Genomic DNA, 57,671 nt, shown 5'->3' with positions numbered 1-57,671 from the left:
TGGCCCTCGGTTCGGGCCGTATCCAGACGCTGGTTATAGGTTTTGCCATTGGGCGAGGTGATATTCAACGCACTGCGCAGCACAAATTCAGGGATATGCAGCTTGCTGGCGCGCCGATTGATTTCGCTTCGTGCGATTTTCGCCAGACCCGGGACGGGTGGATCAGCCTGAAAAGTTGACTCTTGCTCAGTGACGGCCAGCACCGAACACAAGTGTTCATCTGAAGGTTCCAGTTCCTGAACGGCAAAGGCGGTCTGTATATCAGTGGCCCACCCTTGGCGGTCCTGCACGGTGGCCGGTAACAGTTGCACGATCCGTGCACGTACTTGATCCGCTGAGCGCACGGGTTGCGCTGGCTGAGTGCTACAACCTGCTACAGCTATGAATAGAGCAAGCGTCAAAAACCGCATGAAGAATCGATTCACTTGCGCTTATCTCCTGAAAAACAACTCATATATGACGCGTGCTCATTCGTCGCGCGTCAGCACTTCCAGCAGTTCGATCTCAAACGTCAGGTCGGAGTTCGGTTTGATGTGTGCGCCCATGCTTCTTTCACCATAGGCCAAGTGCGCGGGCACCTGAAGTTTGCGTTTGCCGCCCACTTGCATGCCCATCAAACCGATATCCCAACCCTTGATCACTCGACCGGTGCCAATGACACACTGAAACGGCTTGCCACGTTCGTGGGACGAGTCAAACACCGTACCGTCTGCCAGCCATCCGGTGTAGTGCGTGGTGATCAAGGCACCTTTAACGACGGTTTTGCCTTCACCGCGTTGCAGATCAGTTGCTTGAAGTTCGTGGGTCATGGGGGAGAGCTCAAAATAGGGACGATAAGTTAGGCCGATGATGCAGTCTTTTACCTCTTTTTTACATTTTGTATTGAAATTAAACGGTAACAAAAGCCTTTAAATACTGGGAATGTGCAGTCGTGCAAATAAGTATTCCTATCAATTGCGCTTTACTATCAAATGAGACTCCTTATCATTGCGCTTCTCGCAGTGCCGGGAATAGCTAGACACGTCGTGTCCTTTGGGGGCCTGTTCCAGCGATTACCAGCCTTTGGCCTGCCGAGCATTTTCCCTGGTTAAGGATCAACTGGACATGCTGTCTCGATTTAAACGCAGTCATTTCTCACTGGCCATCGTGGCCACTCTGACTTCGCCAACGTTAATGGCGGATGCGCTTGAGCGCGAACGCGATGAAGTGCCGATAGAGGCCAGCGACCTTTCGGTCGACGGGACGAGGCAAGCACTGCAACTTGAAGAAACCCGTGTGCTGGGTACCGCGGCACAAGAATTGAAACAGGCACCGGGGGTGTCGATCATCACCGCCGAAGACATCAAGAAGCGCCCGCCCGCGAATGATCTTTCCGAAATCATCCGCCGTGAGCCGGGGGTCAACTTGACGGGCAACAGCGCCAGTGGCGCCCGTGGCAACAACCGCCAGATCGATCTGCGCGGCATGGGCCCGGAAAACACCCTGATCCTCATTGACGGCAAACCGTCTTCTTCCCGCAACGCCCAGCGTTATGGCTGGAGTGGAGACCGTGATACCCGTGGCGAGACCAACTGGGTGCCAGCAGAAGAAGTCGAGCGTATTGAAATCCTGCGTGGCCCGGCCGCCGCACGCTACGGCTCAGGGGCGATGGGCGGGGTGGTGAATATCATCACCAAAAGGCCCGCCGACAAACTCAGCGGCTCGCTGACGGCCTATTACCTGTCACCCGAAGACAATGCCGAAGGCATTAGTAAACGCACCAACTTCAATCTCAGCGGGCCGATCACCGAAGATCTGGTATTTCGCGTGTATGGCGGCGTGAACAAAACCGATGCCGACGATCCCGGCATCAACACGGCTGAGCAAGCGTCACCGGACAGCGTAGTGGCCGGTCGTGAAGGGGTGCGCAACAAAGACGTCAATGGCTTGCTCAGCTGGCAGTTCACCCCTGAACAAAGTCTCGATCTGGAGGCCAGCTACAGTCGTCAGGGCAATATCTTTGCCGGTGACACCATGCTCAACAGTGGCGGAGATTTTGTTAACAGCCTGACCGGTAAAGAAACCAGTGTGCTTCAGCGCAGCGCCTTCTCTGCGACCCACAATGGCGCGTTCGACTGGGGATCAACCAAGGCCACACTGACCCATGACCTCACCCGCAACTCTCGCTTGAATGAAGGGTTGGCCGGTTATGGCGAAGGCGCGCCCTCCGAAAGCGCCGGTTCATTTGAATCACGCTTGCGCAACACGCGCGCCACGGCTGAAGTGAACCTGCCGTTGCACATGGGCACAGACCAGGTGCTGACGGCGGGCGGCGAATACCTGTATGAATCGTTGAATGATCCCGGCTCGTTGCGCCCGCAAAGCTGGGACCCTGGCGCCGATGGCACACCAGGGCTGCCAGGGACCGACCGTACGCAAACCAAAACCACCGCCAACAGTTATGCGCTTTACGTTGAAGACAACATTGAAGTCGGTGCCAAAACCATTGTCACGCCGGGGGTTAGATTCGATCACCACAGCGAGTTTGGCGGCAACTGGAGCCCAAGCCTCAACGCGTCTCATCAGATCACCGATGAACTGAGCATCAAGGGCGGTATCGCCCGTGCCTATAAAACACCAAACCTGTACCAATCCAACCCCAACTACCTGTTGTACAGTCGCGGCCAGGGTTGCAGTTCGGTCGAGGTGAACCTCGGTGGTTGCTATCTGGTGGGTAACCCGGACCTCAAGCCGGAAATCAGCATCAACAAAGAAATTGGCCTCGCGTTCGATAAAGGCACCTGGCGCACCAGCGGTACGTATTTTCGCAACGACTATCAAAACAAGATCACTGCCAGTAACGAAGCGGCCTTCCGCTTGCCCAACGGGCGACGTGTCCTGCAATGGGAGAACAGTGGCAAGGCCATTGTGCAAGGGATCGAGGGCAACCTGTTTGTCAGCCTGCGCGACGATTTGGACTGGAACACCAACCTGACCTACATGATCGAAAGTAAGGACAAGGAAACCGGTGATCCGTTGAGCATCATTCCAAAGTACACCTTGAATACGATGCTCGACTGGTACGCTACCGAGAAACTGTCCTTTCAAGTCAGTGGCACTTACTACGGCAAGCAAGAAGCGCCCAAGCGCAATAACCGGGCTAACGAAGAACTCGACAAGTCGGTACAGACGCCGGTCGATCCTTACGGTCTGGTGGGTGTGAGCAGCGGTTATGAGTTCAATAAGCACCTTAGCGTGCGGCTGGGCATCAACAACCTGTTCGACAAGCACTTGTACCGCAAGGGCAACTCGGATGAGGCAGGGGCGCAAACCTATAACGAAGCGGGCCGTGCTTATTTCGCCTCGGTGACCAGTTCATTCTGATCAGCCGGGGTACCGCGTCACTGCTGGTGGTGCGGGCAATTGAGGCGTGACATTCGCAGGTAGCGGGTGTCGCGCCGTTGTCGCATCTGGCGCAAGCAAAAAACAGCGAATGTGAAGGATTGAAAACATGAAGTTCGCAACCTCGGCCTGGCTGCCGATCCTGTCCCGCACACTGGCAGCGCTGGTAGGCGGTTATGGCTTTACCTACGCCTTTACGGCGGCGCTGGCGCGCGTGTTGCCGCTGGACAATGTGGACTCGCTGATCGTTGCCAGCCTGTTGTCTTTTGTGGTCTACACCCTGGCTATTTTGTGGGCGTTTGCCGCCCGTCATCAGTGGGCTGCCTGGATGGGCCCGGTATTTGCGGTGCCGTTGGCCGCCATCGGATTTTGGCCTCAATGGCTGGAGCGTCTTGGATGAAACAAACCCTGACCCAATCAATGGCCTGGCTGCACACTTGGGGCGGCTTGATTGTCGGCTGGTTGTTGTTGGTGATATTTCTGACCGGCAGCCTGGCGGTGTTCGATCAAGAAATCGATAACTGGATGCAGCCGGAGCTGCCTGCGCACCACCTGAGCGATGAGCAGGCCGTGCAATTGGCGCTGGCCTATTTAAGTGAACATAAAGCTGATGCCAAGCAGTGGGGCATCAGCCTGCCCAACGAACGTTCGCCTCAGCTTCAGGCTTCAACCGGCGGGCGCCGTGATGGCGTTTCGGTGAGCCTGGACCCCGACACCGGCAAGGTATTACCGGTGCGTGAAACGGCAGGCGGAATGTTCTTTTTTGGCTTTCACTTCACTTTGCACTTGCCGCGCATGATTGGCATCTATCTAGTGGGCGCGTTGGCAATGGGCATGCTGGCGGCATTGATCAGCGGCATTGTGATTCACAAAAAATTCTTTAAGGAATTCTTCACCTTTCGCCCGGCCAAGGGCCAGCGTTCCTGGCTGGATGCCCATAACGCAAGCGCTGTGCTGTTACTGCCGTTCCACCTGATGATCACCTACAGCGGGCTGGCCATATTTTTGATCATCTACATGCCAGCAGCGATGGACGCGTTATTTGATGGCAATCGTGAGGCTTTTTTCAAGGCACAGGATTCAGTGCCGGCGGTGCGTGAAGCGGTACGCGGTGCGCGCGCTGAACCGGCGCCTCTGGTGAACTTGGCGCCCTTGCTCGCCAAGGCTCGTGAGGTGATGGGCCCCTTGGGGGGCGTGAGCATCAGCAACCCCGGGCAGAGCACTGCCCAAATCCAGATTCGGCCACTGCTGGGTAACCGCATCGCCCTGACCAAGGGCCAGGGTATGCGGTTTAACGGGGTCACTGGCGAACAGCTGTCCGGGCCGACCGACATGCGGGCCAGCGTTCTCACGCACCGGGTTATTTCCGGGCTTCACTTCGCCCAGTTTGGTGGCTATCCGATGCGCTGGTTGTACTTTGTGTGCGGTCTGATCAGCACTGCCATGATCGGCAGCGGCTTGGTGCTGTTCACGGTCAAGCGTCGACGCAAATACGCCAATGAGGGCCGGGTAGGGCAAGTGCTGTATCGGCTGGTTGAGGCCATAAACGTGGCCGTTATGGCGGGTTTGAGCCTGGCTTGCATCAGCCTGCTGTGGGCCAATCGCCTGCTGCCTGCGGGCATGACAGACCGCGCTGGGGCTGAACTCAACGTTTTTTTTGGTATCTGGGCGGTGAGCTTGGGCCACGCCTTGTTTCGTTCGCGCATGCAGGCCTGGCGTGAGCAATTGGGGGTGGCGGGGGTGATGTGCCTGACATTGCCGCTGCTCAGCCTGTTGACGGTGCATGCGCCATGGGCACTTCCCAGCCGTGCAGGTGTAGAGCTGACGGCGATGGGACTGGGGGCTTTGTTGCTATGGGCCAGCTGGAAAGTATCGCAACCGGCTGTGGTGCGTGTACCGCGTCGTAACCGTGGCGCACTGGCTGAGGGTAACTGATATGGCGGGTCATTTTTTCGCAGCGCTGGCCTGTGCCTACATCGCCATGCTGGCGTTGTGTCAGGGGCTTGAACGCCATTACAAACAGGTTTGGCACACCGCGCCGTCGCTACGGCTGCGTCGGTTATTACGCGGTGGCGGCTGGCTGAGTCTGGCGCTGAGTTTTTACTTCAGTGGTCAGGCGTGGGGATGGGCGATGGGCCCGGTGGGCTGGTTCGGGCTGATCTCGTTAAGCGGTTTCGCGTTGCTCATGCTGCTGCCTTACCGGCCTCGGCTGGCCGTGTGGTTACCGGTGAGTTTTGCCCCGATGTGGGCTGTAGGGGTGATGCTGTTGTAGCTCGGTTGGGGATAACTGCTCGCAAAACCGGGTGAATGGTTTTACCTGATATCGCCAGAGAGTGGTGATCTGCTTGTGATCTGGTTTTTGATCTTGATCTACCGCTCCTTCGGGAGGCCGAATGGAGGTTTCGCGGAGTGGGTCGACCGGCATGGATGCCGGGAGAGCTGCGATCGGGCCATGGATGGCCCGTCGCAGCGTGCCCACGGAGCGGAACCGGAGTGAGGGACACCTGAGCGCAGCGAGGGCCGTACGTGGGAGCGGAAGCGTTTTGGTTACTTTGCCGCTTTTGCAAAGTGACACGCCGTAAGGGCGTAACCATTACTTCAGCTAGACGCTAATAATGGATATGTACTCGTAGCTTTTAATCGGCCTGTGTACATATCCATTTCATGTATCACGGCTTTCTACGGGTTCCGCCCTTACGGCGGCTCACTTTTGTCAAACAGCCACAAAAGTAAGCAAAAAGGCCTTGCCCCCTGCGTACGGCTTTCGCTGCGCTCAAGTTCCCTCGCTCCGGTCCCGCTCCGTGGGCACGCCGTGACGGGCCATCCATGGCCCAACACGGCTCTCCCGGCATCCATGCCGGTCGACCCACTGCGCAGAACCTCCTCTCGGCCTCCCGACGGGGCAGCAGATCAAGATCAAAAACCAGATCACAAGCAGATCAAGATCAAGATCAAGATCAAGAGCAGATCAAGAGCAGATCAAAATCTCGGTGGCGATGAGGTTATCTACAGCATTTGCAGTGCTTACAGGTTATTGATCAAACTCTGCCGGCAGTGCAGGGTCAACCAGGCACCGCCGTTGTCGCGGTTACGCACCTCCAGCGTAAAACCATGCAGGCTGACAATCGCCGCCACAATGGATAACCCCAGACCGAAGCCTGCATGGGTGTCATCGCAGCGATAAAAGCGCTGAAACACGGCCACACGTTCAGCCTCCGGAATACCCGGCCCGGTATCCAGCACTTCAATGCGCGGGCTACCTTCATCGTTGACGGCACGCAAAATCACCTCACCACCGGGCGGGGTGAATTTGATCGAATTGCTCAACAAGTTACTCAGCGCTTCAAATAGCAAGGCGCGGTCGCCGACCAGGCTTGGAAGGGGTTGGTCAGCCTCCAGCGTCAGCGTGATTTGGCCTTCCTCCGCCAGTGGCAGGTAAAAGTCGTACAGTTCTTGAAGCAAAGGCAAAGGGTCGAGTTGCAAGAAGCCCGAGCGTCGCTGGTGATCTTCCAGCTCAGAAATCCGCAACAACCCGCGAAAGCGCGCCATCAGCGTGTCAGTTTCACCAATCACTTCCTCCAGTTGCAGCGCCTCGGGCGAGCCTTCTGCCGCTTGCTGTTGAATCCGGTACAACTGCGCGCGCAGCCGGGTCAGCGGGGTGCGCAGGTCATGGGCGATGTTGTCGCACACGCCTTTGACCTCATGCATCAACAGTTCAATACGGTCGAGCATGGCGTTGACAATCGCAGCCAGCATGTCCAGCTCATCGCGTCTATCCGACAGCGGCAGGCGATAGGTCAAATCCCCCGCGACGATGGCTTCGGCGCTGGCCTGAATGGCCCGTACCCGCTGCAATGGTCGTCGGCGCAGCAAGTGCCAGCCAGCAATGCCGGGGATGATGGTCAGCGATATACCCCACAACAGCGCGTGCAGAATAATCCGCGTCACAGCAAACAGTGAGCCGTTATCGCGCACCAGCACCAACCAGCGGCCATCCTGGGTTTGGGTGGCCACGGCGTCGCAGCTGTCTTGGGGCAGGTTGGGGTCGTCGGAAACGATGCAAGTGCTCAACTCATGGATTTCACCGTCCAGCGGCAGGTCTTCAGGAATGCTCTGGATGGGGCCGCTGAGCGGTCGCTGTTGCGCATCAAACAGACCGTAAGCATCCACCGTGCGCATATCGAACGTCAGGCTGGTGGCCAGCGCTTCGTCGAGTTGTTCGCCTTGAAAGCGCGAGAACAAGTGCTGGCGTTGCATCAATGAGTGCTTCGCCAGGTTGCCTAAATAGTCCGACACCTCGTAATACAGCACCCCCATGAGGATGCAGCTCCAGGCCACGAACAAGAAACTGTACAGCGCCAGCAGTCGGCTGCTGGAGGAACGCCAGCCCTTAGAGGGGTTCGGCAATGACATAACCCGAGCCTCGAACGGTGCGAATCAAAGGCACCAGGCCCTGAGGATCAATTTTTTTACGCAGGCGGCCGATGTGCACGTCGATGAGGTTGGTACCCGGATCGAAGTGATAGCCCCAGACTTCTTCAAAAATCATCATGCGCGAGAGGATTTGCCCGGTGTTGCGCATCAAAAATTCCAGCAGCTTGTATTCGGTGGGCAGCAGGCTCAGTTGCTGGTCGGCGCGACTGGCTTCGCGGGTGATGAGGTTGAGCTCAAGGTCGGCCACACGCAGCGAGGTTTCGTATTTGTCGACCGGGCTTTTGCGGCGCAACAAGACTTCGACCCGAGCGGCCATTTCGTCGCTGGCAAAGGGTTTGGTCAGGTAGTCATCGCCACCGGCGCGCAGGCCACGAACACGCTCGTCAACATCAGAAAGGGCGCTGATCATCAGAATCGGCGTGCTGACGCCGATGGTGCGCAAGGTGGTCACAATGGCCAGGCCGTCGAGTTCAGGCAGCATGCGGTCGAGGGTGATCAGGTCATAATCGCCGCTGACAGCGCGAACCAACCCTTCGCGGCCATTGGCCACCCAATCGACTTCCAGTCCGTGACTGCTTAACTCAGCCACGATCTCTTTTGCCGTTACGGCATCGTCTTCGATGGTCAAAATGCGGGGCATACCTTCACCTGAATGGGCTTTTTGTCGGTGAGCACATTTTGCCCACAAAAAGCTGAAACGTTTCTTAAGAAAATTTCATGTTCAGCCTAGCGACAGTAAAGGCTAGCCGAAAACCCACTCGGTGTTTGAATCAGGTTACAGCCCGATGCTTGCTCAGGCTTCGCGACCTGCTTTATGACCCGCGCTGATAGCTCCTTCGATATAGCCAATACGCTGGCAGTCACCAATGCTGGTGGCGTGTAATCCGGCCCGGCTCAGTTCATCCAGCAAATCGGTATTGGGCTGTGCGCCGATGGCCAGTACCACAGAGTCAGCTTCACAGTACGCAGCTTGTCCGTCAGCCAGTTGATAGTGCACACCCTTGCCGTCAATGGCCGTCACGTTTGCGCCGGTCTTGAGGTCGCCGCCGTGCACACGGATTTCATGCAGCACCCGCCAGCGCCGCACAATCGCCAGTTCGCGACCTAAATGAGTGCCGCTTTCCAGCACGGTCACCTGTCGGCCTCGGGCCAGCAGGAATTCGGCCAGCTCCAGCCCCACCAGCCCGCCGCCAATGATGGTGACGCGTTTGCCCAACGGCATCCACATGCGCGACAGTTTTTGCAGGGCTTCGCTGCTGTCGGTCACCCCCGCCAAACTACCGGCTTTCATCAAGGTGCGCTGAGTGAAGGAAAGTTTACGTTTGGCAATTTCATCCGCGCGGTCGCCGGTCATTAAGCGACGCAGTTCGTCACCGCTCCACACATGGTCCAGCTCGGCTCCGGGAATGGCCGGGGCTGAACGCTCGGCACCCACCGCCACCAGCACCTGATCGGCCGCCAAATCGCGTAACAGGGCAGGGCTGGCGGTCGTGTTGAGGCGAACATCAATCGAGGATTGCTCCACCTGCACCTTGAGGTTGTCCAGCAGTTTGGCGTTTTCGGCATAAGCCAGGCCAGCAAAGAACAAAGTGCCGCCCAGCCGGTCGCTGCGCTCCAGTAATGTCACCCGATGCCCGCGCAGGGCCGCTACGCGAGCCGCTTCCATGCCGGCAGGGCCCGCGCCGATGATCACGATATGTTTGGCTAAGAGGGCCGGGCTGATGACATATTCAAATTCATGCCCGGTCATGGGGTTGACGGCGCACTTGACCCGTTCGTTGATAAAGATCTGGCTGACGCAGACATAGCAGTAAATGCACGGTCTGATGGTGTTTTCCTGGCCCTTGAGCAATTTGTTCGGCAGCTCAGGGTCGGCCAGCAGCTTGCGGGCCATGGCGATGAAGTCACAGTCACCGCGTTTCAAGGCGGCTTCGCCTGACTGCGGTTCAATGCGGCCTACCGCAATCACGGGCAAGTTGACGCTGCGCTTGATGGCCGCGGTCCATTCCAGAAAACCGTCTGGCTTTTGCACCAGTGGCGCTTCGGTAAACACCACGCCGCTGGTGATGCGCGCGCTGGCCGATACGCTGACGGCATCCACGCCAGCGGCCTCGGCCATGCGCGCCACGGCTTGGGCGTCCTGCAACGTGATGCCGTTGGGGGTGTGCAGTTCTTCGGCATCCAGCCTCAGCCACACGGCAAATTCGTCACCGACCTTGGCCCGCACGGCGGCAATGATGTCCAGCAACAGTCGGGCACGGTTCTCCAACGTGCCGCCATAGTCGTCTTCACGCTGGTTGTAATAAGAGGACAGAAAGCCGGCAATGATGTAACCGTGGGCCGCGTGTATTTCGACACCGTCGAACCCGGCCCTTTTTGCACGGTCGGCCGCCAGGGCAAACCAGTCGATCATTTGCGCGATGTCGGCGTCGTCCATGACCCGGATCGGTGAGCCTTCAGCGCGACGTTTCATGGAGCTGACAAAGTTGCTCAGCTCTTCAGGTGTCAAAGCCGCCATCATGTCGCTTTGCAGCACTGGCGGTACTGAAGGCACCCATAACTGCCGACCTTCGGCCATGTCGCGCACCGAGGTCTTGCCGGCGTGTTGCAGTTGCATCGCGATTTTCGCACCGTGTTGGTGAACACGTTCAGCGAGGCGGCTGAGACCAGGGAGGAATTCATCGCTGGACACCCCCACCTGAAAGGGCTCCGCTGTGCCGGCCGGAAACGCCACCGAGCACACGCCCATGATCAGTAAACCGGCGCCGCCCCGGGCGCGGGCTTCGTAATACGCTTGAATGCGTTCGCCACAGTGACCATCGGCTTCAGCGAAATTGGAACCCATTGGCGCCATGATGATGCGGTTACGCAGTTGGAGTGAACCGATGCTTCCGGGGGCCAGCAACTGAGGAAATTTTGTCATTGTTATTTCAGTCCGAGCGTTAGTAATGAGATGAAGACTCAGACATCGGTCAGCTTCGCAGAAATTCCAGACAGGCCTTGTTGAACAACTCGCGGTGCTCGACCTGAACCCAGTGGCCGCAACGGTTGAGCATGATAAAGCGGGCATCGGGTGCATGCTTGAGCACTTTCAGGGCGCCACTGGCAGGGTTGAAGTTGTCATCAGTGCCCCAGAATCCGAGGATCGGCGCTTGCAGCTCTTCGAGGCGATCAGTCATGTTCGGCACCATCATGGTTGCGAACAGATTACGCGGCTGGTGGACGGCAACGGCCACGCGCTCGGCCAGCAGTTTGTCGTCCAGTTGCGAGCTGTCGAACAATTGCAAACTCATGATTCTACGCATTTGATCAATGCCCAGCGGCCCGGCGCTGTACAACTCGACCATGCGCTGGATGCCGATCATCTTGAAGTACGTTTCGCGTTCTTCTACGCCGCCCGGTGCCATGAGAATCAACTTCTCCACACGCTCGGGTTCTGCCAGCGCCAGGCCCAGCGCGATCGCCCCGCCCAGTGAGTTACCGAGCAGGATTGCGCGTTTGACGCCCACTGCCTTGAGAAACCCGGAGATGGTTTTGACGAAAAAGTCGAGATCGTAGTTCACGTCTTCGGGTTTGTCCGAGCGCCCGAAACCCGGCAAATCCACCACCAGATTGCGAAAACCTGCGGCGACAAATTGTGGGTAGTTGCCTTTGAAATTGCTGTAGCCGCTGGCGCCGGGGCCGCTGCCGTGCAACCACAGCACGACCGGGCCGCTGCCCTCGTCGAGAAAGTGCAGGCGCAAGCCGTTATCCAGCGTGACGAAGTGGCCGATCGGCAGTGGCAGGTCTTGTTCAGTCATTAGAGGCTCTCCAAATATCAGGCACTGACGGCGTTCGCCAAAGGGGCGGGCGACGGCGTGATGTTGTTCAGGTGGTTACGGTAGCGGGGCAGGGCCATGGCCAGAAAAACAGATGCCACTACCAGCAGCGATACACAGGACGCCAAGGCATAACGCAGGCCTTCACTGCCCAGACGATGAGCGAAGCCGTCACTGAGCATGCCAATCAACAACGGGCCGACGCCGACACCGAGCAATGTCATGGCCATTACGAAAATAGCGGTCGCTTGCGCCAGTCGGGTCGACGGGAACAGATGCGAGATAGCCCCCAGACACGGCGTTGCCCACCACGTGCCAAAGAAACTGAACACGCTGTAAAACAGGAATGCTGTGGGCACTGGCGTGTTACCGATTGAAAACGCAGTGCCGACGGGCCAGAGGAAGTAGGACAGGGCAAACGGGATACTGATCAGCGTGCCGAGGAGCGGCACCCCTATTTGCCAGCCCTTGTCGCGGCGCGCCAGACGGTCGCAGAGAATGCCGCAAGTGAGTGTGCCCAAGGTCGCCCCTGCACCTCCGGCTACCCCTGCGAGCAACCCTGCATCTTGCAGGCTCAGCCCGTGGGAACGAATCAGGAAGCTGGGGCTCCAGGTACCAATGGCGTAACCGGCGATGGCAGCCGACCCTCCAGTCAGTACCAGCCAAAGATAAGACGGGGTTTGAAACAATTCGCGGATAGTCGTGGCCCAATGTGTTTGCACCGCTTGCCTGGGATTGACCAGCATGGCCGGTTTGGGCGCGCGTACGGTCAGCAGCAAGAGCAAACCGAGGAAAATGCCCGGTGCGCCGATCACCACAAAGGCAGTACGCCAGCCGTAGTGCTGAGCAATCCAGCCGCCAAGCCCCAGCCCAAAAATAGCACCTAGGCTGGAACCCAGCATCAGGACAGAAAGGGCGGTTGAGCGCCGTTCTGGTGGGTACAGATCCGAGACCATCGCCATTGACGGCGCCGTGCCGCCGGCCTCGCCGATGGCCACCCCGATGCGGGCCACCACCAGCATCGTGAAACTGGCGGCGAGCCCACAGAAAATGGTCATCAGGCTCCAGGCAATGCAACTGAGCGCGATGACCGGCTTGCGCCCGATACGGTCAGACAAACGCCCCAGCGGAAAGCCGAACACGGTGTAAAACACCGCGAAAGTGACGCCTGAAAGCAGGCCGATGCCGGTATCGGAAATGCCGAACTCAGCTTTCACCGGCTCGATCAGAATCGCCATCAGCAGCCGGTCGATGTAATTGAACACGTAAATGGCTGCCAATACGCCTAATGCGTAGTGAGTTCGCCAGGTGGGGCGCAAAGATGAATTCACAACGGGTTCTCCCGGTTTTGTTCTAGTTATCGAGTTATTCCACGGACCGGGTGGCGGGTACATCGTCCATTTAGACCAGCCGCAGGGTTAACCTTGGAAGAACAACGCGGAGCAGGATTATTTTCAAAAGTTATTTAAGTGCGGCCTGCAAAGGGTCGCCTTAGGTTCCTATACCTCCTGGTTATGGACCCCATCATGGAAATTACCCGTCAGCCGGCTACTGGTTTTAGCCAATGTGCCGAGCCTGCGAGCACTGCTAAAAGCAAGCCTGTCACCGACAAAGCCGTCGCTTCGGTCAGCGCGACCCCTTCAGTCAAGCCTGGCCTAGAACAGATCCAGTCAGTATTGAGTCAATTGCCGGCTGTAGACATGGATAAAGTCGCGCGCCTTAAAGCCGCCGTGGCGGCGGGCGAAATTGTGACTGACAGTACTGCACTGGCGGCCGAGATGCTGGTTTATCACCGGGGTGATAACCGTTGAATCAACGTGATCAGCTGCTCAGCATCATTGAGCAGGATGTGTTCGATGACGTCAGGGATTTTGCCCTGCTCAATGAGCACATGACGCGTCTTTATGCGCTATTGCTGGCCCGTGACACGGTAGAAATCAACGTGGTCAATGAGTGCATCCTGCCGTTGCTCGATGCGGTACGAGGGCGTGCCCGTCGTCGCAGCAAAGTGATGGGGGCCTTCCAGCTTCGCGGGGAGAGTCAGGCAATGGATACGCTGATGGGTTATTTCGCGCCAGAACGGCGAGCATGCTTAGAAACAGCCTGGAAAGACGTGGTGAGCAGCGCTGAGCGGTGTCTTTTGCTGAACGAGCACAATGGGAAAGTATTAGCAATGCAGAGTGATATTGTTCAGCGGTTGCTGGACCCACAGGCGGGGGATCTGTACGCGCCGGGGTATTGAATTAAATAGGGGTAATAGTTACCGAGCTCTTTGATGCGCAGTTGCACTGCTCTTGCTCTCGCTTTGCTTTTGATCTTGCTTTTGATCTTGATCTGCTGCCCCGTCGGGAGGCCGAGTGGAGGTTTCGCGGAGTGGGTCGACCGGCAAGGATGCAGGGAGAGCCGTGTTGGGCCATGGATGGCCCGTCACGGCGTGCCCACGGAGCGGGACTGGAGCGAGGGGCACCTGAGCGCAGCGAGGGCCGTACGCAGGGGCAAGGCCTTTTTGGGTACTTTTGTGGCTGTTTGACAAAAGTACCTCGCCGTAAGGGCGAAACCCGTAGAACGTCTTAATACACCTAATGGATATGTACGCTGGCCAATTAAAAGCTTCGTGTACATATCCATTGCATGTGTCTAGCTGAACTAAAGTTTTCGCTTTTACAGCGAGGTACTTTTGGCAAACGCCGAGTGTCGGACCATCCCAAAAGTACCCAAAAGGTCTGCGCCCTACCATACGGCCGACCTCGCCTAGGCTCGCCCGGTGCCTTCTCTCCGGCACTGTTACGGGGGCACGCCGCGACGGGCCATCCTTGGCTCGATCGCGGCTGGCTCGGCGTCCTCCCTCGCCACCCCCATAACAGCACCTGCGTTCAGCCTCCTGTAAGGGGCCTCAGTGTTGGCTTCACTGTTTAGGTGGCGGCAGTAGCATTGTTTTGAAAGCTAAAAGCTAAAAGCTAAAAGCTAAAAGCTAAAAGCTAAAAGCTAAAAGCTAAAAGCTAAAAGCTAAAAGCTAAAAGCGAATATCTCTCCCTTAATTCCCTCTATTCAAACTTATTGCCCTTAATCAATCCCCGCTTTATGTCGCCTTTAAATCCTGCGGACTTCTGAGCCGAATAATCCGGAAACAACCTTTCCGGCCCAGTTAAACCCTCTAGCTGAAAACCGGAAGCACCGCTTCATAAGAACAGAAAATAATCCATATAAAACAACAAGTTATCTATTGGCACCGGTTTTGCTAACAAGCAACCAAGGAGAGCACGTTCATGGCTATCGATACCGACTACATCCAGGCTCAAGCCAAACTTCTCGCTGAATATGAAGTCCAGCGCGAATTAGCGCAGGCCCAGCGTAACGAGACCAAATACAAGGCCCAGCTGGAAGCAGTCACCGCCCTGGATACAGCGCTCAAAGCCTTGGGCAATGCGATCAAAAGCTTCAAGGGTGCTGACAAAAGCATGCTGATCAATGCGGCCACCTTCAGCGCTGAAGGGATCGCCAGCGCCACCCTTGGTGCCAGTGCCAAAGAAGGCAGCTACCAGTTTTTTGTGGAACAACTGGCCAGTCGGCATCAAGTCGCGCTCAGTGGTCTGGGTGATGATGCTGCCGACTCGGGCAATTTGTATATCAAACAGGATGGCGTCGAATTTGCCGTCGATCTCGCCGCTGCGGACAGTAACGGCGATGGCGCTCTGTCCCAGGATGAGCTGGCTTCGGCGATTAATAATCACCCGGATAACGAGGGCGTCAAAGCCACGCTGGTGCGCAGCGGCGGTGAGGTGACGATGGTGTTGAGCGCCGAAGAAACAGGCGAGCAGTACGCCATTGAAATGCGCACAGATGCTGCAGGCAGCCCGCTGGAAACCAGTCTGGGAACCGCACAGGAGTTGTCCAGGGCCCAGGACGCCATTGTCTATCTGGGAGCTGACGCCAACGGGATGAAGCTGCAGCAAAGTTCTAACACCTTCAAGGACATGATCGAAGGCGTCAGCCTGACGTTCAGCAAAGTGCATGAAGCTGGGGACGAGCCGCTGACCGTCAATATCAGCCGTGACCAAACCGCGACCAATGACAAGCTCAATGAGTTTGTCACTGCGATCAATACCATGTTGAGTACCTTCGATGACCTGACCGGTTCGGGAGGGGAAAACGGCGAGCGCGGCGCACTGGCAGGCGACTCAAGCATCCGTGCCATCGAGGCCATGCTCAACTCGGTACTGCGCACACCATTTGGCGGGGTCACGCTGATGGAGTTTGGTGTGCTGGCAGGATCGGACGGCAAGCTCAAGGTGGATACCAAAGCCTTCGAAAAAATGCTGGATGCAAACCCGGAGGGTTTCGAAAAACTCTTTTCAGGCACCGGAAATTTGCTCGAAAGCCTCGATAAAAGGCTCGGCACCTACACCAGCGGCAGTACAGGGGCCATGAAGGCGCGCAAGGATAACCTCAATAACCTGCTGCAACGGGTCGATGAGAAATACGAGGATCTGGAGATCAAATACCAGAATCACTATCAGCGCTATCTCAAGCAGTACACCCAGTTGGCGCAAGTTATGGCAGCGATGGAACAAACCTTCAGCATGTTCGGATGATCTGAAAAATGAATGATGGCTATGACAACTACCGCGCAATCGACCTCGATACCCAAGTGTCTTGCGCCTCGCCTTATCAGTTGGTGCTGGTGTTGTTCGATGGGCTGCTGGATGAGTTGTCTCGCGCCCGTGGGCACATTGAAACCCGGCATTACGATCTCAAAGGGCAGTCGCTGGAGAAATGCATGAACATCATCAACGCGCTCAACAGCACTCTCGATCATGAACAGGGCGGGGAGTTGGTCATCAGTCTGTCGCGCCTTTATGACTATTGCCTGCATCGTCTGGTGGAGGTCAGTGCTTCGTTGTCGCTCAGCGCAATAGACGAAGTCACGCACCTGCTGGAGCAAATTCGCGAAGGCTGGGAGGGTGTCAATGCCGCCCGCAACTGACTTTAGTCGTCTGGCCCAGCTACAAGGGTTGCTCGCCGAAGCCTTGGCCAGGGAAGACTGGGTGCGTATCGGCCAGGTCGACGGGTTGATCCGACAATGCCTTGAGGGCTTGCAGAATGCCCAGCCCTTTAACGACGAAACCCGACTCAAACTGGCGCCGCTCAAGGCGTTGCACGGTCATGCCTTGCAGGCTTGCGCACGCGAATGTGCGCGCTTGAGCCAGATGTTGGCAAACCACACCGAATATGCAGAAGGGCGTCAGGCCTATTCATTGGCTGACAGTCTGCAAGGAGTGAACTAAGCCATGCCCGCATCGCTTTCTTTGCTCGGTGGTTCCAGCCCGTTGGTGGCGCACCCTGCGCCTGACGCTGAGGTGGAGGGTGCTATCGAGGCGCTCGCACAGGTGATCTATATTCCGCAAGCTTCCGAGCTTGAGCTGCCGTTGCCGCTGACTGAAATGCCCGCTGAGTACGTGCCGCTACAAGATCAAGCGCAGCAAGCGGCCGCTGTCGAAGCGCTGGTGGATCCCCAGCAATGGCTGCTGATGATGCTCAACCAGCAAGCAGTCAATGTGCAGGTCCTCGACTCAAACACCACCTCTGCACCGCCCTTGTCTTCTGCGGGCGTATTGAAACGGCTGGCGGCTGATGCAGGGGTGCTGGGGGTTAACGAACCGTTGCCATTGCTTGATGCGGCCATGACGCAGAGCCGTGCAAAACAGGGGGAGGGTGAACGCATGGCGTTGTCGCTCGATACCCAAACCTTGATGCCAGGCCGAGGGGTAACGTGGACGGCCACGCCCGTCATGAGCGTCGCAACAGCCGCACCCGCAGTGAGCCAGTGGTCAGGCTTGCCGAATGCAGCGCCAGTGGGTTTGGAATTGGCTGACGTGACGGTCCCCCAACCTGTCCTGGCAGGCGCAACAGCCTCTTCAGAGCCTGTGCTTGAGCGAGGGCTCAAGTTGGTAGCCCCGCAAGCGCGCTGGGGTGAGCAAATGCTCAATGCCTTGCGTGAAACCGTTGAAATCCAGGTCCAGCAGCGCTTTCAGCAGGCCACCATTCGGCTGGATCCGCCGGAGCTGGGCAGCCTTGAAATTTTCATCAGTCATGAGTCCGGTCGCTTGAGTGTGCATATCTCGGCCGCCCAGACCGATGTTGCCCGCTTGCTCGCGCATTCCAGTGAGCGCATGCGTCAAGAGTTGGTGCAGCAGAACCTGCTTCACGTTGACGTGCAAGTTTCCAGCGATTCCCGAGGGCAGTCGTCTCGAGAGCAGGCGCGCCAGCAGCATGAATCCGTCATTGCTCAGGCGATGGAAGAAGTACAGATGGCGGACAGTGTGTCCAAAGGATATGGCAGTGACGTGCTTGTCACGGTGTAGCCGAAGAAAGCGGCGCTTGCACCACGCCCAAATTGAACTTCATGTGTAGTGAAAGACTGCTATGTGGATGCCGCGTGTCATTTTATTAATCGTAGGGCTGAACACGGTCATCACTCTAGGGAGTGTCGTGTTTGGCTATCTGTACTTGCGCCCTGATAACAGGTCGGTCGTTGAGCAGGCGCAAAAGAGTGGTGAGGCTCCGCTTGCTCAGGATCCGTCCAACTATGTGTTTTATCCGGTCGAAAAAATTGTCGTGAATCTGCGAGGCGACGACCGCGAGCACTATTTTGTGCTCGACCTCGCGTTGCAAGGAGATGCCAAACAGTCAGCGAGCGTTTTCAAGCAGGCCGAGCTATTGGTGCGCAATGCTGTGGTGGGTTCATTGTCGGCGCTCCCGCTTAGTCAAGTGCGTGCCTTGTCGCTCACCGATTTGCAGTCACGTCTTGAAGAAGATCTGCGCAAGAGTTTCAGTGCCAAAGGGATGGACATACCGTTCACTTCGGTACTGGTCAGCAAGATGCTGGTGCAGTAATTGCCCCCCATGAATAGTGATCGTCTGGCTGATTACGGCCCCGATGCGGGCGACCCCTGCACGGTGGTAGCAGCGCCTGAATCTGAACAGCGCTGGCTGTTGAATTACTTGCCGCTGGTTAAGCGCATAGTCAATCAATTGTCCCTGCAAACCAGTCAGGTGCTGGACCGTGAAGACATGGAGCAGATCGGGCTGATGGGGTTGCTTGAGGGGCTGCGTCGTTACGGCGTGCCCGATGAGCACTTTGCGCGGTTTGCAGCGTTGCGAATTAGGGGCGCCATTCTTGATGAGTTGCGCAGACTCGATTGGCGCCCTCGCCAGGTTCGCCAACACGCTCACAAAACCCGGGATATTTTGCGCAACCTGACGCGCCGACTGGGTCGCCAACCCCGTGATGAGGAAGCCTTGCAAGCCACCGGGCTGAGCCCTGCGCAGTTTCAGGCGTACTTGCAAGCAGAAGCCGGAGAGGCATTAGAGAGCCTTGATGCCCTGTTGCTGGACACCAGCAGAGACTTTCATAACGGCGCTGCCAGTGTCGAGGCGATGGTGAGCAACCAACGCATGTTGACTCAAGCACTGGACGAGCTGAATGAGCGTGAGCGACTGGTATTGACGCTCTACTACTTGCACGAGCTGAACCTGAAGGAAATCGGTCTGGTGCTCGAAATCAGTGATGCGCGTGTGTGCCAACTGAGCAAGCAGGCCATTGATAAGGCTCGAACCTTCTTAACCAAGAGTAATTAACGTGCAGAAACTGTTAGGTGCATTAATCATTATCGGCTGCGTGCTGGGTGGTTTCGTGATTGCCGGAGGGAGCATGTCCGTGTTGTGGCAGCCCTCTGAAATGCTGATTGTGCTGGGTGCTGCCCTGGGTAGCATGATTATTGGCAACCCCAAGGAAGTGCTGCTCGAGATGTGGGTGCAGGTCAAAGGCGTGTTCTCCTTTCGCCGTCGCGGCGAGGCCTTTCAGCGCGAGTTGCTGATGGTGCTTTATGAGTTGCTCGAAACCGTCGACATGGGTGGCCTAAAAGCGCTCGATGCGCACATTGAAGAGCCAGACCAGAGTGATCTATTCAGTAAATACCCTCTGATTTTGCAAGAGAAAAACCTGATGGCCTTTATTGCCGATAACTTCAGGTTGATGGCCATGGGCAAAATCAGCGCCCATGAACTTGAAGGTTTTCTCGAGCAGGAACTGGACGCCATGCACGAGGCATTGCTGCTGCCTTCGCGCTCGTTGCACAAAGTGGGCGAAGCCATGCCCGGGTTCGGTATTTTGGCGGCGATCATGGGCATCATCATCACCATGGACAGTATTGGCGGGTCAGTGGCTGAAATTGGCGCCCATGTGGCCGCAGCGCTGGTGGGTACGTTTCTCGGGATTTTCTTTTGTTATTGCATGATGGAGCCGCTGAGCAATGCAATGGCTCAACGCATCCGAACCGAGTTATCGGCCCTGGAGTGTGTGCGCACGACCCTGGTCGCCCATGTGGCCGGCAAGCCTACCTTGTTGGCAGTCGATGCGGGTCGCAAGTTGATTGAACAGGACGTCAAGCCGGCCTTCAAGCTGCTGGAAAGATGGGTGACCAGTTTTGAGGATGGACGCAATGAGGACGCGTGAAGACAAACATGACCAGATTATTGTCAAGCGTCGCAGCAAGCGGGGGCACAACCAAGACCACAGCGGAGCCTGGAAGGTAGCCTTTGCCGACTTTGCTCTGGCGATGATGGCGCTGTTCATGGTGCTGTGGGTGATTCAGCCGCAAGCCGACGCTGAACGCATTGCAAAGGAAGTGATGGCTTCAACGGTCATTGAAGGAGGGGCGGGGGTTTTTGACGATGTCAGCCGAGTTCCAGTAGCTTTCGACAGTCTGCCGGCATTTGATTGGGTGCCGCGCCGCCCGGAAGTTCAGTTCAATAACGCCCCTTCAGGGGATTTGCAACGCTATGACAGCCAGACAGAACTGCAATCGCTGGCAAAGCTTATGGCCTTGCTGGCCGAGCGCACGGATGCGATGTCCAATCTTGAAGTGCATGTAGTGCCCCAAGGCTTGAGAATTCTGATCAAGGATGATGACAAACGTTTTATGTTCGAGCGAGGCAGCGCGACGCTTGATCCACACTTTCGCACCTTGCTGAGCGCACTGGCGCTAGTGCTGGCCAAGGTGCAAAACAAGTTGATTGTCAGTGGGCACACTGATGCCGCCCCGTACCGGGACTCGCGCGGTTATGACAATTGGAATCTGTCCGGAGAAAGGGCCTTGCAGGCTCGAAGTGTACTGGTGAACTCAGGGTTGCCGGTTCAAGGTATTTTGCAGGTTTCGGCGCAGGCCGATGTCATGCCTTTACGGCCTGAGGAGCCTCTGAGCGGGGCTAACCGGCGTATTGAGTTGCTGGTACTTACTGAGCAGGCTGAAACACTGTATAGGCAGTTGTTCAGCGGCAACTTCGCGAACTATGCACCGGGTGCCGTTGACTATGTACAGTCCGTTCCCGCGCTCACTGATAAACCTCGTTAGCCTTACCGGGCGCAATGTGCAGCCATTTGGCCGCGCATTATCGCCGGGGTCTGTTCCCGTTTCTTTGAAAATCGCTTCGTTCGATCTAATTTAGCCATTAATGGATGGGCTGAGTAACCCCTTCTATACACTCACGCAGCTGTGTGTCGCTAACCGTGTGAAGCTCATCGTCGTGCAAGCTTATATAATTCGCACCTGTTTGGCCCGAGCAGTAAACATGATAGGTCTGATCATCGATTGTCACGATCGACAGTTCCATCGGTTTTTTGCTCAAGCTGACGAGCCGTGTACTGAGCCCGCGAGTCAGGTTGATAAGTTGCTTGAGTTGATCTTTCTTTGTTTCGACATAGGTCACCGTATGGTCACCCATGATGTGCAGGCTGGCAAACAATTGGCTGGGGTGTGCGGTCAGGATGTATCCCACAAAGCCCGCAGTTGCCATTGCCCTGAGTGTCCATTTGAGCTGTATTTCAGCGCGCGAACCCCCGGGCAGTGAAGGTGCGAGTTGCGTTTCGCCCTGATGTTCAGTGCTTATTGCGTTGTTCTGGGTCACTACGAAGTCTGGGTTCAATCGATACCCGCGCCGCGTGACGGTTTGAATGATCTTGCGATCTTTTTCATCACCCAAAATTTTGCGCAAGGTATAAATCTGCTGATTCAGGCTTCCCTGGCCGACGACACGATTGGGCCAGGCGTAGGCGGTCAAGGTATCGCGATCAATCATTTCTCCCGGTTCTTGCATAAGGCGGGCAAGCAGCCGTCCACCCGAAAACCCTAAATCTATGATTTGTCGGTCAGCGTTTTTGTACAGCGTCAATGTGCAAAGCGCTGAGCAGAAAAAGGCCAGGCCCTCGCTGTGCCCGGTCTTTAAGTTCGCGGAGAGTGTGTTCATCAGAGGTAGGCTTCTCTACGATTAAGTAAGAGAATTTTCCAGCGCCGGGTGTAAGAATGATGCAGGACGTTTCTTCTTTTGATGTAAACCTTTAGCTCTTTACCCAAAAAAAACGCCCTTGAATGCAAGGGCGTTTTCTTTTGCGGCCAGGTTTAGCCCAGTAAAGACATCACCAGGCCAGGCATTTGGCCGGTTTGCTTGAGCATGGAGATACCCGACTGCATCAGCATCGAGTTTTTGCTCATCATGGCACTTTCACTGGCGAAGTCGGCATCCATGATGCGACCACGGGCCATCTCGGTGTTGTCTTTCATGTTGGCCAAGTTGTTGGCGGTATGGGCCAGACGGTTGATGTTGGCGCCGAACTGGCCGCGTAGCTCACCGACGTCGTTCAAGGCTGCGGACAGTACGTCGATTTGCGTATTGGCACTGCCACTGGTGCTGATTTCAGTACCGGGTGTGCCGGAGGTGGTGTAGTTCGAGGACAGGCCGTCCAGGGTGGCACCCAAGGCGGAGGATTGGGCTGTGACGTCCAAGGTCAGTGTTTCGGCAGCGGTTGAGCCGATCTGGAAGCTGACAGCAGTACCAAATTTGCCAGTGGCGCCGTCCTTGCCGAACAGTTTCTCGCCCGCGTATGAGGTGTTCTCCATGATGTTGCCGAGTTCTTTACCCAGTTCATCGTACTCGGCCTGCATGGCTTTACGATCATCGTCGCTGTTGGTTCCGTTGGCAGACTGTGTGGCCAGGTCTTTCATGCGTTGCAGGATGTCGGTCATCTCGCCGAACGCGCCATCGGCGGTTTGCAGCAGCGATGAAGCGTCGTTCACGTTACGCCCCGCCACAGCCATGCCTTTGGTTTGAGCATTGAGGCGGGTGGCAATTTGCAAACCTGCGGCATCGTCAGAAGCGGAGTTGATTCGCAGGCCAGTACCCAGGCGCTGCTGGTTAACAGCCAATGCGTTGTTGGTTTTGTTCAGGTTGGTCTGAGTGAGCAACGATGAATAGTTGGTGTGAATGGTAAGAGCCATGGGTCGTTATCCTTGATTGCACTAAGGTAAATGCAGGCGCCAAGTGCCCGCTCACTCTTAAAGGCGACGCACTCTTGATAAGCCTTAAGTTTTAATTGCGCATTTTATTATCCAGGCCCTCACTCTTGGCATTAGCGGAAGCGTGGTTTCCGCATGCCCGGCAAGTGGGCAGTCAAAAGAGGAAGGCATCAGCACTGTATAAGTGGCGACGTGTTTTAAAGGGCCTTTAAATCATTGCCTTATATCCTTTTATTAAAGTTGGCATGACGTCTGCAGATGCATGGATATACCGGATAGAGCTGTTCACGTGAGTGTTCTTTATTTGCAAGCGGCAGACACGTCAGCGGAGTTTTACGGTTTAGGGTTTATCCGATTCGCACGCTCATTCGAAGTCAGGGCTAATGAATAAAGACGTGTATGTCAGCAGTCCACTCCTGCCTGAACTGGATGATTTCATTCCTTATTTACGGGCTATTTGGGAGAGCAAGCGCTTGACCAATACAGGGCCTTTTCACCAGGCCTTCGAGCAGGCCCTTGCGGATTACCTGGACGTTGAACATTTATCGTTATTCAACAATGGCACCACCGCATTAATGGTCGCGCTGCAAGCGTTGGCCATAGATGGAGAAGTCATTACCACCCCTTACACCTTTGCGGCCACGTCTCATGCACTGGTCTGGAATCGGTTAAAGCCGGTGTTTGTCGATATCGATCCGCAGACCTTTAATCTTGATCCAGCCGCTATTGAAGCGGCGATCACCCCGCATACCCGCGCTATCTTGCCCGTGCACTGCTATGGCGTGCCCTGCGATGTTGCTGCCATTGGTGAAATAGCCGGGCGTCATGGTTTGCGGGTGATCTATGACGCGGCGCATGCCTTTGCTGTTCGGGACGGGCAGGGCAGCGTGTTGCGTCATGGCGACATGAGTGTTTTGAGTCTGCATGCGACAAAGGTTTTCAACACCTTCGAAGGCGGCGCCATCATCAGTCCGTCGCTCGAGACCAAGCGCTGGGTGGATCAACTGCGCAACTTTGGTTTTGTCGATGAAACCACGGTGGTCACCTGCGGCATCAACGGAAAAATGAACGAAATCAGCGCCGCCTTTGGTCTGTTGCAACTGACGCATATAGAGGCGGCACTGCAAAAGCGCGCCACGCTTGATGCGTTGTACCGTAAGCGTCTGGCCTGTGTGCCCGGCATTACGCTATGCCGTGAAGCCGACAATCACGCCTATTTCCCCATTTTGATTGAAGACGCCTATCCACTGAGTCGTGATCAGCTGTATGACGCCTTCAGGCAACAGCAGATCTTTACCCGCCGTTATTTCTACCCGCTGTTAACAGGCATGGCTGCCTATCGCCACCATCCGCAGGCCAGTGTCCCTGCGTTACCTGTGGCCACTCGCGTCGCCGAGCGAGTGATTTGCCTGCCCCTTCACCCTGATTTAAGCCTGAGCGAAGTCGAACGTGTGGTCGCCGTAATTTGTGAGGCCTCATTCGCAACCCTCCGTTCTCGCGCTACACCCCTTACTGTGTCTGACTCAAAGAGATTGCAACCATGAGCACTGAAGCCTTCATCGCCAACTTTATTGATGCCACCGACTTTCAGGTGCCTGTCGACATTACGCTGGACACCCAATTGTCTGCTCTGCCCGAGTGGGACTCCCTCGCTGCGCTGGGGGTCATTGTGATGTTTGACTTGATCTATAAAAAAAGCATCACCGGCGAAGACCTGTATGCCGCCACCACGGTGGGTGATTTGTACCGCAGGGTGGGTTAAGCCATGCCTCAGTGCACCCTGCAACACGTCCGCTTTAGCGGCATGGCAACGTGCGTGCCCAAAAACCGCGTCTCTAATCTGTTGGATTGCAAGCCGCAGCTGCGCGCTGAGCGTGAGCGATTGGTGCGCAACATCGGTATTGAGTTTCGCCGCGTGGCACCCAGCTGGCAGTGCTTTTCGGATTTGGCCTTTGACGCCGCTCAGACACTGCTCGACGCCTTGAAGTGGCAACGCTGTGACATTGATGCCTTGATCGTTGTGACCCAGTCCCCAGATTATCGAGCGCCTGCCACCGCGATCATTTTGCAAGATCGGCTGGGGTTGCCCCATTCAACCCTGGCCTTTGACGTCAATCTTGGGTGCTCCGCCTATCCCTACGCTTTGCACCTGCTGGGCTCCATGATTGCCAGTGGCAGTGTCAAAAAGGGCCTTGTGTTGGTCGGTGACTGCACCTCCACGCCCAACGATCCATTGTTCTCCGATGCGGGCACTGCGACAGCGATGGAGTTCGACGCCCATGCGGCGCCCATGCACTTTGACCTGAACAGCGATGGCAGTGGTCACCAAGCCATAATCCTGCCCGTGGGAGGCCACCGTGAGCCAACCGCCATCGAACATCTACTGCCGCACCGTCAGGACCCCCAAGCGCTTTGGCGCCGGCCTGTGGACCTGATACTCGACGGCCCGGCCGTACTGACCTTTTCGACGCAGCGTATCCCGCCTGCCGTCGAAAAATTGCTGGAGTACGCTCACGTCAGCAAGGAGCAAGTGGACTACTTCATCTTCCATCAGGCTAACCGGATGATTAATGACACGTTGCGCAAAAAACTTGAGTTGCCCGCCGAGAAAGTGCCCAGCAGTCTGCGCGATTTTGGCAACACCAGCGGTGCGTCTTTACCGTTGACCATGACCGCATGCCTCCATGAACAGCTTGAGAGCGGGCCTCACCGCTTGCTCCTGTGCGGTTTCGGGATTGGTTTGTCGTGGGCGACATGCCTTGTGGACATTGACGGCGCGTGCTTCCCGGCATTGATTGAGTCATGAGTGCGTTCAACCCCTTCAGCCTGCAGGGCAAGCGTGTACTGGTCACGGGAGCGAGTTCAGGATTTGGTCGAGCGATTGCCTTGGGCTGCGCAAACATGGGCGCAGAAGTGATTGCGACAGGCCGAAATATCGAGCGTCTGAATGAAACGCGTGAGCTATTGAACGGCCTGTCATCACTTGATCACCGTGCCGTCATCGGCGACCTGACCGAAGCGCATGATCGAGCGATGCTGGTGGAAACATTGGGAGAGATACACGGGGTTGTGCACAACGCGGGCACGTCCGTTATCTGCCCGACGCGGCAGATGACCGAGCAGCACCTGCGAGACTTGCATCGACTCAATGTGGAGTCGCCCCTGTTGCTGACCCAGGCGATGCTTCGCAAAAACTTGATAGCGAACGACGGCGCCATTGTCTTCATTGCGTCGGTTGCTGCATTTCAAGGCGTACCCGGCGTGGGGGCTTATTCGGGCACCAAGGCCGCGATTATAGCGATGGCGCGTTGCTTGGCGCTTGAAGTGAGCAAGCGTCGTATACGGGTTAACTGCCTGGCGCCGGGGTTGGCCAACACACCGTTGTTGGAATCATTGCGCAAGTCGCCGGCCTCTGTGAGTGAACAACTGGCGAGCTACCCGTTGGGTTTTGGCGAGCCGGAAGACATCGCCCATGCCGCTATTTTTATGTTGTCCGGGGCGAGTCGCTGGATCACGGGTGCGACGTTGGTGATGGTTGGGGGGATGAGTGTGCGTTAGAGCGCAAGCCAGTGATTGATTGGCCTGAAATCAGTTTTTGATCCGCTTTTGATTCGCTTTTGATCTGGCTTTTGATCTTGATCTTGATCTGCCGCCCCATCGGGAGGCCGAGTGGAGGTTTCGCGGAGTGGGTCGACCGGCATGGATGCCGGGAGAGCCGTGTTGGGCCATGGATGGCCCGTCACGGCGTGCCCACGGAGCGGGACCGGAGCGAGGGACACCTGAGCGCAGCGAGGGCCGTACGCAGGGGCAAGGCCTTTTTGCTTACTTTTGGGGCTGTTTGCCAAAAGTGAGCCGCCGTAAGGGCGGAACCCGTAGAAAGATTTAACGCATTAAATGGATATGTACACGGGCCTATTAAAAGCTTCGAGTACATATCCATTACTAGCGTCTAGTTGAAGTTATGGTTTCGCCCTTACGGCGAGGTACTTTTGTCAAACAGCCGAGTGTCGGACCATCACAAAAATACCCAAAAAGTCCTTGCCCTACCATACGGCCGCCTCGCCTAGGCTCGGCGGTGCCTTCACTCCGGTGCTGTTATGGGGGGCCGCCGCGACGGGCCATCCTTGGCCCGATCGCGGCTGGCTCGGCGTCCTGCCTCGCCACCCCCATAACAGCACCTGCGTTCAGCCTCCTGTGAGGGGCCTCAGTGTCGTTCCCACTGTTTCGGTGGCGGCAGTTAGATCGTTTTAAAAGCTAAAAGCTAAATAGCGAAAAGATGAATTTACGAACCACCCAACACCGTATCGACGGCTCGGTACTCGGGGGCCTTTTCAGGAGTGAACATGAAGCAACTGATCATCGTGGGCGGCGGCGGGTTAGGGCGTCAGGCCCTAACCCAACTGGCCGCCGACTTCGCCCATGGAACCCAATGGCTAATCGCAGGCTTTCTGGACGAGCGAGGCCCTGACGCCATAGCCGCCAATAGCGCTTTCCCCTGGCTGGGCTATCCACACACATTCTGCCCTCAACCACAGCATGTGTTTATCAGTGCTGTGGGCAATCCTGCCAGCCGCCGCCTGCAAGTCGAACCCTTGGTAGCCAAAGGCGCACAGTTCATCTCCATACGCACACGCTGTCAGCTGGATTTACGCACGTACCACGGCGCAACGTTCTTTGGTTATGACGTCAGCTTCGGGGTGGATTGCCGTGTGGGCGATCATGGCTTCATTGAGCAACAAACCCTGGTCGGCCACGACGTGACCATCGGCGATTACGTCCACATCAGCCCGCGCTGTGTCATTGCCGGCTACGTCACCATTGGCCATGGCGTGGTGCTCCATTCAGGCGCACTGCTGGCACGAAACATCACCGTCGGCGATGGCGCCGTGATTGGCATGGGCGCCGTAGTGCTGCGCGATGTACCGGCTGGCGCAACCATGGTGGGCAATCCAGCCAACGTCGTGTTTATCAAAAAAGGATCGAACTGATGCCTGCCCGTCCACTCGTCAGTGTTGTCATACCCGCCTATAAACCGACCTGGTTTGAAGCCGCGTTGCTCAGTGCCTGCCAGCAAACTTACGAAACACTGGAAATAATCGTGTGCGACGACAGCGCAAGCACGTTGATAGCCAGTGTGGTGGAGCGGGTAGCAAAAATAACGGCTATTCCCATTCGCTATCAACGTAACCAGAACGCCTTGTTTGAACTGCATAACACCGTCGAGTGTATTCGGTTGGCACGCGGTCATTACGTCAAGTTTCTTCATGACGATGATGTGTTGCATCCCGATTGTGTAGAGCAGTTGGTCGCTGTGATGGAAGATAACCCCGGCATTTCAATGGCCTCGTCGCGGCGCACCCGCATCGACAGTGAGGGGCAGCCTATGCCCGACATTCTGGCCACGACTCCGCTGTTTCCGATGGATGTGCAGCTTGACGGTAAAGAGCTGGTGTCATGGTTGGTCGATCACACACTGAATTTTATTGGCGAGCCCAGTTGTGTGTTATGTCGCCGGGAAGATCTGATGGCGTTCGGTGATCAGTTGATGTCGCTCAACGGTCACGGCATTGAGTGGGTGGGGGACCTGAGCCTTTACGTCAAGCTTTTGCAAGCAGGTGATCTTGCGCTGTTGGCCAAACCGCTGTGCATGTTTCGGGTGTCCAGTGAACAATTCAGTCAGCAAGGCCGCGACTTACCGGGTATTGGTCATCAGGGACATAACACTTTTCGTGAGCAGATTCGGGCGATGGGCTGGTACCAGGAAGCAACCGGTACGCGGCGGGTGCGGGTGGCCGAACTGGGGGGCGCTGACAACGTTGACTCGGTGGATATTTATCAACGATTGATGGATGGCCGTGAAGGCGTGATCAGTCAGGCGCAGCAGCGTGACTGGCGGGCGACACGGGTGCTCAGCCCGTTGCAGGCGCGGCTTGTCGATGAGCGATTGGCGCATTACAACGGGGGGCCGGGCATAGCCGTTTTGGTGCTGGACCGCTCAGGCGATGCGCAAGCGGTTGAGGCAACGCTCGACAGCCTGGAATGCGTGCGCAAGCGCTATGGAGCAGCAAAGGGGTATGTGATAAGCCCCCGGATTTGCCGGGATTCGGTGCACCCTGAAGTTGAATTTGTCGAGTGTCAGCCGCCCGATTTCATCGCCCAAATTAATGCGGTCATCGAGCGTACGCAATGTGCTTGGCTGATGCTGGTGGATGCGGGTGATCTCCTCACACCCTGCGGCCTGCTGATAGCCGGTCTGGAGCTGTTGGAGGATCCGGATTGCCGGGCCATTTATGGTGATGCATGGGTGCAGGAGGCTGAAGGGGCGTTGAGTGCGGCTTTGCGCCCCGACTTCAATCTGGACTACCTGCTCAGTCTCCCGGGGATCCTGGCGCGTAACTGGCTGTTGCGTTGTGAGGCCGTGCGGGTGGCGGGGGGGTTCGACCCTGAATACGCAGGCGCACTCGAGTTTGAACTGATTCTGCGCATGATTGATCAGCATGGTTTGATCGGGTTCGGTCATGTCAGCGAGCCAATGGTCATCAATCAGATGCCTTGTCTGCCTGATAGTCCGCATCTGGCTGCGGCATTGACGACGCACTTACAGGCACGCGGGTATGAGCAGGCAGCGTTGACCACTCCTCGGCAGGGGCATTTCAAAATCAATTATGGTCATGCGCAACAACCCTGTGTATCGGTTGTGCTGGTGCTGGCCACGGATCTGGAAGCCATTCAGCGCTGCTTGATCAGCCTGATGGAGTACACCCGATACCCGAATTACGACGTGGTACTGGTGGATAACGCCAGCGCTCACCCGGACGCGACCCTATGGTTGCAGGGCATCAAGGCGCTGATGGGGGATCGTTTGCAGGTGATACCCGCGCCACAGCCACTGACGCACGTGGCAGCCATTAACTTGGCGGCCGGGCAGGCGCGGGGCGATTACCTGCTGTTGCTGCGAGCAGATACTGTGCTCATGCAACGGCAATGGCTTGATGAGCTGCTCAATCACGGACAACGCCCAGAGGTCGGTATTGTTGGTGCCAAAGCAATATCGACCTCACGCACAATCACTCATGGCGGGATTATCCTGGGCCTTGAAGGTCATGCCGGCCATGCCTTTGCCGGGCAGCCCATGCACTCGCCGGGCTATATGAACCGCTTGTGGGTGGACCAAAACTACAGTGCGGTCTCGGATGTCTGCTTATTGGTTCGCAAGTCCGTGTTTGATGACGTAGGCGGGCTGGACGTGTTCGCCCAAGCACCCCATGCACCGTACTATTTCCCCTGTACCCCTTGCTCTGCCTCATCTCTCCAGATAGTACGCATACCTTTATATCTGTACTATTCGAGTATATGTAGGGCTGGATAACGCCGACATGGTTTCAACAATCAGCTGTCACCGGTAGAGTTTGAAAAGCGTTACGCAATGCGGTTGCGCCACAACTCTCACATCACGACAATGCGAGATATCACCGAGGGCACGGAAGGCAGCATGGAGCTGCAGGATCAGCTAGGACATGGCCTGCCTCGTTCACAAGAACGAGGTACTCAAGGATTTGCCCGCTCAGAGCGGCGCCTTCATCAAGCGCTGCAATCCAGTATTGCAGCCAGTCCTCAAGTCTCCCTGGTTAATAGTGCATATTCCGAATCAGACACGCAGCCACTGCAGGCCGTTCAAGCTACCGTTCCGGTGCAACACCCAGTCGAAATCGTCACCTCACTCCTACCCCATTTGCTCAGGCAGTAACTTTCCCCAATGGCTATCAAAAAATCTGAACTGTATTCCTCCCTGTGGAAATCCTGCGACGAGTTACGTGGTGGTATGGATGCTTCACAGTACAAGGACTACGTCCTGGTGCTGCTGTTCGTGAAGTACGTATCCGACAAATACGCTGGCAAACACAGCGCAATGCTTGAGGTGCCGGTCGGCGGGGGCTTTGCCGACATGATCGCGCTCAAAGGCGACAAGGAAATTGGCGACAAGCTCAACATCATCATTCGCACCCTTGCCGAGGCCAACAGCCTCACCGGCGTGATTGATGTGGCCGACTTCAACGATGCCGAAAAGCTTGGCAAAGGCAAGGAGATGGTGGATCGGCTGTCCAACCTGGTAAGCATCTTCGACTCACCCGGCTTAAATTTCAAAGGTAACCGCGCTCAGGGTGACGACATCCTCGGCGATGCTTACGAATACCTGATGCGCCACTTCGCCACCGAGTCAGGCAAAAGTAAAGGTCAGTTCTACACCCCGGCAGAAGTCTCGCGGATCATGGCTAAGGTCATCTGCATTAACGCAGCCACCGACAGCACCCAGACCATTTATGACCCGGCCTGCGGTTCTGGCTCGTTGTTGTTGAAAGCCCACGACGAAGCCAAGCACGCCACCAACCTCGACCTGAGCATCTATGGCCAGGAAATGGACAACGCCACCAGTGCCTTGGCTAAGATGAACATGATCTTGCACAGTTGCGAGACGGCCACCATCTGGAAGGACAATAGCCTCTCTGCGCCGTACTTCACTGAAGCCCATGGCCCGTTCAAAGGTCAGCTCAAGCGTTTTGACTTCGTCGTCGCCAACCCTCCTTTCTCAACCAAAGCTTGGAGCAACGGGTTCAATCCGGCTGAAGATGAGTTTGAGCGCTTCGGTTTGGGTATTCCGCCCGAGAAGAATGGTGACTACGCCTTCTTGCTGCATATCCTTACCTCGCTCAAGCACTCTGGCAAAGGCGCGGTAATTCTTCCGCACGGAGTGCTATTCCGTGGAGGTGCTGAAGGCACTATTCGCCAGCGCATTCTCCAGCAGGGCTTTATCAAGGGCATCATCGGCTTACCGGCGAACCTGTTTTACGGCACCGGCATCCCGGCCTGCATCATCATTCTGGATAAAGAGCACGCCCACAGCCGCAAAGACATATTTATGCTCGATGCCAGCAAAGGCTTTATTAAAGACGGCAACAAAAACCGCCTGCGCGAGCAAGACATTCACAAGATCGTCGACACCTTCACCCAGCAGCACGAAGTAGCCAAATACTCTCGCCTAGTGCCGCTGGCCGAGATTGCTGCCAATGACTACAACCTCAACATCCCGCGCTATATCGACGCCAGCGCTGCCGAAGACCTGCAAGACATTGCCGCCCACCTGCAAGGCGGCATTCCCAACCGCGACATCGATGCGTTGGCCGCCTATTGGCAGGTTATCCCGGCGGTACGCGCCAGCCTGTTTGCCCCCGCACGGGCTGGCTACAGCCTGCTGCAAGTGGCCATTGGTGCGATCAAACCGACTATTTTTGCCCATCCAGAATTCACCACTTTCAACCAGACCATCACCGAGCTGTTCGAAGGCTGGAAAACCCGCAATCGTCCGCATTTGCACGCCATCGCAATTGGTGACAAACCCAAGGCGTTGATCGACAACCTGGCCGAAGACCTGCTCGCCAGCTTCGCCCAGGCCCCGTTGCTGGATGCCTACGACGTATACCAGCACCTGCTCGATTACTGGGCCACAGCCATGCAGGACGATCTGTATCAGCTAGTCAGCGACGGCTGGCAGGCACTGATTGTTGATGGCCCGAACAAAGGCCAGCCGAACACAGACTTGTTGCCGCCAGAGCTGCTGATCAAACGCTACTTCGCCACAGATGCCGCTGCCATCGAGCAGCTCGCAGCCGCCCGCGATGCTTTTAGCCGCCAGCTTGAAGAGATGGATGAAGAACAGGGTGGCGAAGATGGTCTGTTAGCCGAGGGTAAAACCGACAAAGGCAAACTCAGCGCCAAAAGCGTGAAAGATCGAATCAAGGTAATCAAAATCGACCTAGATGCCGCCAATGAGCGCTCTGCCCTTGAGCACTATCTCGCCGTGCTGGAGCAAGAAGCCGCCGCAGGGAAAAAGGTCAAAGATGCGCAAAAGGCGCTCGATGTAAAAGTCGCCAAGCAATATATTCAGCTCAGCGAGCCGGATATCAAAGCCTTGGTGATTGAAGACAAATGGATTGCGACCTTGACCATTGATGTACAGACCGAACTGAATCGCGTCTCCCAAGCCCTGACCTCGCGTATACGCCAACTGGCAGAACGCTATACCACGCCGTTACCGCAATTGACCATTGAGGTCGAGGCACTGGCAGCTAGGGTGGGCGAGCACCTAGCCAAGATGGGTTTTGCGCTATGAGTGCGCAGGTTAGGCCGGGGTACAAGCTGACGGAGGCTGGGGTGATTCCGGAGGATTGGGAAGTCAAAAAACTTGGAGATATTGCAATCATTGCTACAGGTAGCACGCCGCCTACTCGGGATTCGGCGAACTATGGCGATGAATTTCTATTTGTCAGTCCAGCCGACTTGGGCGATGAAAAGGATGTAATTGATACTCAAAGAAAGCTTACCAAGAAAGGCTTCGCGATTTCTCGACGCTTCCCAAGGGACTCCATACTTTTTGTATGTATTGGTTCCATAGGCAAGTGTGGAGTTGCTTCAGTCGACTTAACGACAAATCAGCAAATCAACGCAATTTTTCCATCTCCAGCCTTTTCGACTGATTACCTTTATTACACTGTATGTGCGGCAGCGCCAAAAGTTCGAGCTCTTGCAGGTGAACAGGTCATACCAATAGTCAACAAAACGCAGTTTTCTGAAACACCGGTATCACTCCCATCTATTCCCGAACAGCGCGCCATCGCCGCCGCCCTGTCCGACATGGACGCCCTGATCAGCGGCCTAGATCAATTTATCGCCAAAAAACGCGACATCAAACAAGCCGCCATGCAACAACTCCTCACCGGCCAACAACGCCTGCCGGGGTTTAGTGGAGAGTGGACGCTGAAGCGGACTTGCGAGCTTGGTGAGATCGTAACTGGAAATACTCCGAGCACCACTATGGCCCATTATTGGGGTGGTGATTTTCCTTGGATCACGCCTACAGATATTTCAATCTGCCGTGATATGTTTGAATCTTCGCGTCTCATAACCATTGAAGGGCTTCAGTCAATTCGACGCCTACCAGCCAATACAGTGCTTGTAACGTGTATCGCCAGCATTGGTAAAAATGCGATATTGAGAGTTGAGGGTGCTTGCAATCAGCAAATCAATGCTGTGATACCAAGCCAAAAGAATAGCGCAGAGTTCCTTTATTATATATTCGAAGCAAGTAAGGAATACCTGCTGTCTAATGCTGGAACTACGGCAACTAGCATTATTTCGAAGGCGACCTTTTCGGAACTTACCTTTCGCGTTCCTCCCCTAGAAGAACAAGCCGCCATCGCCACCATCCTCTCCGATATGGACAGCGAACTATCCACTCTCGAAACCCGCCGCAACAAGGCCCGTCAACTCAAGCAGGGCATGATGCAAGAACTACTGACCGGCAGGATTCGGTTATCTCAAAGCTCGCAGGAGGCAAAGTTATGGTAGCCGTAGTTGGCCAGATCGAACGCAAGACCCAAGACCGCGTGGTTGCGCTGTTCCAGCACACCCTCGGCTACGAGTATCTGGGCGACTGGGCAGATCGCGCCGACAACGCCAACATCGAGCAAGAACTGCTGCGTAGCTGGCTGACCAAGCAGGGTGTAGACGCGATGCTGATCACTCGCGCCTTGTTCGAACTGACCAAAGTGGCCGCTGATGCCAGCAAAAGTCTCTATGACCGCAATAAGGCGGTTTATGAGCTGTTGCGCTACGGCGTGCGAGTAAAACCCGAGGTGGGCGAGAATACCCAAACGGTTTGGTTAATCGACTGGAAAAACGCCGAGAACAACCACTTCGCACTGGCTGAGGAAGTAACGGTGAAGGGCGCAGATGCCAAGGCGAGCACAAAACGCCCGGATATAGTGTTGTACGTCAACGGCATCGCTCTGGCGGTACTGGAGTTGAAGCGATCCCGAACGGCAGTCAATCAGGGCATTCGTCAGAACCTGGATAACCAGAAGCCCGAGTTCATTCAGCCATTCTTTTCCACCATGCAGCTGGTGATGGCGGGCAACGATACGCAGGGTATGCGCTACGGCACCATCCAGACAGGTGAGAAGTATTTCCTGACGTGGAAGGAAGACAGTCCTGTCGATAACCTTCTGGATCGCCACCTGCAACAGGTGTGCAGTAAACACCGTTTACTGGAGTTGGTGCACGACTATGTGGTGTACGACAGCGGGGTGAAAAAGCTCTGCCGGCAGAATCAGTATTTCGGTGTGCGTGCCGCGCAGAAACACATAAACCGTCGTGAAGGCGGGATCATTTGGCACACCCAAGGCAGCGGTAAGTCACTGACCATGGTCTGGCTGGCCAAGTGGATTCGAGAAAACATCCAGGACTCTAGGGTGCTGATAATCACAGACCGCACCGAGCTAGATGAGCAGATCGAGAAGGTCTTTACCGGCGTCAATGAGCAGATTTATCGTAGCCAGAGCGGCGCTGACCTGATCGCCAAACTGAACCAGCCTGCACCCTGGCTGTTGTGTTCGTTGGTGCATAAATTTGGCAGCCGCGAAGAAGACGAATCAGAGAACCCCGATATCAAAGGCTTCCTTGAGGAACTGCGTAAGAACCTGCCAGCTGATTTTCGCGCCAAGGGCGATATCTATGTGTTCGTCGATGAGTGCCACCGCACCCAGTCTGGCGAACTGCACAAAGCGATGAAGGCGATTCTGCCCAATGCGCTATTTGTCGGCTTCACCGGTACGCCGCTGCTCAAAGCTGACAAGCAAAAGAGCATCGAGGTGTTTGGCGGCTACATCCACACCTACAAGTTTGATGAGGCAGTTAAGGATGGCGTAGTGCTGGACTTGCGCTACGAAGCCCGCGACATCGACCAGAACATCACTTCGCAGAAAAAGGTCGATCAGTGGTTTGAGGCCAAAACTAAGGGGCTGAATGACCTTGCCAAAGCGCAGTTGAAGCAACGTTGGGGCACCTTGCAGAAGGTGCTTTCGAGCCAGTCGCGGCTGGAGAAAATCGTCGCGGACATCATGCTCGACCTAGCCATCCGCGACCGCTTAGCGAATGGGAGAGGCAATGCGATGCTGGTCACTAGCAGCATCTTCGAGGCCTGCAAATGCTACGAGCTATTCGCCAAGGCCGGCATGGCCGATACCTGCGCCATAGTTACCAGCTACAAGCCATCGCCAGCCGATATTAAGGGCGAGGCTACCGGCGAAGGGCTGACCGAGAAACTGCGTAAATACAACATCTACAACCAAATGCTGAACGGCAAAGATCCGGAGGTGTTCGAGAAAGAGGTTAAGCAGAAGTTCGTCAAAGAGCCGGGGCAGATGAAACTGCTGATTGTGGTCGATAAGCTGCTGACCGGCTTTGACGCACCTTCAGCCACCTACCTGTATATCGACAAACAAATGCGCGACCACGGCCTGTTTCAGGCTATCTGTCGGGTCAACCGCCTGGACGGTGAAGACAAACAATACGGTTACATCATCGATTACAAAGATCTGTTCAAGCAGCTTGAAAACTCTATCGGCGACTACACCAGCGGAGCGCTGGATGGCTTCGATAAAGCCGATGTCGCTGGCCTGCTGGAAGACCGTCTCAGTAACGCCCGTGACGACCTTGAGGATGCGCGCGAGACGATCAAGGCGCTGTGCGAGCTGGTTGATCGGCCAAGAGATACGCTGGCTTATTTGCGCTATTTTTGCGGGACTGAATCGGGCAATGCCGAACAACTCAAGGCCAATGAGCCGCGCCGGTTAAACCTGTACAAGATGACCTCTGCCTTGATTCGCTGCTTCGCCAGCGTGGCCAATGAGTTGGAAGAGGCGGGCTACAGCGCCAAGCAAATTGCCGAGATCAAAGACGAAGTCGATCACTACAACAAAGTACGTGACGAGGTGAAGGTTGCCAGTGGCGACTACATCGACCTCAAGGCCTATGAGCCTGATATGCGCTTTTTGATCGACACCTACATCCGTGCCGAAGAGAGCGAAAAAATCTCGGCGTTCGATGATATGTCGCTGATTCAGCTTATCGTAGAACGCGGCGTTGATGCGGTAGAGGTGTTACCCAAGGGTATTCGCGGCAGCCAGGAGGCTGTGGCAGAAACCATCGAGAACAACGTGCGCAAGCTGATCATCGATGAGTCGCCGATCAACCCAAAGTATTACGAGACCATGTCGTCCTTGCTGGATGCCTTGATCGCCAAGCGTAAAGAAGACGCCATCAGCTATCAGGAGTATTTGCAGGAGGTTGTTGAGCTGGCCAAACAAGCCAAGAATCCCAGCAGCACCAATAGTTATCCCTCGACCATGAGCACCGGTGCACGTCAGGCGCTGTACGACAACCTGGATAAAAACGCTGGATTGGCACTTGCGGTCGATAACGCGGTAATGGCCAACCGTCAGGATGATTGGCGCAACAACGCCTTTAAGGTGCGCAAAGTGCGGCTGGCGATTAAAGAGGTGCTTGATGCAGCCGGCCACGATGCGGCAGAACTTGCCGGCGAGTACCATGCGGGCGCGGCCAATCAGGCCTTGGATAAGCTGCTAGAACTGGTAACGAGCCAACGTGACTACTGACAGCCACAGCATCACCGTCAGCGGCCTAAGCGTCGAGGTGGTGCGTAAGAACATCAAAAACCTGCACCTGGGCGTTTATCCGCCCTTGGGTCGGGTGCGCGTGGCTGCCCCATTGGCCGTCAGCGACGATGCTGTGCGCTTGGCGGTGGTTGGAAAGCTCGGCTGGATCAAACGCCAGCGCGCCAAATTCCAAGCCCAGCCGCGACAATCTCAACGGCGCATGGTCAGCGGCGAGAGCCATTACTTTATGGGACAGCGTTATCGTCTGCGTGTAGTCGAAGGCAGCACACCGATGCGGGTCGCGTTGCGGGGCAAGGCCGCGCTGGATCTGTTCGTGCGCCCGGAGACCAGTACCGAACGGCGAGAAGAACTGCTCCAAGCCTTCTACCGTGCCGAGCTAAAAAAACTAATCCCCACCCTGCTAGATAAATGGCAGCCGATCTTGGGGGTTGAGGTGAACGCTTGGGGCATCAAGAAGATGAAAACTAAGTGGGGCACCTGCAACATCGCCGCCCGCCGCGTCTGGCTTAACCTGGAATTGGCCAAAAAGCCAATCCAGTGCCTGGAATACATTCTCGTCCACGAACTGCTACACCTAATCGAACGCCACCACAACGACCGCTTTCGCGGCCTGATGGATAAGTACTTACCGCAATGGCAGGCGCATCGAGATGAGTTGAATAGGTCGTTGTTGGCTGAAGAACGCTGGGATTACTAAAATCTATCAGCCTTTCTGTCCATTTAAACCTAACACAGTTCTTAACTTAGTCAGACCTGGGTGAGATAGGACAAGCCCTATATGAAAAAAGGCCCTCATTGAGCCTTTTTTTACTCAAAGAAAATTCATTTGGTCAGCCAGGACTCGACGGTCGCGGAGCCGTGCTCAGCTTTCCATTCCTTCAGAGTCTTGTGATTGCCGCCTTTGGTTTCGACGACTTCTCCAGTGTGAGGGTTTTTATAAACCTTCACTTGGCGTGGCTTACGGGCGCCAGCTTTGGATTCGACGACTGGAGCGCGGCGGCGCGCTTGCGGATCAAGCAGGTTGATCACGTTCGGCAGGCTGTAACCGTACTCGGCGAGCAAAGCGCGCAACTTCGTTTCGAACTCGATTTCTTGCTTCAGGCCGGCATCGCCTTTCAGGGCTTCAAGAGCCTGGAGCTGCTCGGCTAGGTGTTTTTCGAGCTGGCGGAATTCGGCGAGTTTGGACATTGGGGCCTCCGTGGTTTTATCGGATATTCAAGTCAAAATAAATTTAGAGTGTCTTGTGAAGACAGCAAGATTTGAATTTTTATTACTTTACCGCAGAGTTGGAAAGACGGTTAAACACATCTGCATAAATGCCAGTATCTGCCAGCGAAAAAAGTAGCATTTCAACTTCATGGATGCGGTTGGAATCACCCCATAGATCCTGACTCACCTTGGAGACCAACGACACATAAGCAGCGTAGGTGCTGTGCTCAGGAATAAAATGGTTCCTTCGGATCGTCTTAGGGTCACTCGCACCATGAACGTGAGGCTGCGGATGGCCCAATTTTTCCCTTAAAAGCAGAGTTGAAACATCCAACATCTTTAAGCGTGAATTGCGCCCTTCTGGCATCGGAAAAATCGGGTGCTTGGCCCCGGCTAGATAATTGATAGCGTTCAGCGAGTAGGCAACCCTGGCATCATAAATACATGCCCAGTCAGGGCAGACGATGGACGCCCATTTCGACCAGCTACTGATCATCTTGAATGAGGGGTTGTATACCACCGGAGGAGCTGTGAATCGCCCCAGGTTTCCTAGACACTCTCCAGGCTCGCTGCGTAACGCTTTTCAAACTCTACCGGTGACAGCTGATTGTTGAAACTGTGGCGTCGTTTTGGGTTGTAAAACATCTCGATGTAATCGAACACATCATCCCGAGCATCCTGGCGTGTAGTGTAGATTTTACGCTTGATCCGCTCCCGCTTTAGCAGCTGGAAAAAGCTCTCCGCCACAGCGTTGTCGTGGCAGTTACCTCGACGACTCATGCTGGCTACCAGGTTGTTAGCTTTCAAGAAGCTTCGCCAGTCTGAGCTGCTGTACTGACTGCCTTGATCCGAGTGGATCATCACCTCTTGCTTCGGCTTACGTCTCCAAACCGCCATCAGCAGTGCATCAATGGCTACGTCGCTGGTCATCTGCGACTTCATTGACCAACCAATGATCTGGCGTGAAAACAGATCGAGCACCACGGCCAAATACAGCCAGCCTTCATATGTTCGGATGTAGGTAATGTCTGTGACCCAGACTTTGTTGGGTTCTCTGACATCGAATTGGCGCTTCAGTAAGTTCGGTGAGGCAACGGCTGGTTTACCGCCATATTTTCCCGGCCTCCGTCGATACCCAGTCTGAGAACGTAAACCTTCAAGGCGCATCAACCTAGCTACCCGGTGACGGCCACAGCTCTCACCAACCTCTCGCAGGTCATCATGGATCTTGCGATAGCCATAAACACCACCGCTTTCCAACCAGGAGTGTTTGATCAGTCCAAGCAGTCGCTGATCGTCCTTGGCTCGCGCAGATTTTGGTTCTGATAGCCACGCGTAGTAGCCGCTGGGATGAACCTTGAGCGTCAGGCAAAGCCGTCGAATCGCGTAATGACCCGCTTGCTGCTTAATAAAGGCGTACTTCAGCCGCACTCCTTGGCAAAGTACGCGGCGGCCTTTTTTAAGATGTCTCGCTCCTCCGTCACCCGTTTCAGCTCGGCCCGTAGACGACGAACCTCAGCGCTCTGATCATCCTCCTCAACGCGCTGTTCCTGGGGCTTGGTGTAGCGCTTAACCCAGGCATAGAGGCTGTGCACGGACACACCCAATCGTGCAGCCACCTCCGAGACAGGAAGCTTCTTTTCGGTCACTTGTTTGACCGCCTGGATTTTGAATTCTTCGGGATATCGCTGGTTGCTCATGGCACCTCCTAATGGGCCTCATTTTAAGGCTTGGAGGTGTCTACGAAACTAGGGGCGATTCATTCCGCAGTAGCGACGAATTCATTACCGCTCAGAGAGAGAAGCGTCAAGAACCTCATTTCTGCGAAGTTCTCGTCAGACTGTAAACTTTGGATCGCCTTTTTCCAGCGATTCCTTTTATTCGTTTCCTTAAGGCACGCTCGCAGGCCAGCCAAAAATTCGGTTTTAAGGGCTTTACGATGTTTTAACTCATGTTCATCGGCGCCTTTAACTTTGAGTCCGACGTAGTAAAAGCAGGTGCCTTTTGCTGGATCTGGTTGTTCGGCAGGCGGATCAAATGGGTCGAACGCGCTGAAGGAAACCAATACGACGCTGCTAAAAAACTCCTGACTGATGGGTGTTTTCGGCATCCCCCAAGGATTAATCTGATATATGCCATCGGCGCCTGCATGCCCGTCCCTGATCGAGTTGATCATGCCGTTAAGGATAGTAGTCTTCCCGATGCCATTGCGACCTATCAGAGCGTGAATATTGGTCGAAGGGGTAGACTCGGCCTCAACCTCGAAGCTAAGTTCAATGCCTGCAGTCGCGCTGTCCGTCAGTTTTGTATATACAAACGAATAGTCAGTGCGAATGGCCCCACCCTGCAGAACCCGAGGAAATTGCTCTTTGACACTGCTCAAACTAACGTCGCGCAGAAGAGAGGTTGAGAAAACATCTTCCTCAATAATCCCTTCCACAATTTCTGGATTCGCGACGATATCCTTGAGCCCAGTTAAATATTCAAACTTCAGTGAAGATGAGTCAATTTTGGCTATTTCACTGTAGTATTCAACACTATTACCCAGAGAAAAAAAACCCTCTGGCAGCACGGTGAAACGGGGAGGAAGTTTCGAGTAGGTTGAAGTAGAGGTTTCCTGACCTTTAAAAGCGATCTTCACATTTTCAAGTTCAAAACGCTCTCCTGCCTCATCAAAAAGCACTACATAAAACATCGTTACAAATTTGAAATCATTCCAGCGATCGAACTTGAGATAGGCCGCATTCCTCGCATGGCTTGGGAATTTTTCATCTCTGCCTATGACGTAAAAATCCATTCTCGTGCAATCTCCGGAGTGCTCGTAACCGAGCGGCCACGAAGGACTAGATAGTAAAACTTAAGGCCTTCATATTACCAGAGACTACAGGAAAAATTCAGATTGAAACGCTTCGCATTACTAGTTCGGGGCGCTAAATACTAAGAGGTCACAGCGAGTTACTTCTAGAGGTCTGACGGAGCTCGAGCGATGAGCTTGTCCCGAATCGACTCCCACTCCTCCATTGAAATGAGCACCGCAGTCCGGCGTTCCCCCTCGATGAAAAACGGTTTGCGAGTCGTGATCACCTAGTCGAGCAACTCGTCAAAATGACTTATTGCCCAAGCAGCTGACCATCGTTCATCTGACATGTGCCAGGCCCTATCTCGAGCTCAAAAAGGTGACTTTATCACCGTCATTTAGAAACGGTCGGCGGATTCGATTAGCTTGCGAAAGCTAGCTCTTCCGAGGTCTCGCTTGAAGCTAGCGATGACGTAATTACCATCTTGAGTCTCGAGTAACCAAAACCGGCCTTCTTTTCTCGCTGATTGAATTTTACCGGTGCGGAGGATAGAACCATCGGCTCTGTGGTAGGCATCGTCCTTCTGAGAGTAATCGAAAGACACCCCGAGGCAAGTGTCCCCGGCGATCAGTGCATCGATGATAAACGCTGTAATGGGCACGGTGTATTTACGTAGACTCGCCCGCACCAGGCGACTTAACTGAAAGTCACTCAATTCCTTACTATGGAATTCCAGCTCAATTACTTCAGGCATCCAACCCAAGCTCCAAAACGACTCTGTTTAAATTGTCGGAGAGCATCGCTTACCCTGCCTTCATCGAAAAGGCAGTCGCCACGCTGGCCTCTTTTCTCAGGCCCGATCCCCAGAGGAGGTAGACCGTACTTTTGGTTTCAAACATGCACCCCTGGCTAAAAGACACGCCAAAATTGCTGCGCACCCACATCCGAGGCTGAAAGCGGCCTCTACTGTCTAGGACGACTTCGTGAGCGTATAGAGTTGCCGGGAGTAAACCGAGCTTCGTCAGTTTTTCCCTTTCCTCAGGCGTCACAGTGAGATCGATCAAAATCCACTGTTTGACCACACAGAAGGCTTTGCCAGGGAAAGACTTTGCTGCCAAAGAGATCAGTCCTTCTTCAGAGTCCTGCCAGCCTGGCGATTCATCTCCTGTTCCGTAAAGTAACTGCGAGATTTCATTCAAAGTGACCATTCAAAAACCTTAGATTCACACTAAATATCAACCGTTCGAACAAACTCACACCCGCTAGTTTTGATCTATCAACTCCGAGCTCATGGAGGACACTGACGAGATCTATTCACCATCAAACCACCACCAAGCACCCAGGATCGAAGCCTGTCCTTTGACCCGGATAACCGCGTGGATTGGAAACCACTCGGCACCCATTCTTGAGGAAGTCTGCTGCAAAATGCGTGTGCCCATGTATCCAAAGATCATTCTTACTAAGAAACTCTGACCAATCGTTCGCATAGGCTGCAACCAGGTGTCCGGGGTGATCGTCACCTAGATGATCCAACGCTGGTGCATGGTGTGTGACCACCACGGTTTTACCGTCGAAGGGTTTATCGAGTTCTTGGGCTAACCAGCGGCGTGCCCTCATTGATTTAGCGACCAAATCGTCTGGACGTAAGCGCCTGTAATCCAAGTCGGCTCGAATCACCAAGAAATCGTTCATCGAATCCCAAGCAACGCGCTTTGCCGCAACCACATCACCCGTAGACGAATAATCCGTCCAGGCAGTTGTGACCAAAAAGCGCGTGCCATCGAGAATGAGCATCTCGTTTTCGAGTACATGCACATGGGGCAATGCAGCGTTTTTCATCTTTCGCAGTGTGTGACCTATGTGCCCGCCGTAGTACTCATGATTACCGCAGACATAGATCACCGGGCATTGAAAAACCTCGTTTGCCCATTTCACTCCACGTGATTTGATATCAATGTCGCCAGCGAGAATGACGACGTCCGCATCGCTTGGGGTGGTATCGAACCGAGCGAACTCGAGGTGCAGATCTGAATAAATTTGGATCTTCATGGATTAACCTGCCGCCGTTGTAGTGGCAGAGCGATTCGGGGTCTGAGAGTTGGTGCAATGGAAATGCTTCCCTGCGGCAGTCATGGCGTCGTAGATCGTTCGAGTATTTCTGAGCAAGCCTGCGTCGATCTCGCCGGGAGAGCTGCTGTAAACTGCTCCGCTTTCGACTTTATGAAGCAGTACGCACTCACCTTTTCTGTCATAGCCGACGATCACACTGATCAACTTTTCCATCCGTTCTAAAGAGCTCCCGTTAATGCAAGCGGGAGTAACAACCTGAACCGCCTCAATCGTGTGCTCTCGGCTCCGCTGAGAGATTAGGTGGGCCAACATAGAGGGGTCTGTTGGCATCATTTTTTTGAACCGAACCTCTGCTCCTTCACAAATGCGAAAGCGAACGTGATACCAAAAATCTTCCGCGTTTCGCTCGACCATCCGCCAAGCCGTGCGGCCAGGCCCAGGGAAGCCCGGTAAGCCGACCATACAAGACTCATCTGAAATAAACATGACGCTGGTTTCCTCGTTTGCGGTGCTGCAATTCGAAATGCGGCGGGGCGATTGGGGAAGTATTCACACGAAAGTTCATGCGCCTTCTCCTGCTTGTCGCTTCTCAGCCTAAGCAGCTTGAATTCACCCGCGTCTATTCCCCCACGCACTGACAATTTATGGCTATTGTTCACTATAAGAAGGCTACCCCATGTGCCAATTCTTCTGGGCGTAGCCAAGTGGTGCACTCCGGCTTCGAGGCTACCAACGAGTCTCCGGCCTGGCCTGAACTGACTGTATGAGGCTGATTAAATCGCAAGCCGCCCATGCTAAGTCCCAAAAATATAAATATATAGATTTGAATGGGATTACGCAAACACGGCATACCGTCATGCTTTGGGAGGGGAGTCAGGATGTTGCTTCGCCAAGCATATGCTGCAGTGCTACAGACGTTGAGAGCTCGACTGGGTCTCTCACAGCACGACATCGCGTTGACTGTCACACAATCGCACGTGAGCCAGCTTGAGGCTGTAAAAACGTCCGCCACTCTGGAAGTCAGCCAAGAGCTAGCAGAAGCTCTACATCTGCATCCTGTATCCTTTCTAGTGCTTGTGTACGCAGCCAAAGACCAACGACCAGCTCGGGAAGTTCTGCACTTAGCTCTAGAAGAGTTGGAAGCTAATAATCTGCTGGATATCCCCCTTCCTATTCAGCCCGAAAAACTGTCTTATCCCCAATCGGTGGCAGCGCAGAAAAAATGGGAAGCCGTCCAGGAGCTAAAAAAAGAAGGGCACAGTCAAGCTGAGGTTGTGCAGATCTTGGGGATGCCGAAATCAACAGTCGGACGTCTTTGGCACTTGAAAACCCCGTAGAAGAAAATGTCTTCCCTTGCTTAGTGAAAGCCCGTGGTTACATTCTCTTAGCTCTGCTCAATTCAACATAGACGATTTTGTAGAGATCTGACCTTGAGTGCGAGGAGATCGGACATCTTCTCTCAGGTACACTCCACTTTTTGTGACAGTGGAATCGGCATGACAAAGGAATGGCGAGCATCTGCTTGGGGGCGGCTGCTGACGAAATCCGAAACGTGGCGCCTCTGGGTCGAAGATGGATGTCTTCTGCTGAAGCTGCGTGACGCCACTTTGAAGATAAACCCCCACAGCCTCGCAAGTGTGGAAGTGAGTCGGGGGGTGCTATGGACGGACTTAACATTCTTCCAAGACCGCAAATACCACATAGATGGTTTGCCCAACTCCAAAGAGCCCTCGCTGACCCAGGAGTTGGGGAGACTGCTTCAGGTAGCTAGGCGCAGCCAGTTTGAGGACTGTTATTCATCCATAAAGGGGTGGTTGGATAAGGTCGCGTCAACCATTAGCACTGCAGATTCCCAGCACCACTGGTTAACCCACGAAAAGCAGCAAGCTCTCATTGATGCAAAACCGACTCTTAATATTGACGACCAGGCATTAACCAAGCTCTTCCGGACTGCCGATGTTCAATCTTCTCTCGGTGAACTTGCCGGGGCAATCCACCAGGATCTCGATGCCTGGATGTGTGAGTGGAAAGAGTCGTGGGCAGCACGAAATGAAGCATTCATGCTGAGGGAGCTGGATGGATGCAAGGAGCTACTCGCGAACGTCGAAAGCAAGCCACTTACGGGTGAGCAATCAAGAGCGGTCATATGCTTTGACAATCGAGTCCAGGTCATCGCATCCGCAGGTTCGGGCAAAACCTCGACCATGGTTGCCAAGGCAGTTTATGCCCTGCACCGCGAGCTAGTTCCGCCCAAGTCGATTGTCATGCTTGCCTTTAACAAGGATGCAGCCGGCGAGCTGCAGGCGCGGATCGCAGCATCACTGAATCGGCTCGGCATCGAAGACGTGGAAGTAGAGGCCAAGACTTTCCACGCGTTGGGGCTTTCCATAATTGCTGAAGCTACAGGCCGCAAACCCCACGTCCCGAATTGGGCAGTAGAGAGCCAACTTGGACTCATGAAGCTTCTGAACATAGTCGACGACCTGAAAGACCAGTCTGAATCGTTCAGGGCTCAGTGGGATCTATTTCGCTTGGTGCTAGGACGGGATGTTCCTGCTGCTGGGGAGGAGCAGTCGTTTGAAGCATGGGATAAAGAAGGACAAGGCCGACTCGTCTCGTTGGGTGGTGAGCTTGTAGCTAGCCAAGAAGAGCGAATTATCGCTAACTGGCTGTTCTACAACGGCATCGACTATCAGTATGAACGATGCTACGAGCACAATACTGCTACAGCGATGCATCGCCAGTATTTTCCCGATTTTTATTATCCCGCTATCGATCTTTATCACGAACATTTCGCGCTAGACGCGCAAGGCAATCCTCCTGAACATTTCAAGGATTACTCGCAAGGTGTGGTCTGGAAGCGCGACACACATAAACGTTTGGGCACAGCCCTGATTGAGACGACTTCACATCAGTTACAGACCGGGAATATTTTCGATCATCTATCCAAGGAACTAACTGCTCGCGGTATTACTCTCGATCCAAATCCGGATCGACCAATTCCTGCAAAAGGCGTGGTACCGATCGAACATGTCGACCTGGTCAAGCTGCTTCGCATGTTCATCACGCACTTCAAAAGTAACAGCCTCAGCATGGAGCAAATGTCAGATCGCATTCGAGATTTACCACCTGGGGCATTCAAATACCGCTTTGAAGCGTTCCTTGATCTTGCCGGCCCCGTGATCGATGGTTGGAACATGGCTTTGGCCCAAGATCGAGGAATCGATTTCGAGGACATGATTAACATGGCGGCTGAACGACTTGAGCAAGGTCATCCCTCCCCATACAGCCTTGTAATGGCTGATGAATATCAGGACGCCTCAAGGGCTAGGGCTCGCCTCTGCCGCGCTCTAGTCTCGGAGCCCGGTCGCCATTTGTTTGCTGTAGGGGACGACTGGCAATCGATCAACCGGTTTGCTGGCGCGGACATATCTGTAATGACAGGCTTCCGAGACTGGTTCGGTCACGGTCAAATCTACCGTCTAGGCACTACATTTCGGTGTCCGCAAGAGATCTGTGACGTGTCTAGCCGATTCGTCTCAAAGAACCCAGTTCAGTTGGAGAAGACGGTTACGTCAGTGACACCTGCTATTGGCGCTGCTATCCAGGCTTTCCAGGTTCTCGACAGAAACCAGATCCAAGACGCCATCAATCAGTACCTAACAAACCTCTATCACAAGCTGATTGAGGGAGAGATACCTGCGGGAAAAAGTGGCAAAGTGAGTGTTTTCATTCTAGGGCGCTACAAAAACGACCGACAGTATGTTCCAGACAGCTGGCAGTATAATTTCGGCGACCGTATCGAGCTTAAATTTAAGACAATCCATACCTCCAAAGGTGATGAGGCAGAATACGTTCTGCTCCCGAGTATGGTGGCTCGCGGATTCCCGAATCTAAAAAGCGATGACTCAGTGCTCGAGCTGGTGATGCCAGCCGGCGATACATACCCATACAGCGAAGAACGCCGTCTGTTCTACGTGGCTCTGACTCGAGCTCGCCGATCAGTTGCGATGTTCACTGTGATGGGAAAAAACTCACCGTTTCTGGATGAGATGGTTAAGGAGGGAGCCATCAAGGTCACCAGCATTCGCGGAGAACCCATACATGAAGACAGGTGCCCCTTGTGCAAACGAGGAGTGATGGTCGCTAAGGAAGGCCCCTATGGCCAATTCCGCTCATGCTCAAGCTATCCGATGTGTAGTTTTAAGCCTAAGCAACAGAAGAGGCCTGCGGCGCGCGGTTCCGGGGCGTCCGACAGGGGCCCTTGGTAATCCATTTGCTTATGTCGATATGATTGGGTTGAATAAGGCGACCTCTAGGCTGATGGCGTGATTTGCTGTTCATGACAAGCCTTGCGGTATCGCGACACCCTGAAGGGGGGGAGGTAACGGCGGCCTGTAGGGCATTTGTCCGCATGCTGGCTACGCTCCCCGACCAATGATCTGTAGCCAGAGCGGTTATAGTTCACGAGTACGCCTACCTAAAAGCTGGAGCTATGAAGACAGGTTCGTCGGATGCTTACGCTGGGCTCATGGATCAAACTTGTAACCTGATTCGTACCTCTTCTCGTGGGCCGGCAATGTTTGGGACATAGTCAAAATAGGTGTTGAGCATTTTGACCGCTGTGAAGATGTCGTAGGTTTCGAGCACTGCGGCGATACGCTCACCCTCGAATTGTTCGAGATCATTTTGAATCGCCCCGGGTTTCCTAGACACCTATTTGCCTTAAACTGAGGCCAATTAGGAGGTGCCGTGAGCAACCCACGTTATCCCGAAGAGTTCAAAATCCAAGCGGTCAATCAAGTGACCGAAAAGAAGCTACCTGTCGCTAATTTAGCGGCCCGTCTCGGCGTGTCGACGCATAACTGCTGGGTTTGATCTAGCATTCCTGGCTGGAGAGCGGCGGCGTTTATGGCTATCGCAAAATCCATGACGACCTGCGCGAAATCGGTGAAGACTGTGGCCGCTATCGTGTAGCGAGGCTGATGCGTCTTGAAGGGCTGCGCTCTCAGATAGGGTATCGACGCCGCTCTAGAAAGTACGGCAATCTCACCGAGCATTTGGATGACTCTCGGGCTGCCATCACACGGCATCATGCTTCATGACCTGGTTCGCGAAGGACTGCCTTTCGAATATCTCGCGCCGATAGCGAGCTTGGGTTCTGCAGGACACTGAGTCGGCTATCTTGTCGGATTTTTCTCATACATACGCGATAGTGGTGATGTACCAAGTGGCTTCGCCACTGGGTGTCTGGACTACTACCTCATCTCCTTGTTCTTTCTTCAACAGCGCACGAGCCATAGGCGAGTCGATGGATATGTAATCATTGCGTCCATAGATCTCATCGTATCCGACTATCCGGAATTTCTTGATATCTGCGTCATCGTTTTCGATTTCGACCCATGCGCCAAAGAAAACCTTCCCATCCTGCTCGGGTGAATAATCGACGACTCTGATGTCCTCTAGTCGCTTTCGAAGGTACCGGACGCGTCGGTCTATTTCTCGGAGCAGCTTTTTGTTGTATTGATAATCTGCGTTCTCACTCCGATCCCCGAGGGATGCTGCCCAGGCGACTTTCTGAGTGATTTCTGGTCGATAGACCCGCCAGAGGTGATCCAGCTCCTCTTTGAGGGCATCGTGACCACTGCGGGTGATAATGTTTGTAGCCAACGTTACCTCCTATTATGAGTTAATCGGCTGCCTAGCCGTTGGCAGTGAACGTTTAGCGTTCGAATGCATACGGCGAGTAGCTGCCGTCTTTAGACTCTTCCATTGAACATTCGTCTCTGACTCAAAGGTCTATTGAACCCGAAGCGGGTGGTTGTGGCAGCAGCATAGAAAAGTGACGTGACTTGACGATCTGGATTATGCGTCTTGCCCTCATTAGAGCGCTACTACTGCCCCGGCAGCAGCAGCGGGAGTGTGGGGTTGCGAGGCGTTTCCCTTTCCGATACGGCGCATTCATTAGGTTTGTGCATCTCACAGACGGATGTTGAGGAATCTCATTTCACGATGACATTAATATCCGCGCTGACCGAGTACTGGAACGGATTACATCGGCTTGGCTTGGCCCACCGTTTCGAGAAGGCGCGATCCCATTGGGGGCTAGGAAATAGATAAGGTGCGTTCCAGGCTCTGCAGGGAATGAACATATTTCGGTACATAGGGCTCGCCGGCTCCGACGTCTACTGCCATGACAAGGACGCGAGGGTAAAAGGTGTAAGAAAGGATGTGTAGACGCTACAGAAGGGCGTGTGACATCACCACCTGTCTAACCTGCTTGGTGTCCAGGGCGAGCTGGCATTCCTTTGCCATCGTAAGCTTGCTAATGGGAGTGCTGGTGCTTGGGCCCGTTGCGGCACCTACTTTACTCGGTGATTCCAGTCGCAATCTCAACGGTAAGTAGGTGCTGCGGGATTACTGTGATTCAGTGTTGCGGGTATTGCTGTGTAGCGGCTATGGCGCGACCTGCAGTGCTCACGCGTCCCAGTTCAGCAGGCACTACTGGTGATGCAGGTGCTACAGGTACTGCAGTGCTTTTTCGAAAGCGTCTAGCGTGCCTGGCTTGAAGAGCTGTTCACCGTTCGCGCCAACCACATCGCTGCGCTCACCTCGTTTCAGTGATCGCTCGGTCAGGAACTGTGCTGAAGAAAGGTATTCCAGAGCTCGACGCTCACCGGGTGACAGCTTGAACTGCGCGGACGGTGGGAGGCGGACATCAACGTCGAACACCTTGTTGGGCGGCACGATCTCTTTCAGTTTGCGCTCAGCGTCTTTGAGCTCGCCGAGCAGCATTTTGGTCAAAAGCTTCTGCTCGCCCATGGGTAGCGCTTCAATCCATGAGTATTGCCCTGTGGCTTCTTTCTGCTTAGGCGGTAACGTAGCAGCGAAGGCGTCAATCAGTGCTCGATAGTTGACACCGCTCTGATTACGCAAGCTCTGCGCCGCGGGTACACCGTAGACTTTGCCTACTCGTGCGATCATTGAGTAGCTGAAGTCGGTGCTCCCCCGCTCCTTTTGCTCCTTGCAAGCATTGAAGACGGCTTCAAGAGTGGTGTGAGTGCGTGGCTTAGTGATTGCTTTGAGATGCGCCAGCATTTCTTCGGGGCTCATGAGGAGTACTCCCAATCTTCATTTTCAATAAAGGTCTGATAGCCGTCCTTGCCCGCAATGGCCGTGCAAGGGCCCTGGATTGCCTCGAAAGCTAATTCGAAAGTCGAGTCGGAATCAAGAGTGAGTGCCATGACCTCTGTTGCCTTGGCTCCTGTCAAAAGTTTTTGAATTGCTCCCTCGGTCACACGTTCGTGAGCGGGAAGGTCTTGCATCAACAACCGACCTTCGACCACGGCGTCTAGCTTCTCCCAAGATTTGAGGCGGGCTAGCATGAACTGCGTAAGCTGGTTCCCCATAATCAGCTGTTGTTTAGCGTCCAGGCGAAATAGCGACGGTGTCATATTGTTTAGCTCGATCATCCGATCAAGCATCTGCGCGCGTGGCGCGACAGCCAGTTCAGCCTTGGCCGATACGTAAATTTCCGCGTTTACACACACTTCATTGAGCTGATGGAAGAACGAGGTTTCTTCGATGACTACCATAGCTTCGTGATCCGGCTGCATGATGAGCTGGGTAGAATCTGAGTCATTGTCGCTCTCGATACGTTCATTCATAACGGCTTGACATTGATTCGCTAAGCGATTGATTGAGTTCATGTCGGAGAGATACATGTCAGCTTTCCGAGAGGCGGTTTCGATCTGTCCGAGCAGAGCGATCACCTCAATCTCCAGCGCGTTCCTTGCAGCTTCGTCGAATTTCAATCCCTTTTTTTCGCAATCATATTGTTCAGCATCGGATAGTTCGATGCTTGCCCGCAACTCTTCGGTTGTTTGCTCCATGTCATGCAGATGGTCGAATTGCATAGTCGCTGCTAGGGAAATTTCGTTGGCCAACGAGAGCAGGCCACCCAGGAAAACCGGGCCGGTGATGAAATGCCGGCAACGGATACAGTTCTCGCTGCCCAGATACCCTGCAGGTACATAAATATACTTACCATTTTCTTCTGCATAGCCGTCACTGCACCGGTTAGCAGCGAAGGGGCACATGCCGTAGTCGCGGAAAAGCGCACTGCCAGCAGCGATTTCTCCCACAAAGCGTTTGATAGCTTCATCGTTGTTCGTAATGAGTTGACTGCGGATTTTATTGACGCGGCCCTGCTCGACCATCTGATACGCAGCTTTGGCCTGGTTGGACAATGCGCGCTTTTCTCCTTCATTGAATCTCAGGCGCAGCATTTCATTGTTAATTTTCACGTAGTAGATCGACATGATCACAGAGCTATGTCCGGCGATCTTGACAATGACCTCCAGCGGAAGTCGGAACTCCATAACATAAGCAGTTATCAAGCTTACCCTCAACGTGTGGGGCGTATATTCCGATGTGTAGGCAGTCACGGCCGCTGGATTGCCATTCAAGGTGGCCAACTTGAGTGCCTTAGGTTGGCTGTTGTAAAGCGCGATGGCAATCCGGCTACTAAGGCGAGATGAAAAACTTCCACTGCATTCCTCGGCTTCGAAATCACGAAACAGAAAGCAATTACTACCTTTTTTCTTCAGGTCATCTTCACACAGGTTAGTGAAGCGACATTCCACCCAAGGCATAGGGCGGTTAATAGGGTTGTATTTGGTCTGCCATTGACGAAAGCGAACTATCCAGAGCGCGAGATACTCCGGAATCCAGGGTACGTCGTAATAAGGGCGCTTGCGGGAAGTTTTGTTTGTAGTGAGGTGCATCCCGTTTTCATTGTTAGGATACTGTTTGACAAACCCTTGCTCCTTCGTTTTGCCTTTCAGTTTCAAGGAGTTATTGATCCATGCAACTTTGCCATCTTTGATGACAGGTATTTTTTTATCCGCTTCTCCAGAATCCACGTAACTTAGCTGTATACCGCGAACAGGGACAGACGCCAGCGCGTATGTGTGCATCCAGTGCCCGGGAAACCAGATCTTGTATTTGCCATTAACGCATTTGTAGACGCAATCTGGGTCATCACGATCGATAAGAGATTCATCAACGTCATACCAGTCTGCTTCAAACCCATGAAGGTGTTCCAAGTCAGAAAAGCTCGTGGCGTTACACGGAACAATCCAGTCTCGCATCCCTGCGACGAACTGATAAGCGAGGGCTGGCTTTACCGTTTCTGTGGGTTGCACCAGATACCCAAGATCTTTTGAGTAGGGTGCAAACGGATCGCGAGCTCCTTCGATAAGAGTTATTTCACCGGTGTAGTCACATTTAATGCTGAGGTGCTCTTGAATGTAATGGGTGGCGAATTCCCGGAGTCCGTTGACAACCTTCCGTTGCAGGGACTCCCTGATGCTCGAAACGAAAAGCTCGAATTCTATTATTTTGAACCGGTCTGTCGTGAATAACTGTGTCGGGTGATGGCCGATGCCAATCGGAGAAAGAAAATCACGTACAAATCGTACAATGTAATTTTCTTTAACGGAAGCGCCTTTAACGATCCGCAGATAAGATGCTATTGCCGGCTTCCAGTTTTCATAAGGAGCCCTAATAGTGTGCAGTGTGTACGGCTCATCTTTTCCAAGGTAACAAGCCCAATTTACCCATACACCCTCATATACTTTATCCGGCGTTAGTGGGAGACGTTTCTCTCCGCTTGAAACAATGAATTTTTTATATTCGGCTGCCGTTTGCAAATCGGCAGCCCACACGATGGATATAGCCTCATCATAAGTATAGGGCGTCTGGATGTCACAGAAATCATACCAGTCGATCCATTCATCTTTGAATGTACGGTGTGGATTAGCCGGTAGACTGGGGTACAGCGACTGTTTTTGACGATATCCTTTACTATCCTTGATTCCCAAAATTTTTACTGCGGTTTTTGCCTCTGCGAGAGTTATGCATTTTTCAGGAAGAATAAAATCTTTCCAACTTGTGTATTCTTTATAAACTTCTCGAGGTGCCATAGGAAGCTTTAAATCTAAATGTCGAAGTTTTGCGTAATCTGTAATCGTGACTATACCTAGTTTGCGTGCTGCTGCTCCAGCAGTGCGCATGGTGGGGTGAAACCCACCATACATGAAAGCGCGCCACCCAGTACTTGGCCAGGTTTGGCGGTAGAAAATATCGGGACGCTTAGGAAGCAGAGGATCTTCTGAAAAGCGCGTAAAATAATCGGTCTTAACGGAAATTCCGAGACGTCGGACAGCTGCCGTCGCGTGTTCTATTGTTTTATATTTGGGGCTGTAGCCTAGGAACTCTAGCCATCCAGGCCATGAATCCTTATAATGCTTAGCTGGTTCTCTAGGAAGTCTTGGGTCTTCAGAAAAGCAAGCAGCGTATTCCTGGTCTGTGGCTATTCCCAAGGCATTAACGGCCTCTTTGGCATCATGATAAGAGATATATGGCTCGCGGCCTTGCTTAAGAAAATGTGCCCAACCAATCCATTTTTTCTTATAAGTTAGATTAGGCGCGACGGGAAATCTTGGTTCGTTTTCTCGAACTTTAAAATACTGTGCGGACGATCGAATATTATGTTTGACAAGAAAATCCTGCGCCTCTTCAAATGCGAAAAGCGTGGCGCGCTGCTGTATGTTAAGATAATCGTACCAGTCATTCCATTCCTTATAGGCCAATTGCGGCGAAGCATAAAGTCGAGAGTCAATTTCTAGACAGGTGCCTCTATAATCCGCTATAGAGCGAAAATTGTAAGATCTTGCGATCTGTCGCGCCTCGTAGAAATCACTGTATTTCTCCTCCTTATCGAGAAAGTCGTGCCAGTTTTTCCATTCTCCTGCATATTTGGTGTCGGGCCGAGAAGGAAGGCGGTAATCTCTCTTGTAGTATTGAGCGTACTCTTTAGCTGTTGTTATTCCCAGCTTAATGATGGCGCATTTGGCATCGTCATAACTGTAAAGCGCGGCAGCGCCTCGACCTGTAAAGTGAAGATATCCTTTCCATTCATCCTTGTAGACCTCATTCGGGGAGCTAGGGATGCGTGGATCTTCAGTGCGTCGCAGCTTGAAGTCCTTGATAGTAGTTATGCCGAGCTTAATACAGGCCTCGCGCGCCTCTTCAAGCGTTTCATAAAAATCTGATTTCTTGCCCATGAAGCTTTATTCCCAGTGTGTTGATGTAGCTGAGTTTTGGGGGTTGAGGAGTGCGTGTCTTGGTGGTTGTTTATTCATTGTTCCAGGGTTAAATTCGGCTTGTCGTAGGCATGGGTGTGCCCGTCTCTGATCTTTGAAGGTGCAAAGAGGTGGGGTTTGAATTGGGAATATAATGGTTCCCCGCCAGAAGCCAAAACAGCTGTTGCAGTTTAAAGCTCCGCGGGATTTTCTAATCCTCTACATAACTTTTTGTTTCCTATGTGAATCGTACCTAGGCGTCGGAGGCGGTGTCGTGTTTTTGGAATCGCAGTTGGGAGGCAATGTTTGGATAACTATAAGAATCGCTCTTGGGATCACTAGTGGGAGCGAGGTGAGAAAGTGATTCGGCATTCGCCCGCCTTTCAACTTCCCGCATTCTTTTATTTAGATCAGCGTTAGTCATTTGCACGTAAATCAGGCAAGAGTTAGGGGATTTGTGGTGCATGCTTTTTTGAATCTCAATTTGAGTAAACCCTGCTTCTGCTAGACGATAGCCGTAAGCATGTCGATGGCCATGTTCCGTGGTTCCGTAGTATTTTCCGCACTGCAGTCCGATCCGTTTTACCGCTGACTTATGTAATCGCTGAAAGTTTTTAATGGTTTCCGGCCTACCTTTACTGTTAGTAAAGGCATAAGGATGTCCTAGCCCACTCGGCTCCGCGCGCTGGTAAAGCAGATAATTTCGAAACGCGAGCAAGAATTCAGTTGCTTTTGCGGGCGGGTAAAAATTAACATTGAAGAATTTGTGGCTGTTTACAGTTGGTGCTTTCCAGCCGGCATGCTGGGTTTCAGACTTCAGGTACTGAACTCTTGGTTTCAGCCTGAACTTCCTCAACAGATAGTCTTCGCGATTTTTATAGCCTTTTTCGGGTGCAGTACCTTCCGATGGATGATGGATGCGGATAACGACTTCCATACGACCGAGGTCAATATCTATATCATCTAGGTAGATATGGAAGAGCTCGCTTTTCCGCACGCCACCCCAGTGCATCAACAGGGTCATCGCCTGGCTTTTGTAATCCGTGTAACGGCGCTCGTCCTTGCTAAGAGCGCTCGCAATGATGAAGCCGTTGTCGATCAGCTTGTTAAAGCTATCCTTTGGAAAGCGCTTAACTTCGTCTCGCATAATACTCAGTGATCTTTCGCGCTGTATTTGCCGGGCATACTGGTTTTTTTCCGCCTCAGAGCCCTTGGTCAAATGGTTGAGCAGCTTGGCGTCCTGGCGGTGATGATAGGCGCACCAATTGAGCTTCTCTTCATAGGTCGTCGCTCGCCTAATAGGGTTCATAAGAACGCCGCTATGACCTGGTTGAGTAGCAAGCCAGTCGGTATACCCTGTCAGATAGCCGATCAACTCATCCGCATCGTTAGCAGTGCGGGCGCTCCAGAAAAGTCCTGTAGGGTCTTCCAGGTCGAGATCGATGGTGCCGTTTCTCAACGCGTTACTGAATGACATCAGCAGCGTCGTAGGCGAATCGAAAGGAATGCCGCTCTTTGCTATGAAATCGAGCAGTAAAATTACAGCCAGATTCACACGATCCCGCCAAGACATGCTCCTACGTTGCTCGCTGTGGTATTGCAGGAGCGATACCAGTATTCCACGATCAGTCAACAACCCAGGCAGTCGCATTTTCTTGATGTTCGTAGCGCTCTGGTAGTCCACCTTCACCCTCATGCAAAAAGTCATCGGCGAGCACCTTCGAGCAGGTGGGAGCTCAATTTTTTTCGGCTGCCTATTTTGTTGCTGCTTTTGTTGGGGGTGCTTTTGACGGAGGCACCGAGGCTCATCGGGGAGATTGCGCTGGTGATGCTCGGAGAGCCGACAGAATTGCACTGGAGGGTTTTGGTCGCGGTTTGTATGCTTGGCTGCTGGGGGCCGGGGTGTTGGTAGATAGTTGGTCGTGCGTGATGGGGTGACGGGCCGTCACGAAGTGTTGCCGCTAGGGGAGGCAGATTTGCAGGATAAGATAGATGGATGCTTGACACTTTTCGCGCGCTCATTATATGCTATATATTGACGAGTATTTTGAATACAAAGTATAGCATTTTGGTTTTTTTCTTAAAGTCAAATTTATTTTTTTGTTTTATTTATTTAAAATACCCTTAGTGGTATTTTAAAGGGTTTTTATTCTTCTCTGCTTTCGGGTTGGACATCCATCTATTGTCCGGTTTTCATTCCTCGGCGTAGAGATTCAGGCCTGTTAGTTATGCTATGTGGGATAGCGGCTCAGGCCTTGGCATTTTCGCCCGTCATACGTAGCTGATTGAAAGGCGCTCGTGAGCATTTTGGCTTGAGAGATTGTTCTCGCTTTCTTTTTTTGTTCAGTTCCCCGCCATCCCCGATCCTGCTTAGTCCGTCTGTTTCTGACGTGAACGTCCGGCGACCTTTTGCCTGAATGGCGCCGTGTTAGCTGGTATCGGCAGTGCGGCCACTGAGCAGATTCGTGCTGAGGGTGAGGTTAACTGGATGGTCGAGCTATGGCAGTGCGTTCGTTCGTTGGTTTTTTTCAGTGATTATTGATCGCTAAGTCATTTGGGTTGGAGTAACGATATGGGCGACCTCTTATTCGCTCGATCTGCAGGCTATCAACGAGACGCCGGGTAGATTTAAGCAAGCCAGCCACTTCACCCGTTAATCAGCATTGCAAAAATGGGGGTTACTATAGATTTCAGTAGGCCACTACAGGGCGAGCATTGAGTCGGTAGAGCGACAAGCTCTGCTGGCACATCTGATTGCACGCTTGCGCCCCCTATCTGTCGACTGTTTGATTCTTCAGAATCTCATTTGCCACCATTAGCCGGCTATACCTTTACTTCAGCCTATTCAGAGGGGCCGACGTGAAGGCTGCACCTGACTCACTATCAAGGAGAGGGGGGGGGCTTGGCTAAAGTATGCAGTTCTGGCTGTGTG

48 protein-coding genes and 1 pseudogene (1 of these 49 running past the window's edge) are annotated in these 57,671 nt (G+C 54.0%); 27 read left to right on the top strand and 22 right to left on the bottom strand.

The features are described 5' to 3' along the window. On the bottom strand, window positions 1-410 hold the 5' end (the start) of the coding sequence (locus tag ACI7MX_RS21415) for a DUF1615 domain-containing protein (RefSeq protein ID WP_405591329.1). It extends 679 nt beyond the left edge of the window; the window shows 410 of its 1,089 coding nt (coding positions 1-410); the start codon lies at window positions 408-410; its stop codon lies off the left edge, out of view. A gap of 57 nt (window positions 411-467) precedes the next feature. Then, entirely contained in the window at window positions 468-809 is a 342-nt protein-coding gene (locus ACI7MX_RS21410; RefSeq protein ID WP_314483925.1) for an FKBP-type peptidyl-prolyl cis-trans isomerase, read from the bottom strand. A gap of 295 nt (window positions 810-1,104) precedes the next feature. Between ACI7MX_RS21410 and ACI7MX_RS21405 the strand changes: the two genes are divergently transcribed. The 4 genes from ACI7MX_RS21405 to ACI7MX_RS21390 all read left to right on the top strand — a co-directional run bounded on the left by ACI7MX_RS21405 (window position 1,105) and on the right by ACI7MX_RS21390 (window position 5,653). Further along, the gene (locus tag ACI7MX_RS21405; protein ID WP_314483923.1) at window positions 1,105-3,363 is read left to right on the top strand and encodes a FepA family TonB-dependent siderophore receptor; all 2,259 of its coding nucleotides are present in this window, start codon (window positions 1,105-1,107) and stop codon (window positions 3,361-3,363) included. A 127-nt stretch (window positions 3,364-3,490) separates the two neighbouring features. After that, window positions 3,491-3,781, top strand: a complete 291-nt coding sequence (locus ACI7MX_RS21400; protein ID WP_405591325.1) for an iron transporter — start codon at window positions 3,491-3,493, stop codon at window positions 3,779-3,781. Further along, window positions 3,778-5,316 carry a PepSY-associated TM helix domain-containing protein gene (locus tag ACI7MX_RS21395; protein WP_405591322.1) on the top strand — a complete coding sequence of 513 codons (1,539 nt, stop codon included), beginning with the start codon at window positions 3,778-3,780 and terminating at the stop codon, window positions 5,314-5,316. The genes ACI7MX_RS21400 and ACI7MX_RS21395 overlap by 4 nt, the downstream gene beginning before the upstream one ends. Window position 5,317: 1 nt before the next feature. Then, a complete protein-coding gene (locus tag ACI7MX_RS21390) occupies window positions 5,318-5,653 on the top strand; it encodes a DUF3325 domain-containing protein (RefSeq protein ID WP_405591319.1) in 336 nt (111 codons plus the stop codon). A gap of 752 nt (window positions 5,654-6,405) precedes the next feature. Here the strand turns inward: ACI7MX_RS21390 and ACI7MX_RS21385 are convergent. The 5 genes from ACI7MX_RS21385 to ACI7MX_RS21365 form a co-directional block, all read right to left on the bottom strand. Beyond that, on the bottom strand, window positions 6,406-7,794 hold the full coding sequence (locus ACI7MX_RS21385) for a sensor histidine kinase (RefSeq protein WP_405591316.1): 1,389 nt from the start codon (window positions 7,792-7,794) through the stop codon (window positions 6,406-6,408). Next, window positions 7,772-8,455, bottom strand: coding sequence for a response regulator transcription factor (locus ACI7MX_RS21380; RefSeq protein ID WP_405591313.1), 684 nt, complete (start codon window positions 8,453-8,455; stop codon window positions 7,772-7,774). The genes ACI7MX_RS21385 and ACI7MX_RS21380 overlap by 23 nt, the downstream gene beginning before the upstream one ends. 153 nt (window positions 8,456-8,608) lie before the next feature. Continuing rightward, window positions 8,609-10,738 carry an FAD-dependent oxidoreductase gene (locus ACI7MX_RS21375; protein ID WP_405591310.1) on the bottom strand — a complete coding sequence of 710 codons (2,130 nt, stop codon included), beginning with the start codon at window positions 10,736-10,738 and terminating at the stop codon, window positions 8,609-8,611. Between the two features lie 49 nt (window positions 10,739-10,787). After that, window positions 10,788-11,615, bottom strand: coding sequence for an alpha/beta hydrolase (locus tag ACI7MX_RS21370; RefSeq protein WP_314491300.1), 828 nt, complete (start codon window positions 11,613-11,615; stop codon window positions 10,788-10,790). Between the two features lie 17 nt (window positions 11,616-11,632). Further along, window positions 11,633-12,964, bottom strand: coding sequence for an MFS transporter (locus tag ACI7MX_RS21365; RefSeq protein WP_314491303.1), 1,332 nt, complete (start codon window positions 12,962-12,964; stop codon window positions 11,633-11,635). Between the two features lie 195 nt (window positions 12,965-13,159). On the opposite strand from ACI7MX_RS21365, the gene flgM reads away from it, so the two are divergent. The 10 genes from flgM (at window position 13,160) to ACI7MX_RS21315 (ending at window position 21,046) form a co-directional block, all read left to right on the top strand. Next, entirely contained in the window at window positions 13,160-13,444 is a 285-nt protein-coding gene (gene flgM, locus ACI7MX_RS21360) for a flagellar biosynthesis anti-sigma factor FlgM (protein WP_314491305.1), read from the top strand. Continuing rightward, window positions 13,441-13,875 carry a flagellar export chaperone FlgN gene (gene flgN, locus ACI7MX_RS21355; protein WP_405591305.1) on the top strand — a complete coding sequence of 145 codons (435 nt, stop codon included), beginning with the start codon at window positions 13,441-13,443 and terminating at the stop codon, window positions 13,873-13,875. The genes flgM and flgN overlap by 4 nt, the downstream gene beginning before the upstream one ends. A 1,024-nt stretch (window positions 13,876-14,899) precedes the next feature. Next, window positions 14,900-16,225, top strand: a complete 1,326-nt coding sequence (fliD, locus tag ACI7MX_RS21350; protein WP_314491309.1) for a flagellar filament capping protein FliD — start codon at window positions 14,900-14,902, stop codon at window positions 16,223-16,225. 8 nt (window positions 16,226-16,233) lie between these two features. Next, on the top strand, window positions 16,234-16,617 hold the full coding sequence (gene fliS / locus ACI7MX_RS21345; RefSeq protein WP_314491311.1) for a flagellar export chaperone FliS: 384 nt from the start codon (window positions 16,234-16,236) through the stop codon (window positions 16,615-16,617). Then, window positions 16,601-16,918: a hypothetical protein gene (locus ACI7MX_RS21340; RefSeq protein ID WP_314491314.1), complete on the top strand. Its 318-nt coding sequence runs from the start codon at window positions 16,601-16,603 to the stop codon at window positions 16,916-16,918. Before fliS ends, ACI7MX_RS21340 begins: the two co-directional genes overlap by 17 nt. A 3-nt stretch (window positions 16,919-16,921) precedes the next feature. Continuing rightward, window positions 16,922-17,995: a flagellar hook-length control protein FliK gene (locus tag ACI7MX_RS21335; protein ID WP_405591300.1), complete on the top strand. Its 1,074-nt coding sequence runs from the start codon at window positions 16,922-16,924 to the stop codon at window positions 17,993-17,995. 67 nt (window positions 17,996-18,062) lie between these two features. Continuing rightward, window positions 18,063-18,527 carry a flagellar basal body-associated FliL family protein gene (gene fliL / locus ACI7MX_RS21330; RefSeq protein ID WP_314491320.1) on the top strand — a complete coding sequence of 155 codons (465 nt, stop codon included), beginning with the start codon at window positions 18,063-18,065 and terminating at the stop codon, window positions 18,525-18,527. A 9-nt stretch (window positions 18,528-18,536) separates the two neighbouring features. Beyond that, on the top strand, window positions 18,537-19,271 hold the full coding sequence (locus ACI7MX_RS21325) for a FliA/WhiG family RNA polymerase sigma factor (protein WP_314491323.1): 735 nt from the start codon (window positions 18,537-18,539) through the stop codon (window positions 19,269-19,271). Between the two features lies 1 nt (window position 19,272). Further along, complete coding sequence (gene motA, locus ACI7MX_RS21320; RefSeq protein WP_314491325.1) at window positions 19,273-20,148, top strand: flagellar motor stator protein MotA; 876 nt, start codon at window positions 19,273-19,275, stop codon at window positions 20,146-20,148. Next, window positions 20,135-21,046 (top strand): OmpA family protein, encoded by a 912-nt coding sequence (locus ACI7MX_RS21315; RefSeq protein WP_405591295.1) that lies wholly within the window; start codon window positions 20,135-20,137, stop codon window positions 21,044-21,046. Before motA ends, ACI7MX_RS21315 begins: the two co-directional genes overlap by 14 nt. A gap of 97 nt (window positions 21,047-21,143) precedes the next feature. Here the strand turns inward: ACI7MX_RS21315 and ACI7MX_RS21310 are convergent, their stop codons facing one another. Both ACI7MX_RS21310 and lafA read right to left on the bottom strand, forming a co-directional pair. Next, window positions 21,144-21,938, bottom strand: a complete 795-nt coding sequence (locus ACI7MX_RS21310) for a winged helix-turn-helix domain-containing protein (protein ID WP_314491332.1) — start codon at window positions 21,936-21,938, stop codon at window positions 21,144-21,146. A 152-nt stretch (window positions 21,939-22,090) separates the two neighbouring features. After that, a complete protein-coding gene (gene lafA / locus ACI7MX_RS21305) occupies window positions 22,091-22,966 on the bottom strand; it encodes a lateral flagellin LafA (protein ID WP_314491335.1) in 876 nt (291 codons plus the stop codon). Between the two features lie 401 nt (window positions 22,967-23,367). Between lafA and ACI7MX_RS21300 the strand changes: the two genes are divergently transcribed. The 10 genes from ACI7MX_RS21300 (at window position 23,368) to ACI7MX_RS21255 (ending at window position 38,212) form a co-directional block, all read left to right on the top strand. Further along, complete coding sequence (locus tag ACI7MX_RS21300) at window positions 23,368-24,528, top strand: DegT/DnrJ/EryC1/StrS family aminotransferase (RefSeq protein ID WP_405591290.1); 1,161 nt, start codon at window positions 23,368-23,370, stop codon at window positions 24,526-24,528. After that, a complete protein-coding gene (locus ACI7MX_RS21295; RefSeq protein WP_314491343.1) occupies window positions 24,525-24,746 on the top strand; it encodes a phosphopantetheine-binding protein in 222 nt (73 codons plus the stop codon). The genes ACI7MX_RS21300 and ACI7MX_RS21295 overlap by 4 nt, the downstream gene beginning before the upstream one ends. Before the next feature lie 3 nt (window positions 24,747-24,749). Then, the gene (locus tag ACI7MX_RS21290) at window positions 24,750-25,790 is read left to right on the top strand and encodes a ketoacyl-ACP synthase III (protein ID WP_405591285.1); all 1,041 of its coding nucleotides are present in this window, start codon (window positions 24,750-24,752) and stop codon (window positions 25,788-25,790) included. Further along, entirely contained in the window at window positions 25,787-26,542 is a 756-nt protein-coding gene (locus ACI7MX_RS21285; RefSeq protein WP_405591282.1) for an SDR family NAD(P)-dependent oxidoreductase, read from the top strand. The genes ACI7MX_RS21290 and ACI7MX_RS21285 overlap by 4 nt, the downstream gene beginning before the upstream one ends. A 785-nt stretch (window positions 26,543-27,327) precedes the next feature. Beyond that, window positions 27,328-27,972: a transferase gene (locus ACI7MX_RS21280; RefSeq protein WP_314485777.1), complete on the top strand. Its 645-nt coding sequence runs from the start codon at window positions 27,328-27,330 to the stop codon at window positions 27,970-27,972. Next, the gene (locus ACI7MX_RS21275) at window positions 27,972-30,353 is read left to right on the top strand and encodes a glycosyltransferase (protein ID WP_405591279.1); all 2,382 of its coding nucleotides are present in this window, start codon (window positions 27,972-27,974) and stop codon (window positions 30,351-30,353) included. The genes ACI7MX_RS21280 and ACI7MX_RS21275 overlap by 1 nt, the downstream gene beginning before the upstream one ends. Before the next feature lie 387 nt (window positions 30,354-30,740). Beyond that, window positions 30,741-33,152 carry a type I restriction-modification system subunit M gene (locus ACI7MX_RS21270; protein ID WP_202210424.1) on the top strand — a complete coding sequence of 804 codons (2,412 nt, stop codon included), beginning with the start codon at window positions 30,741-30,743 and terminating at the stop codon, window positions 33,150-33,152. Between the two features lie 41 nt (window positions 33,153-33,193). After that, complete coding sequence (locus tag ACI7MX_RS21265; protein ID WP_202210423.1) at window positions 33,194-34,387, top strand: restriction endonuclease subunit S; 1,194 nt, start codon at window positions 33,194-33,196, stop codon at window positions 34,385-34,387. After that, complete coding sequence (locus ACI7MX_RS21260) at window positions 34,381-37,494, top strand: type I restriction endonuclease subunit R (RefSeq protein ID WP_202210422.1); 3,114 nt, start codon at window positions 34,381-34,383, stop codon at window positions 37,492-37,494. Before ACI7MX_RS21265 ends, ACI7MX_RS21260 begins: the two co-directional genes overlap by 7 nt. Next, entirely contained in the window at window positions 37,484-38,212 is a 729-nt protein-coding gene (locus tag ACI7MX_RS21255; protein WP_202210421.1) for a M48 family metallopeptidase, read from the top strand. The genes ACI7MX_RS21260 and ACI7MX_RS21255 overlap by 11 nt, the downstream gene beginning before the upstream one ends. 125 nt (window positions 38,213-38,337) lie before the next feature. Here the strand turns inward: ACI7MX_RS21255 and ACI7MX_RS21250 are convergent, their stop codons facing one another. From ACI7MX_RS21250 to ACI7MX_RS21215, 8 genes are all read right to left on the bottom strand, one after another. Continuing rightward, entirely contained in the window at window positions 38,338-38,703 is a 366-nt protein-coding gene (locus tag ACI7MX_RS21250) for a histone-like nucleoid-structuring protein, MvaT/MvaU family (RefSeq protein WP_202210420.1), read from the bottom strand. An 82-nt stretch (window positions 38,704-38,785) separates the two neighbouring features. Then, window positions 38,786-39,220 carry a hypothetical protein gene (locus tag ACI7MX_RS21245; RefSeq protein ID WP_405591273.1) on the bottom strand — a complete coding sequence of 145 codons (435 nt, stop codon included), beginning with the start codon at window positions 39,218-39,220 and terminating at the stop codon, window positions 38,786-38,788. A 53-nt stretch (window positions 39,221-39,273) separates the two neighbouring features. Continuing rightward, a protein-coding gene (locus ACI7MX_RS21240; RefSeq protein ID WP_088500423.1) for an IS3 family transposase occupies window positions 39,274-40,424 on the bottom strand; the annotation gives its coding sequence in 2 pieces (ribosomal slippage) (window positions 39,274-40,190 and window positions 40,190-40,424; 1,152 coding nt in all). Between the two features lie 59 nt (window positions 40,425-40,483). After that, a complete protein-coding gene (locus ACI7MX_RS21235) occupies window positions 40,484-41,521 on the bottom strand; it encodes a hypothetical protein (protein WP_405591270.1) in 1,038 nt (345 codons plus the stop codon). Window positions 41,522-41,919: 398 nt separating this feature from the next. After that, the gene (locus ACI7MX_RS21230; RefSeq protein WP_202210417.1) at window positions 41,920-42,276 is read right to left on the bottom strand and encodes a hypothetical protein; all 357 of its coding nucleotides are present in this window, start codon (window positions 42,274-42,276) and stop codon (window positions 41,920-41,922) included. A 49-nt stretch (window positions 42,277-42,325) separates the two neighbouring features. Further along, window positions 42,326-42,730, bottom strand: coding sequence for a DUF6957 family protein (locus ACI7MX_RS21225; protein ID WP_202210416.1), 405 nt, complete (start codon window positions 42,728-42,730; stop codon window positions 42,326-42,328). Between the two features lie 112 nt (window positions 42,731-42,842). Continuing rightward, window positions 42,843-43,571: a metallophosphoesterase family protein gene (locus ACI7MX_RS21220; RefSeq protein ID WP_202210415.1), complete on the bottom strand. Its 729-nt coding sequence runs from the start codon at window positions 43,569-43,571 to the stop codon at window positions 42,843-42,845. Between the two features lie 3 nt (window positions 43,572-43,574). Continuing rightward, window positions 43,575-44,078 carry a hypothetical protein gene (locus ACI7MX_RS21215; protein ID WP_202210414.1) on the bottom strand — a complete coding sequence of 168 codons (504 nt, stop codon included), beginning with the start codon at window positions 44,076-44,078 and terminating at the stop codon, window positions 43,575-43,577. Window positions 44,079-44,470: 392 nt separating this feature from the next. On the opposite strand from ACI7MX_RS21215, the gene ACI7MX_RS21210 reads away from it, so the two are divergent. Together ACI7MX_RS21210 and ACI7MX_RS21205 are read left to right on the top strand one after the other, a co-directional pair. After that, a complete protein-coding gene (locus tag ACI7MX_RS21210) occupies window positions 44,471-44,929 on the top strand; it encodes a helix-turn-helix domain-containing protein (protein WP_202210413.1) in 459 nt (152 codons plus the stop codon). Between the two features lie 159 nt (window positions 44,930-45,088). Further along, entirely contained in the window at window positions 45,089-47,863 is a 2,775-nt protein-coding gene (locus ACI7MX_RS21205; protein WP_202210412.1) for a UvrD-helicase domain-containing protein, read from the top strand. A 265-nt stretch (window positions 47,864-48,128) separates the two neighbouring features. On the opposite strand, the gene ACI7MX_RS21200 is transcribed toward ACI7MX_RS21205, so the two are convergent. Then, window positions 48,129-48,308, bottom strand: a complete 180-nt coding sequence (locus ACI7MX_RS21200; protein WP_405591263.1) for a hypothetical protein — start codon at window positions 48,306-48,308, stop codon at window positions 48,129-48,131. Window positions 48,309-48,344: 36 nt separating this feature from the next. Between ACI7MX_RS21200 and ACI7MX_RS21195 the strand changes: the two are divergent. Continuing rightward, window positions 48,345-48,637: pseudogene (locus ACI7MX_RS21195) on the top strand (IS3 family transposase); the annotation flags it as partial. 154 nt (window positions 48,638-48,791) lie between these two features. Here ACI7MX_RS21195 and greB read toward each other — a convergent pair. The 4 genes from greB to gmtY form a co-directional block, all read right to left on the bottom strand. Continuing rightward, window positions 48,792-49,262 carry a transcription elongation factor GreB gene (greB, locus tag ACI7MX_RS21190; RefSeq protein WP_202210411.1) on the bottom strand — a complete coding sequence of 157 codons (471 nt, stop codon included), beginning with the start codon at window positions 49,260-49,262 and terminating at the stop codon, window positions 48,792-48,794. An 849-nt stretch (window positions 49,263-50,111) separates the two neighbouring features. Further along, window positions 50,112-50,705: a gamma-mobile-trio protein GmtX gene (gene gmtX / locus ACI7MX_RS21185; protein ID WP_202210410.1), complete on the bottom strand. Its 594-nt coding sequence runs from the start codon at window positions 50,703-50,705 to the stop codon at window positions 50,112-50,114. After that, window positions 50,702-54,721 (bottom strand): VPA1269 family protein, encoded by a 4,020-nt coding sequence (locus ACI7MX_RS21180; protein WP_202210409.1) that lies wholly within the window; start codon window positions 54,719-54,721, stop codon window positions 50,702-50,704. Before ACI7MX_RS21180 ends, gmtX begins: the two co-directional genes overlap by 4 nt. 271 nt (window positions 54,722-54,992) lie before the next feature. After that, entirely contained in the window at window positions 54,993-56,435 is a 1,443-nt protein-coding gene (gmtY, locus tag ACI7MX_RS21175; RefSeq protein WP_405596050.1) for a gamma-mobile-trio recombinase GmtY, read from the bottom strand. Window positions 56,436-57,671 lie beyond the last annotated feature (1,236 nt).

The sequence above is a fragment of the Pseudomonas sp. 2024-210 genome, from assembly GCF_045062345.1.
In the GTDB taxonomy this organism is placed as follows: domain Bacteria; phylum Pseudomonadota; class Gammaproteobacteria; order Pseudomonadales; family Pseudomonadaceae; genus Aquipseudomonas.
This window is presented reverse-complemented; position numbering and strand designations above follow the sequence as displayed.

What these genes read in the sequence shown, in the direction of transcription:
- ACI7MX_RS21215 (WP_202210414.1), bottom strand. Translation starts at nt 44,078, where the DNA reads ATGTTTATTTCAGATGAGTCTTGTATGGTCGGCTTACCGGGCTTCCCT.
- ACI7MX_RS21400 (WP_405591325.1), top strand. Translation starts at nt 3,491, where the DNA reads ATGAAGTTCGCAACCTCGGCCTGGCTGCCGATCCTGTCCCGCACACTG.
- ACI7MX_RS21210 (WP_202210413.1), top strand. Translation starts at nt 44,471, where the DNA reads ATGTTGCTTCGCCAAGCATATGCTGCAGTGCTACAGACGTTGAGAGCT.
- ACI7MX_RS21220 (WP_202210415.1), bottom strand. Translation starts at nt 43,571, where the DNA reads ATGAAGATCCAAATTTATTCAGATCTGCACCTCGAGTTCGCTCGGTTC.
- ACI7MX_RS21315 (WP_405591295.1), top strand. Translation starts at nt 20,135, where the DNA reads ATGAGGACGCGTGAAGACAAACATGACCAGATTATTGTCAAGCGTCGC.
- ACI7MX_RS21390 (WP_405591319.1), top strand. Translation starts at nt 5,318, where the DNA reads ATGGCGGGTCATTTTTTCGCAGCGCTGGCCTGTGCCTACATCGCCATG.
- ACI7MX_RS21380 (WP_405591313.1), bottom strand. Translation starts at nt 8,455, where the DNA reads ATGCCCCGCATTTTGACCATCGAAGACGATGCCGTAACGGCAAAAGAG.
- ACI7MX_RS21395 (WP_405591322.1), top strand. Translation starts at nt 3,778, where the DNA reads ATGAAACAAACCCTGACCCAATCAATGGCCTGGCTGCACACTTGGGGC.
- ACI7MX_RS21385 (WP_405591316.1), bottom strand. Translation starts at nt 7,794, where the DNA reads ATGTCATTGCCGAACCCCTCTAAGGGCTGGCGTTCCTCCAGCAGCCGA.
- flgM (WP_314491305.1), top strand. Translation starts at nt 13,160, where the DNA reads ATGGAAATTACCCGTCAGCCGGCTACTGGTTTTAGCCAATGTGCCGAG.
- ACI7MX_RS21270 (WP_202210424.1), top strand. Translation starts at nt 30,741, where the DNA reads ATGGCTATCAAAAAATCTGAACTGTATTCCTCCCTGTGGAAATCCTGC.
- ACI7MX_RS21335 (WP_405591300.1), top strand. Translation starts at nt 16,922, where the DNA reads ATGCCCGCATCGCTTTCTTTGCTCGGTGGTTCCAGCCCGTTGGTGGCG.
- ACI7MX_RS21225 (WP_202210416.1), bottom strand. Translation starts at nt 42,730, where the DNA reads ATGGTCACTTTGAATGAAATCTCGCAGTTACTTTACGGAACAGGAGAT.
- ACI7MX_RS21205 (WP_202210412.1), top strand. Translation starts at nt 45,089, where the DNA reads ATGACAAAGGAATGGCGAGCATCTGCTTGGGGGCGGCTGCTGACGAAA.
- fliL (WP_314491320.1), top strand. Translation starts at nt 18,063, where the DNA reads ATGCCGCGTGTCATTTTATTAATCGTAGGGCTGAACACGGTCATCACT.
- ACI7MX_RS21295 (WP_314491343.1), top strand. Translation starts at nt 24,525, where the DNA reads ATGAGCACTGAAGCCTTCATCGCCAACTTTATTGATGCCACCGACTTT.
- ACI7MX_RS21325 (WP_314491323.1), top strand. Translation starts at nt 18,537, where the DNA reads ATGAATAGTGATCGTCTGGCTGATTACGGCCCCGATGCGGGCGACCCC.
- ACI7MX_RS21180 (WP_202210409.1), bottom strand. Translation starts at nt 54,721, where the DNA reads ATGGGCAAGAAATCAGATTTTTATGAAACGCTTGAAGAGGCGCGCGAG.
- ACI7MX_RS21300 (WP_405591290.1), top strand. Translation starts at nt 23,368, where the DNA reads ATGAATAAAGACGTGTATGTCAGCAGTCCACTCCTGCCTGAACTGGAT.
- lafA (WP_314491335.1), bottom strand. Translation starts at nt 22,966, where the DNA reads ATGGCTCTTACCATTCACACCAACTATTCATCGTTGCTCACTCAGACC.
- ACI7MX_RS21275 (WP_405591279.1), top strand. Translation starts at nt 27,972, where the DNA reads ATGCCTGCCCGTCCACTCGTCAGTGTTGTCATACCCGCCTATAAACCG.
- ACI7MX_RS21340 (WP_314491314.1), top strand. Translation starts at nt 16,601, where the DNA reads ATGCCGCCCGCAACTGACTTTAGTCGTCTGGCCCAGCTACAAGGGTTG.
- fliS (WP_314491311.1), top strand. Translation starts at nt 16,234, where the DNA reads ATGAATGATGGCTATGACAACTACCGCGCAATCGACCTCGATACCCAA.
- ACI7MX_RS21260 (WP_202210422.1), top strand. Translation starts at nt 34,381, where the DNA reads ATGGTAGCCGTAGTTGGCCAGATCGAACGCAAGACCCAAGACCGCGTG.
- ACI7MX_RS21230 (WP_202210417.1), bottom strand. Translation starts at nt 42,276, where the DNA reads ATGCCTGAAGTAATTGAGCTGGAATTCCATAGTAAGGAATTGAGTGAC.
- ACI7MX_RS21250 (WP_202210420.1), bottom strand. Translation starts at nt 38,703, where the DNA reads ATGTCCAAACTCGCCGAATTCCGCCAGCTCGAAAAACACCTAGCCGAG.
- ACI7MX_RS21410 (WP_314483925.1), bottom strand. Translation starts at nt 809, where the DNA reads ATGACCCACGAACTTCAAGCAACTGATCTGCAACGCGGTGAAGGCAAA.
- ACI7MX_RS21375 (WP_405591310.1), bottom strand. Translation starts at nt 10,738, where the DNA reads ATGACAAAATTTCCTCAGTTGCTGGCCCCCGGAAGCATCGGTTCACTC.
- ACI7MX_RS21285 (WP_405591282.1), top strand. Translation starts at nt 25,787, where the DNA reads ATGAGTGCGTTCAACCCCTTCAGCCTGCAGGGCAAGCGTGTACTGGTC.
- ACI7MX_RS21235 (WP_405591270.1), bottom strand. Translation starts at nt 41,521, where the DNA reads ATGGATTTTTACGTCATAGGCAGAGATGAAAAATTCCCAAGCCATGCG.
- ACI7MX_RS21370 (WP_314491300.1), bottom strand. Translation starts at nt 11,615, where the DNA reads ATGACTGAACAAGACCTGCCACTGCCGATCGGCCACTTCGTCACGCTG.
- ACI7MX_RS21280 (WP_314485777.1), top strand. Translation starts at nt 27,328, where the DNA reads ATGAAGCAACTGATCATCGTGGGCGGCGGCGGGTTAGGGCGTCAGGCC.
- ACI7MX_RS21245 (WP_405591273.1), bottom strand. Translation starts at nt 39,220, where the DNA reads ATGATCAGTAGCTGGTCGAAATGGGCGTCCATCGTCTGCCCTGACTGG.
- ACI7MX_RS21290 (WP_405591285.1), top strand. Translation starts at nt 24,750, where the DNA reads ATGCCTCAGTGCACCCTGCAACACGTCCGCTTTAGCGGCATGGCAACG.
- ACI7MX_RS21405 (WP_314483923.1), top strand. Translation starts at nt 1,105, where the DNA reads ATGCTGTCTCGATTTAAACGCAGTCATTTCTCACTGGCCATCGTGGCC.
- gmtY (WP_405596050.1), bottom strand. Translation starts at nt 56,435, where the DNA reads ATGAGGGTGAAGGTGGACTACCAGAGCGCTACGAACATCAAGAAAATG.
- gmtX (WP_202210410.1), bottom strand. Translation starts at nt 50,705, where the DNA reads ATGAGCCCCGAAGAAATGCTGGCGCATCTCAAAGCAATCACTAAGCCA.
- fliD (WP_314491309.1), top strand. Translation starts at nt 14,900, where the DNA reads ATGGCTATCGATACCGACTACATCCAGGCTCAAGCCAAACTTCTCGCT.
- ACI7MX_RS21310 (WP_314491332.1), bottom strand. Translation starts at nt 21,938, where the DNA reads ATGAACACACTCTCCGCGAACTTAAAGACCGGGCACAGCGAGGGCCTG.